Genomic DNA, 57,671 nt, shown 5'->3' on the forward strand with positions numbered 1-57,671 from the left:
CGGCGGGCGGCGGCGGGACGGCGGGGCCGCCGGACGGCGGGGTGCCCGGGTCGGCGGGGGCACCGCCGAGCAGCGCGGGGTCGACCGCGCCCGCCAGCTGGGTGCGCTCGTACGCCACGCCGCCGCCCGGGGCGGGCGGCGCGGCCGGGGCGTCGCCGGGCCGCAGACCCGCCGGCGGCGGGGGCGGCGGGGCGCCGGCGGCGCCGCGGCCGCCGCCCCCGGCGGGGGCCGGGCCGGAGCCGCCGCGCAGCCCGGCGGGCGGGGGCGGCGGCGGGGCGGACGCGGGGTTGCGGCCCAGGGCGCCGGGAGCGGAGCCCGCACCCGGGCCGGACGGGCCCCGCAGGCCGGCGGGCGGGGGCGGAGGCGGGGCGGAGGCCGGGTTGCGGCCGAGCCCGCCGGCCGGCGCGTCGGCGGGCGGCGGTCCGGCGGGCGGCGGAACCGGAGCGCCGGGCGCGGGCGCGCCGGGCAGGCCCGCCAGGCCGGGCAGACCGTCGGGCGAGGCCAGCATGGTCGGCGCGTGCTCGACGGTCGCGGCCGGCGGCACGGGCGTCCCGGGCGCGGGCGTGCCCGGACCAGCGGGACCACCGGGCCCGGCCGGCGCACCCGGCAGGCCCGCCAGGCCGGGCAGGCCGTCCGGCGAGGCCAGCAGCGTCGGCGCGGGCTCCACCGGGGCACCCTGCGGCGGCACGGGCGTACCAGGCACCGGCGTCCCCGGGCCACCGGGCCCACCCGGCGCGCCGGGCAGACCCGCCAGGCCCGGCAGGCCGCCCTCGGGCAGCAGCACGGTGGCGGCCTCGGAACCGGCCCGCGGCTCGCCGGGCAGTCCGGCGCCGTTGGTGCGCAGCCCGTCCGGCAGCAGCACGGTCGCCGCCTCCGCGCCCGGCTGCGGCGCGGGCGGTACCGGCGGCGCGGGCGGATTGAACGGCTCGTCGTGGCCGGGCGGCGGGGCGAGCATGGTGGGCGCGTCCCCGGCGGGCCGCTCGGACTCCGGCGGCGTGGTCAGCACGGCGGGCACGGGCGTCTCCCCGGGCGCGGCCGGAACCGGAGGCGCGGCGGGCGGCGCGACGGCCGGTGCCGCCGGCGGCGCGGGCGGCACGACCGGCGGCGCGACAGGAGCAGCGGCGGCGGCCGGCGCGGCCGGCGCCCCCGTCCCCAGCCGCTCCGCCTCGGCGGCGAGCGCCGCCTCACCGGCCTCCTGCAGCCACTGCGGCGGGCTGAGCAGGAAGGACGTCGCCTCGACCGGCCCCGGCGCGGGCCGGGCCGCGCCGGCCGGGTTGGCCGCGACCGGCCGCCCGTAGGCCTCCTCGTACTGCCGGACCACCTCGTTGACGGGCAGCGCGGGCCACAGCGTGCTCGCGCCGGAGTCCCGGGCGATCACCAGCCGGGCCTCCCCCTCCGCGACGGCCGCGCCGCCGCCGGGCTGCACCGCCCAGCAGACGAAGCCCAGGTCGAACTCCCGGACCCGCACCTCGCGCTGCCGCTCCTGCGGCACCCCGCCGTTGATCCACTCCTCGGCGAGCTCCTGCGCCTGCGCGTACGTCACCACGCCCGGTTCACCCCTGTCCCCATCGTCCCCGCTCGTTCCACACCCTCGACGACCGCCCGGGCACCCGCCCGGACCACCGCGGACGCCATCTCAGCCCACCGGAACGGCGCGGGCGAAGCCGCCGTCCACCATCAGCCCGGCGACCGTCTCCAGCTCCGCCGGGCTCCCCGCCAGCCGCAGCAGGAAGGCGTCGAAGTCCTCCCCGCAGGGCAGCAGCAGCCGCCCGACCCGGTCCTCGGCCGCCTCGGGCGCGCCGCTGTCCCGGGCGTCGTCGTAGAGGCAGAACCAGACCGACCCGGTCCGCTCGCCGCGCACCTTCAGCGCCACGATGCCGCCCTGGGCGTAGGCGATGCCCAGGTAGTCCTTGGTGAGGTGGTCGCGCAGGCACTTGTTGGCGTAGACGACGTCCTCGGTGCCGTACTCCTCGGTGAGCGTCAGGAACGGCTGGTCGAGCAGCAGTCCGAGCTCCGGGTCCAGCGCCACGCCGACCGGGCCGCGGCCGCCGCCGAGCTTGAGGAAGGTGCGGTAGGCGCCGGGCAGCCGGTAGCCCAGCCGCTCCTCGGCCCGCTGCACGAGGTCCTCGGTGACGCCGATCGGGTCGCCGCCGTCCTTGGCGAGCGAGAAGTGCACCGGGCGCTTCTCCTGGAGCGGCCGGGTGCCGCGGCGCCCGTGGTCGGCGGAGGAGGTGGCCAGGCCGCCGTGGTGCCGCAGCAGGGCCTTGACCTCGACCGGGACCAGCTCCATCCGCCGCCAGCCGGGCGCGGCGCCGCCGACCGCGTGGTGCCAGGTCCAGCCGGGCGGGGTGGCGACGGCGGTCTCCAGGTCGGCCCAGAGCGGGTGGCCCTGGGTGAACTGCGCGGCGTTGGCCGAGACGTAGTCGGTCAGCCGCAGCTCGTCGACGCCGAAGCCGGCCGGCGGGTCGGCGACCTCGGCCGCCGCGGCGGCGTACGGACCGAAGTCCGGGTAGCCGTGCTCGTCCACCCTGACCCCGGCGGGGTGCCGCTCCGCACGGACCGGGTCCGGGAACTGCACCACCTGACCTGCGTACGCCGCGTTCGGTGCGTCGGCGACGCCGGGCCGACCTGTCGTCATCTGGGAGCCCCCACTGGCTGCTGCATGTTCTCGGTGCGCTTGTCGGCAACCAGCGTAGGGGGTTCGCCCGCGGCGCGGCCCCCCGCCCGGCGCACCGTGCGCGGCCGGCGGGCGGGCGGTGCGCGGCCGGCGGGTGCCCGGGGGCCCGCGCGGGCTCAGACCGCCGCCGCCTTGGCCAGCACCTCCACCACCCGCTCCTGCTGCGCGGCGGTGATCTGCGGGTACAGCGGCAGCGTCAGCAGCTCCCCCGCGGCCCGCTCGGCGACCGGGAACGAGCCCTCGCCGTGGCCGAGGTGGCGGAAGGCCGGCTGCAGGTGGACCGGCACCGGGTAGTGCACGCCCGCGCCGATCCCGGCCGCGTTCAGCGCGGCCAGCAGCGCGTCCCGCCGCTCGCGGCCGCCGCCGACCCGGACCGCGTACAGGTGCCAGACGTGCTCGTTGCCGGGCGCGGTGCGCGGCGCGGCCACCCCGTCCGGTCCGGCGAGCCCGTCCAGCCCCGCCAGCAGCCGGTCGTAGCGGGCGGCGGCGGCCCGGCGGGCCTCGTTCCAGGCCGGCAGCCGGCGCAGCTTGGCCCGCAGCACGACGGCCTGCAGCGCGTCCATCCGGGAGTTGAAGCCGAACCGCTCGTGCGCGTACTTGCGCGCCGAGCCGTGGTCGCCGATCAGCCGCACGGCGGCGGCCAGGCCGTCGTCGTCGGTGACGACGGCGCCCGCGTCGCCGTAGGCGCCGAGGTTCTTGCCGGGGTAGAAGCTGGTGGCGGAGATCCGGCCGTGCAGGGCCCGGCCACCCTGCCGGGCGCCCTGGGACTGCGCGGCGTCCTCCACCACCGGGCGCTCGCCGGCCAGGCCGAGCAGCGCCGCCATCGGGGCGAGCTGGCCGCTCAGGTGGACGGGCAGCAGCGCGACGGCGTCCGCGAGCACCTCGGCGACCCGGGCCGGGTCGATCAGCAGGTGCTCGGGGTCGGCGTCGACCAGCACCGGGCGCAGGCCGGCCCGCTGGACGGCCTCGGCGGTGGCGACGAAGGTGTTGGCGGGCAGCACCACGCCGCCGCCGGGCGGCAGGTCGAGGGCGCGCAGGGCCAGTTCGAGGGCGTCGGTGCCGTTGGCGGCGCCGACGCAGTGCCGGGCGCCGGAGAAGGCCGCGTACTCCTCCTCGAAGCCGGCCACCTCCGGCCCCTTGACGAAGCCGCCGCTCGCGAGCACCCGGTCGAAGCCGGCCCGGACCTCCGCCTCGATCTCGGCGTGCGCGGCCGCGAGGTCGACGAGCGGGACGGGCTGGTCGGTGGTCATCCTGTGGTCTCCCCTGGGCCGGTCGGTGAGCGTGGCGAGCGGGCGTGACGGACCTGACGAACGGACGGGCGGACGGGCGGACGGGCGGGCGGCTCGGTACCGGCGGGGTCAGCCGAGCGCGGCCCGGAGCGCGGCCACCACCCGGTCCTGCTGCTCCTCGGTCAGCGCGTGGTACAGCGGCAGGATCAGCGAACGCCGGGTGAGCAGCTCGGTGGCGGGCAGCGGCACCCGGGCGCTCCCCTTGTACGGGGCCTCCAGATGGGCGGCCATGATGCCGCGCCGGGCCGAGACCCCGGCCCCGGCGAGCCGGGCCAGCAGCTCGGCGCGGTCCGGGGCGCCCTCCGGCGGCAGCACCCAGCAGGACTGGTAGTTGGTGGTGCCGTGCTCCGGGTCGTCGACCATCCGCAGGCCGGTGCCGGCCAGCAGCTCCCGGTAGCGGGCGGCGAGTTCGCGCCGCCGGGCGACCATGGCGGGCAGTTTGCGCAGCTGCACCAGGCCGACGGCGGCCTGGATGTCGGTCATCCGGTGGTTGAAGCCGATCTCGTCGTAGGTCTCCAGCAGGCTCGCGCCGCCGGCCGAGGCGTGCCGGTCGGCCGCCGAGACGCTCATCCCGTGCTCGCGCAGCCGCCGCAGCCGGGCGGCCAGTTCACCGTCCCGGCAGGTGACCATGCCGCCCTCGCCGGTGGTCAGCAGCTTGCGCGGGTGGAAGGAGTAGGCGGCGAGGTCGGCGCCCGCGCCGGCCGGCCGGCCCCGGTACACCGAGCCGGCCCCGCAGGCGGCGTCCTCGACGACGGTGACGCCGTGCGGGGCGACGGCGGCCCGGATGCCGTCCAGGTCGACCGGCACCCCGCCCTGGTCCACCGCGATCACCGCCCTGGTCCGCCCGGTGAGCAGCGGCCCGACGGTGGCGGCGGTGAGGTTGCCGGTGGCCGGGTCGACGTCCGCGAAGACCGGCACCGCCCCGACGTAGGTGACGGCGTTGGCGGTGGCGATGAAGGACAGCGAGGGGACGACCACCTCGTCGCCCGGTCCGACGCCGGCGCCGATCAGCGCCAGGTGCAGCGCGGTGGTGCAGGAGGAGACCGCGACGGCGTGCTCGACGCCGAGGTGCCCGGCGAAGGCCCGCTCGAACGCGGCGACCCGGGGGCCCTGGGCCACCCAGCCCGAGCGCACCGCCTCGGCGGCGGCCTCGGCCTCCTCCTCGCCGAGCCAGGGCACCATGACCGGGATGTTGGGCAGGACGGGGGTGCTGGACACAGGTGTGCTCCGAAGGGTGGCGCGGGCGTGGTCGGGAAGGGATGCGCGTGCGGCCGGCGCTACTGCTCGCGCCACCAGGCGACCAGCCGGCGCAGGCCCTCGTCGAGGCCCAGCTCGGGCTTCCACCCGAGGTCGCGCTCGGCGGCGCCGATGTCCGCCAGCCGCCGGACCACGCCGCCGGCGGTGCCCCGGGCCGGACCGTGGTCGACGCCCAGGTCGCCGCGGTCCATCGCGGTGAGCAGCGCGTCGGCCAGCCCGCGCAGCGAGACCTCGCTCGCGCTGGCGATGTTGTAGACCCGGTCGGTGACGGGCGCCGCGGCGGCCAGCAGGTTGGCCCGGGCGATGTCCTCGGTGTAGACGAAGTCCATCGTCTGGGCGCCGTCGCCGAAGATCAGCGGCGGCTGTCCGGCGGCTATTCGCTCCATCCAGCGGATGAACACCTCGGTGTACCGGCCGTGCACGTCCATCCGGGGCCCGTACACGTTGAAGTAGCGCAGCGCGACGTAGTCGAGGCCGGCCATGGCGTGGAAGGAGCGCAGCAGGCCCTCGTTGAAGACCTTGGCCGCCCCGTACAGGGTGTCGTTGTTGTACGGGTGGTGGGTCTCGGGCGTCGGGAAGACCTCGGCGAGGCCGTAGACCGAGGCGGTGGACGAGGCGACCACCTTGCCGACGCCCACCTCGGCGGCGGCCTCGACCACGTCGAAGGTGCCGTCCACCATGACCTCCAGCGCCAGCCGCGGCTCGCTCGCGCACTGGGTGATCCGGATCGCGGCCAGGTGGAAGAGCAGGTCGGTGCCCGGGTCGAGCAGCCGGCGCAGCAGGGCGCGGTCGCGGATGTCGCCCTCCACCACGCGCAGCTGCCCGGGGGCGGCGATCTCCCCGGCGTACGCCAGGTTGGCCGCCCGGCCGCGGACGAAGTTGTCGAGCACGACCACCTCGCGGGCGCCGGCCTCGATCAGCTGGTCGACCACGGTGGAGCCGATGGTGCCGGCCCCTCCGGTGACCAGGCAGCGGGAGCCCTCGATCTGTACAGCGTTCACCGGGTGGCGGCCCTTTCCTGAGCTTCGGACAGTGCGGAGTCGAGGCCGATGCCCACCGGGACGGTGGCACCGCCGAGTTCGAGGCTGAGCGAGGCCGCCTCCAGCAGCTGGAGCACCCGCAGGCCGGCCCGGCCGTCGGTGAGCGGGGCACGGCCCTCGGTGATGGCGGCGGCGAACTCGGCCATCACGTTGCGCAGCGCCTCCTGCTCGACCAGGGCGGGCGCGACCATCGAGCCGACCCGGTAGGAGATGAGCGCCCGGTGGCGGATGGCGTCGGTCAGCTCGTCGGGCGGGGTGAGGTCCACGCCCCGGTCGTGCACCGCGAGCCGGGCCTGCGGGTTGAGGTCGTCCCAGACCAGGGTGCGCCGCGAGCCGCCGATCAGCGTGGTGCGGACCTTGGTCGGCGAGAGCCAGTTGACGTGGCAGTGCGCCAGCGCGCCGTTGCTCAGCCGCACGGTCAGGTAGGCGACGCAGGCCCGCCCGGCGCCGATCGGGTCGGCGCCCTGGGCGGAGACGCCGACGGGTTCGACGCCCGGCGGCAGGACGAAGTCCAGGATCGACAGGTCGTGCGGGGCGAGGTCCCAGAGCACGTCGACGTCCGGCTGGACCAGCCCGAGGTTGATCCGCACCGAGTCGAAGAACTGGACGTCGCCGATCTCCCCGCCGTGCACGAGCTCGCGGATCCGGCGCACCACCGGGGTGTAGCAGAAGGTGTGGTCGCACATCAGCACCAGACCGCGCTGCTCGGCGAGCGCCACCAGCTCGGCGGCCTCCGCGGCGGAGGTGGTGATCGGCTTCTCCACCAGGACGTGCTTGCCGGCCTCCAGCGCGGCCCGGACCAGCCGGTAGTGCGCGGCGGCCGGGGTGGCCACCGCGACCGCGGCGACCCGTTCGTCGGCCAGCACCTCCTCGAACGAGGTGGTGGCGCGGACGGTGCTGTACTCGCCGAGGACCCGGCGGGACTTCGCCTCGTCCAGGTCGCAGAGCCAGTGCAGGCGCAGCGCCGGTGTCTGCTGCGCGTTGCGGACGAGGTTCGGGCCCCAGTAGCCGGCTCCGACCACCGCGATCCCGATCCGGTGGGCCGGCGCGGGCTGCGGTGGCGTGCCCGGTGTGGGTACGTGCTCGCCCGGTGCCTCGTTGGCGGTTTCCGTCTCCGTCATCGCAAGACCCCCCTTGCTAGGCGTCAGGGCCCCCCGGCCCCGGCGGCCCCAACGGCCATGGCAAACAAGGGCGTTGCCGCTTCCCCCCGGAAACCCCACCGGACCGGCCGACCCCTGGCTTGCTGCTGGAACGCTACCGGCCGCCGCTCCCGGCCGGGAGTGGATTCGGGAAACCCGGGGACGAGTCGTGATGATGCCGTGCGGATCCGGCCAACGTCGCGTGCCGACCCGCCGGTCGGCTGCGCGCTCCGCACCCCGGATGTGCGGTTGTCAGTGTCGTTTGACAGGCTGGCCCCTGACAGCCGTGCCACCACCGGGCCCGGGGCGCGAGGCCGGGCGGGAGGCGGACGGACGGACGACGAGCGGGACGACGAGGAGGGCGACGCCATGACCACCGGGGAACCGGCCGTACCGCCGGTGCTGCGCCACCACCGCGACAGCCTGCTGCCCGCCGTCGCCGCCGCGCTCTCGCTCAAGGGCGGCGAGGTGCACACCCTGGCCGGCGACAAGGCGGACCGCCGCCCCGTGCTGCACCCGCTGGTCGGCGACTTCCTCGACGCGCTGCCGCCGGAGCACCGCGAGCGCTTCACCGGCCGCTGCCCGGAGGCGGTCCTGCTCTCCCGCTACCTGACCGAGGTGGACGGCCGCCGTTCCAAGCGCGCCGCCCGCAAGCCGATGAGCCTGCACGAGGCGCGCAAGGCGCTCAAGGGCGCCCGGCTGACCACCCTGCGGATCCGCGAGGAGCACGATCCCGCGCACGGCACCCACGCACCGCCGTGCCGCTCCTGCGCGCCGCTGCTGGAGCACTTCGTCGTCCAGGTCGTCGCGGTCGGCCCCGCCGCCGGCTGACCGGCGCACCGCCCGTCCCCCGTCCCCGAGCCACCGGAGCCCGTCCTGAATCCGCCCGCCCCCGCCCCGCCCCCTCCCCCGGCCACGCTCGGCGGGTCCGCGCCGCGGACCCGCCCGCGCTTCCCGGCCGACGTCGCCGCCGAGCTCAAGGCGGCCGGCTGGCACCCCGGACGCTGGCAGATCCGGCAGGCCGAGGAGTGGGCCGACGCCCTGGTCGGCCACGGCAGCCCGGCCGGCGTCCAGCACGCGGTGTTCCCGGCGGCGGTGGAGGCCTGGGCCGAGTTCGGCGGCCTCGCCTTCGACCTGTCCGGTCCCGGCCGGCAGCTGGCGCGCACGCCCTTCCTGATCGACCCGCTGTGCGGCCTGCACCAGCCGCGCACGCTGGCCGACCTGGGCCGCGCCCTGGACACCCGGATCGCCCCGCTGGGCGAGGAGGCGTACGGGCAGGCGCTGCTGGCGATCGACGAGGAGGGCCGGGTCTACAGCCTGGACCACGCCGGCGAGTGGTTCCTCGGCCACGGCGTGGACCAGGCGGTCACCGCGCTGGTCCTGGGCACCGCCCCGGAACGGCTGCGCACCGCGGACAGCGTCTGAGGGCCCGCAGGCGGGCCTAGACCAGCCGGTCCTGGCGGACCGCCAGCCGGGACGGCAGCACCGCCTCCACCCGGAAGCCGCCGTCCCGCTCCGGTCCCGCCGAGAAGGTGCCGCCGAGCGCGACCACCCGCTCGCGCATCCCGACCAGCCCGTTGCCGCCGCTGGGCAGCGCGGCGGCGGCCCGCTCGCCGCCCGGGCAGGCGTTCACCACGCTCACCCGCACCCCGTTCGGCGCGTAGGCGAGCAGCACCGCCACCTGGGCGCCGCCGGCGTGCTTGTGCGCGTTGGTCAGCCCCTCCTGCACCACCCGGTACGCGGTCTGCTCGGCCTCACCGGTGAACTCCTGCCGGCTGCCGCTGACGGTCAGGGTGACGGCCATCCCGGCCGCCCGGGACTGGTCGACCAGCCGCGGCAGCCCGGCCAGCGAGTCCGGCTCCGACGCGTTCTCCTCGGACATCCGCAGCACGCCGAGGATCTCCCGCAGCTCGTTGAGCGCCTGCCGGCCGACCTCGCCCATCAGCTTGGCGCTCTGCGCCGCCTTCTCCGGGTCCTTGGCGACGATCCGCTCCAGCGCCCCGGCGTGCACCACCATCAGCGAGACCCGGTGCGCCACCACGTCGTGCATCTCCCGGGCGATCCGGGTGCGCTCCTCCAGCCGGGCCCGGCGGGCGCGCTCCCGGGCCTGCTCGGCCAGCAGGTCCAGCTCGGTCTCCAGACCGTGCGCGCGGTCCTTGAGCGAGTCGATCAGCCGCCGCCGCGCGCCGACGTACAGGCCGGTCACCACCGGCACCGCGGTCGCGCCGGCCGCCACCAGCAGCGACAGCACCACCTGGCCCCAGAACGGCGTCTGGTCGGCGGCCGCGTCGACGGGGTTGAGCATCGACATCAGGATCACCCCGGCCGTCTCGGCGTAGGCGAGCGCGGAGAGCGCCACCACCCGCCGGCGGCGCGAGGGCCACTCCCAGGTCTCGGCCAGCGTGTACAGCGCCACCAGCAGCAGCACCATGCTGGGCACGGCCGGCATGGCGAGCAGGGCGACCACCACCGGGACGACCGGCCAGCGCCGCCGCACCACCAGGGTGGCGCCGGCCAGCGCGGCGAACGCCCCGACCACGATCTGGCCCGTCACCCCGAGGTGGACCCGGCTGCCGATGTAGGCGATCGAGCTGCCGGCGCACTCCAGCGCCGCCAGGGCGGCGAGCCCGCCGTCCAGGAGGGCGCTGCGCCGTCGCGGCCACCACAAGAACGACGTCCGGTCCCGCGCGCGCTCCCCAGGCGACTTGCTCATGCCCCACAGACTACGGCGCGCCCCCGGGGCGTCCCCACCGGGTCGCGCCGGGAACCTGTCGCGGCCGGCCGCCGGAGCTCTCCAAGTGGTCCAGACCACATACGGTCCCGGGGCATGCGTGTCCGCCATCCGGCCACTTCGCGGACAGCGCCCCGGCCGACACCTATGCTGGTCGCGTCGGACAGCGCGGTCCGCACGCGTCACACCCGCCACACGCGGGGCAGCCCTGTGACGATGAGCCGTTGCCGAACACCCCACCACCCCGAGGGAGCCAGCCGTGACCGCTCCGGTCCCCAGCCAGGCGGACAACCCGACCCCCGTGGTCGCCGACAACGCCGCATTGCGCGCGGACATCCGTCGCCTCGGCGACCTGCTCGGCGAGACGCTGGTCCGCCAGGAAGGCCCCCAGCTGCTCGGCCTGGTCGAACAGGTCCGGCTGCTCAGCCGCACCGACGGCGAGGCCACCGCCGAACTGCTCTCCGACATCGACCTGGAGACCGCCGCCAAGCTGGTGCGCGCCTTCTCCACCTACTTCCACCTCGCCAACGTCACCGAGCAGGTGCACCGCGGCCGCGAGTTCGCCACCCGCCGCACCCGCGAGGGCTCGCTGCTCGCCCAGACCGCCGACCAGCTGGCCGACGCCGACCCCAAGCACCTCCAGGACACCCTGGCCCACCTCGCCGTGCGCCCGGTCTTCACCGCGCACCCGACCGAGGCCGCCCGCCGCAGCGTCCTGAACAAGCTCCGCCGGATCGGCGAGCTGCTCGACCGGATCCACCGCGAGGAGATCGCCGCCGGCCTCTCCCAGGCCGACCCGGCCCGCACTCCCGCCCGCCCCCCGGCCACCACCCCCGACCGGGCCGCGGAGCGGCGCACCTCCGCGCGCCGCCAGGCCGACCGCCGGCTCGCCGAGGTCATCGACCTGCTCTGGCAGACCGACGAGCTGCGCATCGCCCGCCCGGAGCCCACCGACGAGGCCCGCAACGCCGTCTACTACCTCGACGAGCTCTACCGCGACGCCGTCCCGCAGGTCCTGGAGGAGCTGCACGAGGAGCTCGCCCGGGTCGGCCTGGAGCTGCCCGAGGGCGTGCGCCCGCTCACCTTCGGCACCTGGATCGGCGGCGACCGCGACGGCAACCCCAACGTCACCCCGCAGGTCACCTGGGACGTCCTCAACCTCCAGCACGAGTACGGCATCAAGGACGCCCTCGCCGCCATCGACGACCTGCGCAGCACCCTCTCCACCTCGGAGCGGCTGGCCGGCGCCTCCACCGAGCTGCTCGCCTCGCTCAACACCGACCTCCACCTGCTGCCCGAGCTGAGCCCGCGCTACAAGCGGATGAACGCCGAGGAGCCGTACCGCCTCAAGGCCACCTGCATCCGGCTCAAGCTGGAGAACACCCGCGAGCGCCTGGCCGGCGGCACCCCGCACGTCGAGGGCCGCGACTACCTCGGCACCCGCGAGCTGGTCGCCGACCTGCGGCTGATCCAGGACTCGCTGCGCGCCCACCGCGGCGAGCTGATCGCCGACGGCCGGCTCGCCCGCGCCATCCGCACCATCGAGGCGTTCGGCCTGCAGCTGGCCACCATGGACGTGCGCGAGCACGCCGAGGCCCACCACCACGCGCTCGGCCAGCTCTTCGACCGGCTCGGCGAGGAGGCCTGGCGCTACGCCGACATGCCCCGCGAGTACCGCCAGCGGCTGCTCGCCAAGGAGCTGCGCTCGCGCCGCCCGCTCGCCCCCACCCCGGCCCCGCTGGACGCCGCCGGCGCCAAGACCCTCGGTGTCTTCACCACCATCCGCGAGGGCTTCGAGCGGTTCGGCGACGAGATCGTCGAGTCCTACATCATCTCGATGTGCCAGGGCGCCGACGACGTCTTCGCCGCCACCGTGCTGGCCCGCGAGGCCGGTCTGATCGACCTGCACGCCGGGATCGCCAAGATCGGCATCGTGCCGCTGCTGGAGACCACCGACGAGCTCCAGCAGGCCGACCGGATCCTCGACGAGATGCTCTCCGACCCCTCCTACCGGCTGCTCGTCTCGCTGCGCGGCGACATCCAGGAGGTCATGCTCGGCTACTCCGACTCCTCGAAGTTCGGCGGCATCACCACCTCCCAGTGGGAGATCCACCGCGCCCAGCGCCGGCTGCGCGACGTCGCCCACCGCTACGGCATCCGGCTGCGCCTCTTCCACGGCCGCGGCGGCACCGTCGGCCGCGGCGGCGGCCCCTCGCACGAGGCCATCCTGGCCCAGCCGTGGGGCACCCTGGAGGGTGAGATCAAGGTCACCGAGCAGGGCGAGGTCATCTCCGACAAGTACCTGCTGCCCTCGCTGGCCCGGGAGAACCTCGAACTGACCCTCTCCGCCACGCTGGCCGCCTCCGCGCTGCACACCGCCCCGCGCCAGGCCCCCGAGGAGCTGGCCCGCTGGGACGCCGCCATGGACCGGGTCTCCGAGGCCGCGCACACCGCCTACCGGGCCCTGGTCGAGCAGGACGACCTGCCGAAGTACTTCTTCGCCGCGACCCCGGTCGACCAGCTCGCCTCGCTGCACCTGGGCTCCCGCCCGTCCCGCCGCCCCGACTCCGGCGCCGGGCTGGACGGCCTGCGGGCCATCCCGTGGGTGTTCGGCTGGACCCAGTCCCGCCAGATCGTCCCCGGCTGGTACGGCGTCGGCGCCGGCCTGGCCGCCGCCCGCGAGGCGGGCCTGGGCGACGTGCTGGACGAGATGTACGGCCAGTGGCACTTCTTCCGCAACTTCCTGTCCAACGTCGCCATGACGCTGGCCAAGACCGACCTGCGGATCGCCCGCCACTACGTCGAGCAGCTGGTCCCCGCCGAGCTGCACCACGTCTTCGAGCAGATCCAGGCCGAGCACGACCTGACCCTGCGCGAGGTGCTCCGCCTCACCGGGGAGAACGAGCTGCTGGAGCACAACCCGGTGCTCAAGCAGACCTTCGCGGTCCGCGACGCCTACCTCGACCCGATCTCCTACCTGCAGGTCGCGCTGCTGCGCCGGCAGCGCGAGGAGGCCGCCACCGGCCGCCACGAGGACCCGCTGCGGGCCCGCGCGCTGCTGCTGACCGTCAACGGCATCGCCGCCGGCCTGCGCAACACCGGCTGACCGGCACCCCGGGACGTCACAGGGCCCCGCGGCGTCTGCACGCCGCGGGGCCCTCCCCCGTACCGGTCAGTGGACCGGTCGTACCTCGATGACCTCCGCGCCGTAGCGGGCCAGCATGTCGGCCCGGGCGGCGTCGGCCTGGTCGGTGGACACGGACACCCCGGTCCCGTCCTCGGACACCCTGACCTCCTGGACGGTCACCCCCCTGGCCGCCCAGAAGTCCCGGTCGGTCTCCTTGATCCGGGCCGCCAGCTCCACGAAGTGCCTGCGCGAGGACGCCACGTCCGTGAAGTGGATCGTCACCCCGAAGTGCGGGACCGCCTCCAGCACCTTCTGGTCGAGGTCGCTCCCCGGCACCCGCAGCACCCACAGCTCGGCGGTCAGCAGGTCGATGCAGGTCCCGAAGTACTGGTCCGGGTACGACGCCGCGACGAACTGCCGGACGTCCCACTGCACCTCGACCACGTGGCGGTTGACCTGCCCGCCGCTGGTGCTCGACGAGGGCTCCGGCGACGTGATGGGCGAGCGCGCCGGTGGCGGCGTCCAGTCCGACGGCGTCGGGGTGTTCATCTCCGTCCAGCGCACCAGCCGCAGCGAGGCCGGCCCCTGCGCACAGCCCGACAGCGGCCCCAGGTGGTCCGGCCCCGAGGACGAGGGCGAGCCCAGCGGCGGCCCGGAGAACGGCCGCCCGGTGCCCGCCGACGGCACCGGCACGCCGCCGAGGTCCGACGAACGCACCCCGGTCGGGCTCAGCCCCGCAGGGCCCACCGCCCCGGCCCCACCGCCCCCGCCGAGCTGCGTCACCACCCCGAGGCCCAGCGCCAGCACGGCGACCCCCGCGACCGACTGCGCCGCGAACCGCTGCCGGGTCCGGCGCCGTCCGGCCTCCCGCAGCAGGGCCAGCGGCGGGCTGCCGCCGACCGCCTCCGCCCGTGCGCCGAGCCTGACCACCAGCTCCCGCTCGAACGCGTCCGCACCGTCTCCCCCCGATCCGGTGCCTCTCTCCTCAGCCGTCATGACCCACCATCTCCTTCACTGGTGCAAGCTCCTGCCGAAGCGTCCTCATCGCGCGGGCCAGGTGGGTCTTGGCCGTCGCCGCCGAGCAGCCGAGCTCCTCGGCCACCTGCGCCACCGACAGGTCCGCGTAGTACCGGAGCACCACCGCCGTCCGCTGACGGGGCGGCAGCGCCCGCAGCGCTCTCTCCAGTTCCTCGTCCCGGGTGTCCACCGCGGCCGCCGGGGAGTCCGGCAGCAGCGGCGTCAGCACCTCGCGGCGGGTCCGCCGCCACCTCGACACGTGGGTGCGCACCATGGCCCGGCGGACGTACGCCTCGACCGCGCCCGGTTCACGGATCGCCCCGCGCCGCACGTACACCCGGGACAGGGCGTCGTGCAGCAGGTCCCGGGCGTCGTGGACGTCCCCCGTGATCAGGAACGCGCCGCGGAGCAGGGCCTGGTACCGCGCCGAGACGAACTCGTCGAACGGGTCCTCCTGCCGGGTGCCCTCGGCCGGGCCCCCCGACCGCATCGATTCGCGCTTCATACCGACCAGACGCACGGGAGCGCGGAAACGGGTGACACGCCCGGCGGGGAAATGCCGCGGGGGCCGGGTCCGATCAGCTCGGTCCCCGGCCCCCGCGGCTCACGTCCTCGTTCACTCCCCCGCGTCGCCCGCGCGGTGGCGCTTGACCCACAGGGCCGCGCCGCCGGCCGCCACGACCAGCCCGCCGCCGACGGCCAGCAGGCCCGCGTCACCGCCGACCGAGCTGCCGAGCACCGGGCCGAGCTGCGCCGAGACGGGCTCCGGGGACACCACACCCGGATCGGGCTCCGCCATCGAGTCCGCGTGCACCGGGCCGGCCGTGCCCAGCAGCATCCCGGCAGCGCCGAGCGCGCCCGCGGTGCCCAGCGCACCCGCCGTGCCCACCCGCCGTCCGAGCCGCCCCAGCCGAACCACCCGGATCCGCCGAAGACGCCGGACCGGCCGCAAACTCCGCATCGAGAACTCCCCAACCCGTTCGCGTACTGCCCCCGACGCTATCCGATCCGCACAGACTTCTCACAGGTATTCAGGTTTGGCCACCCAAGAGTTGTACGACTGTTGCCCGGCCGGACGACCGCCCTTCTTTTCGAGGGCGGATCCATGACGGCGCCTCAGGTGTTGTACGAGGACTGGGCCCGCTCCAGGCCCTCGGAGAGCAGCGCCTCCACCGCGTCCGCCGAGCGGTCCACGAACCACTCCAGGTCCTTGCGCTCGGTGGCGGAGAAGTCCTTCAGCACGAAGTCCGCGACCTCCATCCGGCCCGGCGGGCGGCCGATCCCGCACCGCACCCGGTGGTAGTCCGGGCCGAGCGACTTGGTGACGGACTTCAGCCCGTTGTGCCCGTTGTCCCCGCCGCCCAGCTTCAGCCGCAGCGCCGCGTAGTCGATGTCCAGCTCGTCGTGGACGGCCACCAGCGCGGAGACCGGCACCTTGTAGAAGTCGCGCAGCGCGGTGACCGGTCCGCCGGAGAGGTTCATGAACGACATCGGCTTGGCCAGCACCACGCGCCGGCCCGCCAGCCGGCCCTCGGCGACCTGGGCCCGGCTCTTGTGCGCCTTGAACTTCGCGCCCATCCGCCGGGCCAGCAGGTCCACCACCATGAACCCGATGTTGTGCCGGTTCCGGGCGTACTGCTCCCCGGGGTTGCCCAGGCCCACCACCAGCCAGGGCCCCTCGTACGATTCGTCGTTCATCCCACCGCTCCTCGTGGTCATGTTCACCGCCATCATCCCGGACACGCCGCTGCCCCGGCCGCTCCAGCGGGAGCGACCGGGGCAGCGGTCTCAGACTGTGCGAGAGGCTCAGGCCTCGGCGCCGGCCTCGGCCTCGGCGGCCTCCTCCTCGGCCGGGGCGGCCTGGGCGGCGATGACCTGCAGCACGACGGCGTCGGCCTCGACGGCCAGCGAGACGCCGTTCGGCAGGACGATGTCCTTGGCGTGGATCGAGGCGCCGGCCTCCAGGCCCTCGACCGAGACGGTGACGGCCTCGGGCAGGTGGGTGGCCTCGGCCTCGATCGGCAGGGCCTGCAGGACGTGCTCCAGCAGGTTGCCGCCCGGGGCCAGCTCGCCCTCGGTGTGGACCGGAATCTCGACGGTGACCTTCTCGCCGCGCTTGACCAGCAGCAGGTCGACGTGCTCGATGGTGCGCTTGATGGCCTCGCGCTGGACGGCCTTCGGCAGCACGTACTCGTCCTTGCCCTCGATCGGCACGACCAGCAGGGCGTTCGGGGTCTTCAGGGCCATCATCAGGTCGTGGCCGGGCAGGTTCAGGTGAACCGGCGCGTGGCCGTGGCCGTAGACGACACCGGGGACGAAGCCGGCGCGGCGGGCGCGACGGGCGGCACCCTTGCCGAACTCGGTACGGGTCTCGGCGGCAAGGCGGATCTCGGACACGACTGCACTCCTCGTGAAAGCTGGCGCGGGGGTGCAGGCAACGCGAAAAACCGCCGGGACCACACCCTCATAACGTTCGGGGGTCACTCGGCGGGCAACGACCTCTGCCGGAGCCCGGGGGCCCGGAGCCGGCAGCGCGTCGATCACGGAGCGGGCACCCGAGCAACGGGCACACGGCATCCCTCGCCGAGCAGTTTCACGAGTCTAACCGGAGCGGTGGCCTCTCGCGAAATCGGCGGCGGCCCCGGTCCGACGGAACCGGGGCCGCGCGCACGGGGCTTGGTCAGTGCACGCCCTCGAAGAGGCTGGTGACCGACCCCTCCTCGAACACCTCGCGGATCGCGGCGGCGATGGACGGGGCGATCGACAGCGTGGTGATCTTGTCCAGCTGGAGCGAGGCCGGGGTCGGCAGGGTGTTGGTGAACACGAACTCGCTGACCCGGGAGTTCTTCAGGCGGTCCGCGGCCGGGCCGGAGAGCACGCCGTGGGTGGCGGCCACCAGGACGTCGGCGGCGCCGTTGTCGAACAGCGCGTCGGCGGCGGCGCAGATCGTGCCGGCGGTGTCGATCATGTCGTCGACCAGGACGCAGACCCGGTCCTTGACGTCACCGACGACGTCGGCCGACAGGATGGTGTTGGCCTGGGTCATGTCGCGGCGCTTGTGGATGATCGCCAGCGGCGCGTCCAGCCGGTCGCACCACTGGTCGGCCACCTTGACCCGGCCGGCGTCCGGGGAGACCACGGTGAGCTTGTCGCGGTCGACCCGCTCGCCCACGTAGTCGGCCAGCAGCGGCAGCGCGAACAGGTGGTCGACCGGGCCGTCGAAGAAGCCCTGGATCTGCGCGGTGTGCAGGTCCACGGCCATCAGCCGGTCGGCGCCGGCCTGGCGCAGCAGGTCGGCGACCAGCCGGGCGGAGATGGGCTCGCGGCCCAGGTGCTTCTTGTCCTGGCGCGCGTAGCCGTAGAACGGCAGGATCGCGGTGATGCTCCGGGCGGAGGCCCGCTTCAGAGCATCGATCATGATCAACTGCTCCATGATCCACTGGTTGATGGGAGCCGTGTGGCTCTGCATCACGAAGCAGTCGGCACCTCGGGCCGACTCCAGGAAACGGACGTAGATCTCACCGTTGGCGAAGTCGAGGGCCTTGGTCGGAACCAGCTCGGTCCCCAGTGCCTCGGCCACCTCCCTCGCCAGCTCGGGGTGGGCACGGCCGGAGAAGAGCTTCAGCTTCTTCTCGCCCGACGTCGTGATCCCGCTCACTGCCACCGTCTCCTCGCGTTGCTGACGCCGATCCCGACCGCACCGCGGGCAGGCGTCCGCCAGCCGGCGAGAGGGGTCGGGGGGAATTGTCGGTACGCCTGGACACGGGCGGTAGGCCCAATGGCGCACGTATGACCCCAAGGTTACGCGCCCGCGCGCGAACCGTCCGCCCCGGGACCGACCACCGGGCCTCCGCCCGCCCGCTCAGGCGTTCGGGTCGGCCGACGCGTCGCGCTCCGTCGCGGCCTGCGCGGCCTGCGCCGACGAGCTCCCCGGGCGCTTGCGCTGGACCCAGCCGGCGATGTTCCGCTGCTGGGCGCGGCCGACCCCGAGCGAACCGGCCGGCACGTCGCTGGTGATCACCGAACCGGCCGCGGTGTAGGCGCCGTCACCGACGGTCACCGGCGCGATGAACATGTTGTCGGATCCGGTACGGCAGTGCGCACCGATCACGGTGCGGTGCTTGTTGACGCCGTCGTAGTTCACGGTCACCGAGGCGGCGCCGACGTTGCTGCCCTCGCCGATCGTGGCGTCGCCGATGTAGGAGAGGTGCGGCACCTTGGCGCCCTCGCCCAGCTCCGAGTTCTTCACCTCGACGTAGGTGCCGACCTTGGCCTTGCGGGCCAGCCGGGTGCCCGGCCGCAGGTACGCGTACGGGCCGGCGGTGGCGAGCTCGCCGACCTCGGCGCCGTCCGCCGTGGTGTTGCTCACACGCGCCCCGGCGCCGATCCGGGTGTCCTTGACCGTCGAGTTCGGGCCCACCTCGCAGCCCTCGCCCAGGTGGGTGGCGCCCTGCAGCTGGGTGTTGGGCAGCACCACCGCGTCCGGCTCGTAGGAGACCTGGACGTCGAACCAGGTGGTCGCCGGGTCCACCACGGTCACGCCGGCCCGCATCGCCCGCTCCAGCAGCCGGTCGTTCAGCAGCCGGCGGGCGTGCGCGAGCTGCACCCGGTCGTTGATGCCGAGGATGTCCCGGTAGTCGGCGGCGACCACGGCGCCCACCCGGTGTCCGGCCCGGCGCAGGATCTCCAGGGTGTCGGTCAGGTACTCCTCGCCCTGCGCGTTGTCCGTGGTGACCTCGGCGAGCGCGCCGACCAGCAGCTTGGCGTCGAAGGCGAAGACCCCGGAGTTGATCTCGGCGATCGCCCGCTGGACGTCCGAGGCGTCCTTCTCCTCGACGATCGCGGCGACCGCGCCGTCCGCCTCGTCGCGCAGGATCCGCCCGTAGCCGAACGGATCCGGGACCACCGCGGTCAGCACGGTGACGCCGTTGCCCTGCTCGGCGTGCGCGCCGGCCAGCGCGCTCAGCGTCCCCCCGGTCAGCAGCGGCGCGTCGCCGGTGGTGACGATCACCGTGCCGTCCAGGTCGATCCCGTCGGCCGCCAGCGCCTCCAGCGCGGTGCGCACCGCGTGTCCGGTGCCGTTCTGCTCCTCCTGGACCACCGCGCGGGCGCCCGGGTGAAGCGCCGCCAGGTGCTCGGCCACCTTCTCCCGCATGTGGCCGATCACCACGACCAGCTGGTCCGGCGTCAACTCCTCGGCCGCCGCCACCGCGTGGCCGACCAGCGACCGCCCGCACACCTCGTGCAGCACCTTCGGAAGGCTGTTCGACTTCATCCTGGTCCCGCCACCGGCGGCGAGCACGACAACGGCGGCAGGCGAATTGGCACTCACGGGGGGAGGCTCCTCATTCGGTTACACGGGGAGGGCAGAGCGGCCAGCAACGGGACCCGCACGTCGGCGCCCTGGCCGCTTCGAGGATAGTGCGCGGAGCATGTCGGCTCCCGCGGGCCCGGCAACCGTCGCCCGGCCGCCGCGCACCGGCCCGGGCCGACCGGCCCGCAGATGGCTCCCGGAGGAGGATTCGAACCCCCATAAGCTGGACCAAAACCAGCTGTCCTGCCCTTAGACGATCCGGGACCGGCGCGTCCGCTCCCGTCCCCGGGAACGCGCCTCGCCAAGACTACGGGGTATGGGCCGTCACATCTACCTCCTCGCCCCGGCCCAGCGGGGCCCCCGCCGCGATCCGGATGTCATCCATCCAGTCGGGTGAATTCACTCAAGCGCCGCCCGGCGGCGTATTCCCTCGGCGGCGGAGCGCAACCTACGATTCCGTAGGTTACGGAAACGTAGCCTCCGTCCTCTCCCCCTCAAAGGGACGCCCATGACCATCCAGGCCGGCGAGGCGCACGCCGACTCCGCGCACCCCCTCGACCCCTCCGCCCCCGGACCCGACGCCCCCGACCCGACCGACGCCGACCCGGCCGCCCCCACCGCTCCCCCGGACACCGGGACCGAGCCGCGGCTGCTCTCCGCCACCCGCGGCGGGGAGCGGCAGGGCGCCGCCGAGCAGATCGCGCTCGCGCTGTTCATCGCCGTGCCCTTCGCCGCCCTGCTCGCCGCCGTCCCGGTGGCCTGGGGCTGGGGGCTCGGCTGGACCGACGTCGCGATCGCCACCGTCATGTACTTCCTCAGCTGCCACGGGATCACCGTCGGCTACCACCGCTACTTCACCCACGGCGCCTTCAAGGCCAACCGCCCGCTGCGGCTCGCCCTCGCGGTGGCCGGATCGCTGGCGATCGAGGGGCCGCTGGTGCGCTGGGTGGCCGACCACCGCAAGCACCACCGGTTCAGCGACAAGGACGGCGACCCGCACTCGCCCTGGCGCTACGGCGAAAGCGTCCCCGCCCTGCTCAAGGGCCTGTGGTGGGCCCACATGGGCTGGCTCTTCGACGAGGAGCAGACTCCGCAGCTCACGTACGCGCCGGACCTCGTCCGCGACCCGGCCATAAGGCGGATCTCCCGGCTGTTCTGGCTCTGGACCGCCCTGTCGATGCTGCTGCCGCCGCTGGTCGGCGGGCTCGTCACGCTCTCCTGGCAGGGCGCGCTGTCCGCCTTCTTCTGGGGCTCGCTGGTCCGGGTGGCGCTGCTGCACCACGTCACCTGGTCGATCAACTCGATCTGCCACGCGGTCGGCCGCCGGCCGTTCCGCTCCCGGGACCGCTCCGGCAACGTCTGGTGGCTGGCCGTGCTCTCCTGCGGCGAGTCCTGGCACAACCTGCACCACGCCGACCCCACCTCGGCCCGGCACGGCGTCCTGCGCGGCCAGATCGACTCCTCGGCCCGGCTGATCCGCTGGTTCGAGCTGGCGGGCTGGGTGCGGGACGTCCGCTGGCCGGACGCGCAGCGGATCGCCGCCCGCCGCGCCGCATGAGGGCGCACCTGCAGCATGATGTAGGGGTGAACGGGAGCAGCGCAGACAGCACAGGCGGCCACCAGAGCACGCGGACGGACGCCGCGCCCGGTCCGGCGCAGGCCCGTCCGCGTGCCGAGGCCGGGCCGGACGGCGCTGCGCCGACGCCGCGCCGGCGGGGCGGCCGGGTGCGGATGACCGGCAAGCAGCGCCGGGAGCAGCTGCTGGAGATCGGCCGCACGGTGTTCGCCGAGCGCGGCTACGACGGCACCTCGGTGGAGGAGATCGCCGAGCGGGCCGGGGTGTCCAAGCCGGTGGTGTACGAGCACTTCGGCGGCAAGGAGGGGCTGTACGCGGTGGTGGTCGACCGCGAGATGCAGCTGCTGCTCGACATGGTGACGGGGGCGCTGACCGGGGGGCACTCGCGCGAGCTGCTGGAACAGGCGGCGTTCGCGCTGATGGACTACATCGACACCTCGACGGACGGCTTCCGGATCCTGGTCCGGGACTCCCCGGTGGCCCAGTCGACGGGCACCTTCGCCTCGCTGATCAGCGACATCGCGACCCAGGTGGAGGACATCCTCGGCCTGGAGTTCAAGGCCCGGGGCTTCGACGCGCGCCTCGCCCCGATGTACTCGCAGATGCTGGTGGGCATGGTCGCGCTGACCGGCCAGTGGTGGCTGGAGGTGCGCAAGCCGGACAAGGCCGAGGTGGCCGCCCACCTGGTGAACCTGGCCTGGCACGGCCTGGAGGGGATGGAGCGGCACCCCAAGCTGGTCGGCGAGCGCAAGGCCTGAGCCCCGCCAGGACCTACGGCCGCTTCACGCCGACGGCGAAGATCCGGCGGAACGGGAAGACGGTGCCGTGCGGCCCCGCCGGGTAGGCCTCGCGCAGCAGCGCGCCGTACTCGGCGAGGAAGGCCGCCCGCTCGGCCCCGTCGCCGAGCCGGGTGAGGACGGGCCGCAGGGCGGTGCCCTTGACCCACTCCAGCACCGGGTCCGGGCCGGTGAGCAGCGTGCTGTAGGTGGTCTCCCAGACGTCGGCGGTGCAGCCCGCGCCCGCGAGCGCGTCCAGGTACGCGCCGGGCTCGTGGACGCCGGACCGGGTGGCCTCCGCGCCGAGCGCGGCCCGCCAGCGGGGGCTCCGGCGCAGTTCGGCGAGCACCGTGTGGCTGGGCGAGCCGAAGTTGCCGGGCACCTGGAAGGCGATCACCCCGCCCGGCCTCAGCGCCCGCGCCCAGCGCGGCAGCAGATCGATGTGCCCCGGAATCCACTGCAGGGTCGCGTTGGAGACGACGGCGTCCGGGGCCGCCTCCGCCGGGTCGTAGTCGGCGGCGTCGGCGAGCAGGTAGTCGGCGGTCGGCTCGCCCTCGGTGCGGGCGGTGGCGAGCATCTCGGCGGAGCTGTCGATCCCGGTGATCCGGGCGGCGGGCCAGCGCTCGCGCAGGACGGCGGTGGAGTTGCCGGGCCCGCAGCCGATGTCGAGGACGGTCGGGGCGGGTTCCCGGGGCACGGCGGGGACCCGGGCGAGCAGGTCGCGCAGCGGACGGGTCCGTTCGTCAGCGAAGCGCAGGTACTGCTCGGGGCCCCAGACGGGCGCGGTCATGATCGGCCTCACAAGTATCTCGACATCAAGATATCCATGTCAGCTTCGGGAATGGATTTCTCGATGTCAAGAGACTTCACATCGACACAACCCCCGATACACTGATCGTCATGGAGGACGAGGTCGATCGGCTGGTCGCAGCATGGCGCAGAGAGCGCCCCGACCTCGACGTGGAACCGCTCGAAGTGCTCAGCCGGGTCAGCCGGCTCGCCCGGCACCTCGACCGCGCCCGCCGGACCGCCTTCGCCGAGCACGGGCTCGAGCCCTGGGAGTTCGACGTGCTGACCGCCCTGCGGCGGGCCGGCTCCCCGTACCAGCTCTCCCCCGGCCAGCTGCTCACCCAGACCCTGGTCACCTCCGGCACCATGACCAACCGGATCGACCGGCTCACCGGCAAGGGCCTGGTCAAACGGCTGCCCGACCCGGACGACCGGCGCGGCGTCCTCGTCCGGCTCACCGACGACGGGCGCGACCGCGCCGACCAGGCGCTCGCCGGGCTGCTCGCGCACGAGCGCGAGCTGCTCGCCCAGCTGACCTCCGCCCAGCAGGGCGAGCTCGCCGGCCTGCTGCGGCAGTTGGTCGCGCCCTTCGACAACATCCCGTGAGCGCGCCGGCCGCCCCGGAGGCCGTCCGGGTACGGCGTGCTCAGAAGCCGTCCGGGTACGGCGTGCTCAGCGCGGGCACCGGGGCGGGGGCCGGCTCCGGCGTCCGGTAGCCCGGCAGCAGCTCGGCCAGCCGGCGGCGCACCTCGTCGTCGCTGTTCACCGCCGCCGCCCGGTACAGCCCGGTCAGCCCGCCGGCCAGGTCCTCCGGCCCGGCCGCGGTGTCCGCGACGGTGGCGTAGATCCGCGCGTGCTCGGTCGCCAGCCGCTCCTCGCCCTCCGAGAACAGCGCCTCGTTGAGCTTCTCCCCGGCCCGCAGCCCGGTGTAGCGGATCTCCACCTCGTCCCTGGCCAGCTGCACCTGCTCGGCGAAGTTGTGCACCAGGTCGACGATCCGCACCGGCTCGCCCATGTCCAGCACGAACACCTCGCCGCCGCGCGCCATCCGGCCGGACTCCAGCACCAGGCCGACGGCCTCCTCGATGGTCATGAAGAACCGCGTGACGTCGGGGTGGGTGACCGTCACCGGGCCGCCGCTGCGCAGCTGCTCGGCCAGCACCGAGAGCAGCGAGCCGCGCGATCCCAGCACGTTGCCGAACCGCACCGCGGAGAACACCCCGGTGCCCAGGTTGCGGGCGTCCCGGGCGTTCGCCTGGACGATCAGCTCGGCCAGCCGCTTGCTCGCGCCGAGCACCGAGGTCGGGTCGGCCGCCTTGTCGGTGGAGATCAGCACGAACCGCTCGACGCCGGTGGCCAGCGCCGCCTCCACCAGGTGGTCGGTGCCCAGCACGTTGGACTTCACCGCCTCGCTGGGGTGGCGCTCCAGCAGCGGCAGGTGCTTGTGGGCGGCGGCGTGGAAGACCACCTCGGGCTTGAGGTCGCGGAAGATCTGCTGGATCCGCGGCCGGTCCCGGATGTCGGCGATCACCAGCGACTCGTCGGTGAGCAGCGCCTCGCCCCAGATCTCCAGCTGCAGCCGGTGCAGGTTGGACTCGTCGTGGTCGAGCATGTAGAGCGCGCTGGGGCCGAACGCGTGCACCTGGCGGCAGAGTTCGCTGCCGATCGAGCCGCCGGCACCGGTCACCAGCACCCGCCGGCCCTCGATCACGTCCCGGACGTCGGCGGAGACCACGTGCACCTCGTGCCGGCCGATCAGCCGGTTGACGTCCAGGCTGCGCATGTCGGAGCCGACCACCTCGCGGCGCAGCGCGGCGAGGAAGGACGGCAGGTAGCGGACGGCGGCGCCGGCCGCGGCGGCGGCGGTGGCCAGCGCGCGGACGCGCTGCGGGGCGAGCCCGGGGATGGCCAGCGCGACGACCTGGGCGCGGTGCTGGACGGCCAGCGCGGTCAGGTCGGCCAGCGTGCCGAGGACGGGGACGGCGTCCACCGCCTGACCGGCCTTGGCCGGGTCGTCGTCGAGCAGGCCGATCGGGGCGAGGCCGAACTCCGGGGTCCGGCCGAGGTCGCGCACCAGCGCGGTGCCGGCCGCCCCGGCACCGACCACCAGGGTGCGCAGCCCCGTCGGCGGTGCGGCGGGGCTGCCGGAGGCGGGATCGGACGGACCGGACGGTGTGTCCGGGCGGGCGCCGGCGCCCGGGGCGCTCGCGGTGTCCTTCGCGCCCTCGTTCGCGCCCTGCGGGGCCGTGTGCGGGCGTGCGGGAGTGCTGTGCGGCGACATCTGTCCTCCGGAGTTCCCTGACCTGACGGACCTGAGTCGGCGCCGGGAGAGGACCCGGGCCGGTACCTGGGTGTGACGGACGGGCGGATCAGCCGGCGCCGGGAGAGGTGGTCGTGGCGACGGACGGCGGTGCGGGGGGAGCCGCGAGTTCGGACGGGCTGACGCCCGCCCGGCGGGCCACCGCGACGGCGGCCAGGGTGGAGTGCACCCCGAGCTTGCCGAGGACGTTCTGCATGTGCGTGCGGACGGTGTGCGGGGAGAGGTAGAGCCGCTCGGCGACGGCCTGCCGGCCGAGGCCCGCGACCATGCAGCGCAGGATCTGCTTCTCCCGCGGGGTGAGCGTGTCGACCAGGCGCTCGCTCTCGGTGCGGTCCCGGCGGGCCGTGGTGAGTTCGCGGATCACGCCGGTGAGCAGCGCGGGCGGCAGATGGGTCTCGTCGCGCAGCACGCCGCGGATCACCGCCAGCAGGCGGGCCAGCGAACTCTCCTTGGCCACCCAGCCGGTGGCGCCGGCGTGCAGGGCGCGGGCGGCTCGCTGCGGGTCGTCGGCGGTGGCCAGGACGATCGCCCGCAGGCCGGGGTGGTGGCGGCGGATCCGGGCCAGCAGGGTGATGCCGTCGGGAACCGGAGCGGTGGGCGCCGCCGGGGGCGGCGGGGCGGTGGACGGGGTCGCCGTCACGGAGTGCGGTTCGGCCGGGCGCGCGGCGGCCGGGTGGCGGGCCGCGCCGCCGGGGGCACCCGCGGTGCCGGCGGCCGGGAGCGCCGGGGGGCGGCGGGGCGAGGGAACGGTCGGAGACGGACGGCGGCGCAGCGCGTCGGGCGGGTCGGCACCCGGCTGGCGGGGCTTGCGCGCGATCGCGGATCCGCCCTCGGCCCCGCCGAGGTCGGCGTCCACCAGCACGACGTCGAACGCCCGTCCCTCGGTGGCCGCGCGCTCCAGCGCGCGCTCCGCGGCGGCCGCGCTGCCCGCCGCACCGACCTCGACGTCGGGCTCGGCGGCGAGCGCCGCGGCCAGTGCCTCGGCGAAGATCCGGTGGTCGTCGACCACCAGGACGCGGATCCGCCCCATCGTCACTTCCCCCCTGCTCAGCTCCGGCCCGCGTCCGGGACGGCGCCCCACGTCCCGCCACCGCCGTCCGGGCGCTCCTGCGCCGATCGCCTCCCGGATGCCCGGAGGCGCCGAGGTGCCGGCCCCCACCGGTACCGGAATCAGCGTACGGGGTGGGCCCGGGCTCGGTGGGGGTTTGGTGAAGTTTCGTCAGGAGGTGCGAAATTGGCGTGACTTGGTGCCTCCTGACCGCACCGGGGGTGGCCGGAGGAACAGCGAGCGCCGCCCCGTCGGGACGGGGCGGCGCTCGGCGGGTACCGGACCGGCGGGCCTACAGGCCGTTCTTCTCCAGCGTGAACTTCCAGGCGTCGGCGACGATGTCGTCCAGGTTCGGACGGCGCGGGGTCCAGCCCAGCGCCTGGTGGGCGCGCTCGGCGGAGGCCACCAGCACGGCCGGGTCGCCGGCGCGGCGGCCGGAGACCACCACCGGGATCTCCCGGCCGGTCACGCGCTTGACCGACTCGATCACCTCGCGGACCGAGAAGCCGCTGCCGTTGCCCAGGTTGCAGATCAGGTGCTCTCCCGGCTCGGCGGCGGCCAGCGCCAGCAGGTGCGCGTCGGCCAGGTCCGCGACGTGGATGTAGTCGCGGATGCAGGTGCCGTCCGGGGTCGGGTAGTCGTCGCCGTACACCGCGATGTGCTCGCGCTGGCCCAGCGCCGCCTGGAACACCAGCGGAATCAGGTGCGACTCGGGGTCGTGCCGCTCGCCGTACACCCCGTACGCGCCGGCCACGTTGAAGTAGCGCAGCGAGACCGCGGCCAGGCCGTGGGCGACGGCCTCGCTGGTGATCAGGTGGTCGACGGCCAGCTTGGTGGCACCGTAGGTGTTGGTCGGCGCGGTGCGGGCCGTCTCGGCGATCGGCACCGACTCCGGCTCGCCGTAGGTGGCGGCGGTCGAGGAGAACACCAGCTTGCGCACGCCCGCCGCGCGCATCGCGCTGATCAGCTCCAGCGAGCCGGCCACGTTGTTGCGCCAGTACTTCTCCGGGTCCGCGACGGACTCGCCGACCTGCGAGGAGGCGGCGAAGTGCAGCACACCGTCGAAGGAGCCGTCCAGCACCTTGCCGGCCTCCTGGATCCGGCCCTCGACGAACTCGGCACCGGCCGGCACGCCCTCGCGGAAACCGGTCGAGAGGTCGTCCAGGACGGTCACCTGGTGCCCCGCCTCCAGCAGGTGGGCGGCGACCACACTGCCGACATAGCCGGCGCCACCCGTGACCAGGTACTTACTCATGATGCGACCTCCAGCGGGCGATGGGCCGCCCTCGGCGGACCATCGGGGACGTACGTACGACTGCGGCCTATTCTCCCTGGCCTCCGGGGGTGCTTCGAACCACCCCGGGGGCCGTCCGCGCCCCGTTCCCGGCCCGCCCGCGGCCCGCTCCGGCGGCGTCCACCGGCCGGTCCGCCGCCGGTCGCCCGCCCTTCGCCCGACCGCCGCCCACCCGTCAGCCGCGCGCCATCCGCTCCAGCAGGCCGGTGCGCGCCGCCACCGCCGCAGCCTCCAGCCGGGTCCGCGCGCCGAGCTTCATCAGCACCCGCTGGACGTGCGTGCGGGCGGTGCTCGCCGCGATCCGCATCCCCGCCGCGATCGCCGCGGTGTCCTCACCGTCGGCGATCCGCGCCAGCACCTGGACCTCCCGCCGGGTCAGCAGCCGCAGCAGCCGCAGCGCCTCGTCGTCCGGCTCCGCCGCCGGCCTCAGCAACTGGTCGAACGCGCCCCGCAGCACCTCCACCGCGACCGCCGCCTCCCCCGCCCGGGCCCGCGCGATCGCCCGCTCGACCACCTCGATCCGCTCGTCGCTCGGTACGTACCCGGCCGCACCCGAGGCGAACGCCCCTGCCACGCCCCGCAGTTCACCGACCGGCCCGAGCACGATGACGGCCACCTCGGGCCGCTCCCGGCGGATCCGCCGCAGGCCGTCGAAGGCCCCCGGCTCCCCCGGCGCGGCCACCCCCAGCAGGCACACCTCCGGCCGCCGGCCCGCCACCAGATCGGCCGCCGACGAGGCCGGCGACCCCACCGCGAGCACCCGGTGACCACGCAGTTGGAGCGCGGTGGCCAACGCCTCGGCCAGCAGCCGGTGGTCGTCGACCACGACGAGGCGAACACCCATGAGACCCTCCAGGTCGGCGTCCCGCCCGCAGCCCCGCCCGGCTGGGGAAGGCGGCCGATGACGCACCATCACAGCGCATTCCGTACCCGACCTGCCAGACCGTCTCATCGGACCGTCTCACCACCCGACCGTGCGGGCACAACGAAAAGGACCCCCGCCCGAAGGCGGGGGTCCTGACCGAGCCCCCATGCGGAATCGAACCGCAGACCTTCTCCTTACCATGGAGACGCTCTACCGACTGAGCTATAGGGGCCTGTTCCCTGTTCTCGCTCCCCTGCTTCGCGTTTCCGCTCCGCCCGTTCGCTCGAACAAGGAAGACCTTACACGGCCGGGGGGCCGATTGGGAAATCGGTCCCGGCGGTCCGGCCGCGCGGCACAGCGGCGCCCGCGCCCGCCCCCGCGAGGTCCGTTCCGCTGGTCTCCGGCAGCAGGCGCAGACAGAACAGCGCCACCACGCCCCACACCGCCAGGTACCAGCCGACCGGCTCCGCCGTCCCGTACGCCTCGGTCAGCCTGGTCGCGATCAGCGGCGTGGTCGCCCCGCCCACCACCCCGCCCAGGTTGTACGTCAGCGCCGCCCCCGTGTACCGCACCCGGGTCGGGAACAGCTCCGGCAGGAACGCCGCCAGCGGCCCCAGCAGGCACCCCAGCACCACCATCGCGCCGGCCAGCGCCAGGAACATCAGCCCCCGCCGCTCCGTCTCCAGCAGCGGGAACAGCACCAGCCCCCACACCACCGCCAGCCCCGTCGCCCCCTGCAGCGTCCGCCGCCGGCCCCACCCGTCGCTGCGCCGCGCGCTCAGCCACACCGTCACCGCCTTGCCCGCCGCACCGGCCAGCAGCATCGACAGCACCACCGTGCTCGGCACGCCCAGCCCGGTCGTCGCGTACGCCAGGGCGTAGGTGGTGGTCAGGTAGAACAGCGCGTACCCCACCGTGATCGCCCCGCAGCCCACCAGCACCGTCCGCCAGTGCCCGCGCAGCACCTCCACCACCGGTGCCCGCTCGGCCCCGGTCCGCTCCTCGCCCCGGAACAGCGGCGTCTCCTCCAGCCGCAGCCGCACGAACAGCCCCACCACCACCAGCGCCAGCGACGCCAGGAACGGCACCCGCCAGCCCCAGGACCGGAACGCCCCCTCGTCCAGCCCGAGTTGCAGCGCCAGGAACACCCCGTTGGCCAGCACGAACCCGGTCGTCGGCCCCAGCTGCAGATACGCCCCGTACCGCCCCCGCCGCCCCGCCGGCGCGTTCTCCGCCACCAGCAGCGCCGCACCGCCCCACTCCCCGCCCAGCCCCACCCCCTGGCACACCCGCAGCACCACCAGCACCACCGGCGCCCACCACCCCCACGCCGCGAATCCCGGCAGCACCCCCACCGCCGCCGTCGACAGCCCCATCAGCAGCAGCGACACCACCAGCGTCGTCTTCCGCCCCAGCCGGTCCCCGAAGTGCCCGAACGCCACCGCCCCCAGCGGCCGCGCCAGGAACGCCACCGCGTACACCGAGAACGCCGCCAACAGCGCTCCCACCGTGCCCAGTTCGGGAAAGAACACGTCCCCGAAGACCAGCGCCGCCGCCGTCCCGTAGATGAAGAAGTCGTAGAACTCGATCGCCGTACCGATCAGCGCCGCCGCAGCGGCCCGCCGCATCTGCCCCGTCGCACCCATGCCCCCAACCCTGGCGACCCCACCCCACCCCTGACAGCACCCACCCGAGTGACACCCGCGCGCCGCCCCACTCCCTACGCCCCCCTACGCCTCCACACCACCCCACCCACCCCGGCCACCACCAGCAGTCCCGTTCCCCGCCTCCGTCGAGCCGGCGGCGCGACGGAGGCGGAGTCGGATCACCTGGTGTACGGGTTGTCGCTCGGCGGAGTCGGCGGCCCGTACGACGGCGGCGGCACCGGCACCGGCTGCTGCACCGGCACCGGCCGTCGCCTCCGCACCAGCAGGACGACCACCCCGGCCACCACCAGCAGCCCCACACCCACGGCCACCCCGATGACCAGCCCGTTCCCCGATCCGGAGGCCTTCTCCTCCTTCTCCTGCTGCGGCAGCGGCGCGACAGAGGCCGAAGCGGACGGCACCGAGGGGATAGCGGGAGCCGTTGCCGACGGCGTCGCCGTGGGGGCGGCGGAAGCAGTCGGCGCGGGCTGCCCGACCGGCTGCTCCTGGATCGGGTACACATCGGCCGGCCCCGGATCCCCGGGCTCGGTCAGAGCCACCCTCGGCCGGACGATGCCGTACCCGATGATGTCATTCCGGTTGGACCCGTCCGTCGGCTTTCCAGCGGTGTTGATCAGGACGCGGGCAATCTGGTTGGCGCTCCAGTCCGGGTGGACGGACCACAGAAGTGCGGCTGATGCGGAGACAATCGCCGTGGCATTCGACGTACCGTGCCCCTTGCAGTAGCCGGACGGCTTCGTGCAAGCGTTGTAGATCTCGATTCCCGGCGCCGTGAGATCCACCTGCGGACCCTGCTCCGACTCCTCTGTGACCGTACCGTTCCGGTCCACGGCCCCGACGCCGATGACCCCGGGCGACGCCGCCGGATACTCGACCGGGTTGCCACTCTGCGCCGAGTTGCCGACGCCAGCCAAGATCAGCGCGCCCTTGGCGGCCGCGTGATCGACTGCTGCCTTCAGATCGGCCAGATCCTGCGCCGACATCAAGGAGGCCGGCATTGCCTGCGAGATGTTGATGACCTTCGCGCCCTGGTCTGCGGCATAGACGATGCCCTGGCCGATCTGCTTCAGGAACTCCGAGGCGGTTACACCCGTGGCATTGTCGTTGTTCCGGATCTTGATCGGCAGCACCTTGGCCCCAGGGGCCACCCCGTAGGCGCCTCCCCCTCCCATCCCCTTGCCGGAACCAACGATCAGCGCGGCCATCTCCGTCCCGTGGCTCTCGGAGAACGACCCGACACCGCCGGGGAGCCCGCTGAAGTCCTTACCTGGCAGCAACTGCCCTTCGAGGTCCGGGTGATCGAACTTGAAGCCGCTGTCGATCACAGCAACCGTCACGCCCTGCCCCTTGCTGATCTTCCAGAACTCTGACGCCTTCATCGCATCGAGGTGCCACTGGTTCTCGCGGATCGACTCCGCTGCGGCCGGCATCGCCGCAGGGCCGGCGACCACCCCCGCAGCCAGCAACATCGCGGCGAACCCCCGCCCGCGCACCCGTCCGATAGTCCGCCGCATCACTGCTCCCTCGTCACTTTCCCCGTCGGGCACGGGCACCGCTCCGCGCAGGACTGCCCGGCCACCGGGTGGGCCCAGTGGCCGGGCAGTCGTTCCGGACTACTCAATCACGCCCGGGTTGCTCTTCGGAGTACCGCTGGTCCAGGTCTCCTCGTCCTCGTGCAGGTAGTCGGCCCGGCGGCGGCGCTCACGCTCGCGCCGCTCCCCCGAGCCGCCCATCATGCCCGGGCCCATCATGCCGTTCTGGCCCGGCCGGGCCGCGCCCTCGGCGGCCGCCGCCCCGGCCGCGGCCGCCCGGTTGCGCAGTCCGCTGCCGCCCGGGGTGAACTCCCCGCCGGCCACCGGTCCCTTCGCCCCGCCGACCACACCGCCGACGGTCGAGCTGTACCCCCGGCCGCGCGAACCGCCGACCGCGCCACCGCCGTGGCCACCGCCACCCGGATGCATCGCGCCGCCCGGACCGCCGAAGCCGCCCCCGCCACCGGGCCCACCGGCCCGGCCCTGGGCGGCCTCGCGCGCCCCGAAGACGTTCCCGCCGTTGACCGGGCCGCCCGGGCCACCGCTCTTCGCCGGCGTGTTCCCGCCACCGAAGGGGCCGGTCCGGGCCAGGGGAACGGGGCCACCGCCGCCACCCTTCAGCGGCACGGTTCCCCCGGTGAACGGGCCGGTGCCGCCCATCGGGATCGGCCCGCCGCCGGGGAAGGGGCCCGGCCCCCCGCCCGGAGTACCGGGTTGCCCGGGGCCGCCGCCCTGGGGGAACGGCGACACGGGTCCACCGCCGTTCGGCCCCACCGGACCGGTCTGCCCGGGCAGCGTCGGCACCGACGGCAGACCGTCCAGCCCGGTGCTGGGCCGGTCCCCGGGGAACGTGGCCGGTGGAGTCCCCACCCCGGGCGTGCTCGGATCGCCCGGCAGCGGCACCGAACCCGGACCACCGCGCGGCGGGATCGGCGTACCGTGGCCCGGGGCCTGCGGCCCGTCCGGCACCGACGTCCGCGGACGCACCGTCACAGAGCCGCCACCACCGCCGTATCCACCATCGCCGGTCGGGGTGTAACTCCCGCCGCTGCGTCCGATACCCCCACTCGGGGCTCGACCCGAACCGCCGGATCCGGTCTGGCCGCCCCCGCCGACCCAGACCTCGTCGCCACTGCCGACGCCTCCCTTGTCCCCAGCCGTCCCCGGCAGCTCGGGCAGCTTGAGCCCGTTCAGCTTGGCGGTCGCCGCATCGTACGCCTGGCCCAGCTTCTCCATCTGGTGGATGGCTTCCTGGTGCGCGGTGTCCACCCGCTTCTGCGCCGCCGCGGCCTCCGCGTAGGAGACCCAGGTCGGGTCCTCCTTCTTCATGATCGCGTCGGTCATCGCCGTCGGGTTGCCGATCCCGGCGATGCTCACGGGCGAAGGCTTCAGGCACGGCTGCGCGGCGTGCCGCTTCACCGTGTCAATGTCCTTGCTCGGCACCTCCGGCACACCGGTCTTGGCCCCGCTCAGCGCCTCACCGGCCTGGACCATCGCCTCACCGGCACCCTTGGAGTACTCGCTGATCATGGCCGCCGACTTGTTCAGGTCGCCGGCCCACGTCTTGAAGTTCTCGGCCGCCGGCCCCTCCCACTGGATCTGGCCGACGTGGGCGGCCAGCGCCCGGCTGAGGTCGTCCAGGACCCGTCCGGCGTCCTTGAGCTGGTTGCCGCGGCTGGTCACCTTGGCCGGATCGCTACTGGCGACCATTCCCTTGAGCCGGGGGTGTTCGATCCCCTCGAAGTTCGTTCCGCCTGCCATCAGTTGCTCCCCGTTCCGACGAAGCGAGCACGCACGCCGATCATCAGTACTTGCCAGTCGCCGCCGGCAACCCGCCGGTTCCGCCGTCCGCGTTCTTCGCGACCGCGTTGACCGCCGCCGTCTGGTGCTCCTCGTTGCTGCCGTAGCTGCCCGCCGTCTGCGCGACCGCCTGGCTCATCTTGTCGATCTGCTCCGCGAAGGCCTTCGAGAGCTGCGAGATCGCCGCGTGGGTCCGGTCGTACGCGGCCATCAGCTCCGTGGACTCCTGGAACCCGGTGCCGAGGTTGCCCGCGGTCAGCTTCTGTTCCTTGATCTTGTGCTGCGCGGCCTCGGAGCCCTCCAGCGAGGCCAGGAGCGCGTCGACCTTCTTCTTGAACGTGGTCAGCGTGTCGAGCTCGATCTTGACGTTCTTGGAGCCGAACGCCGCCACCAGCGCCGTGGCGCTGACGTCGACCTGGGCCTGGCCGACCACACGACCGACCCAACTGTTGTCGAGCGTCCACGGCTTCACCTCGCCGTTGGGGCCTTCGGCCCAGCCCGCGCCGCCCGGTCCAGCCTCGCCTGACACAGCAATCCACCTCTCCCCCGTGCGCGGCGCGCCCCGCAGGTCGCCGCAGCGCGACACACCGTCAACTACTCGGTCCTACAGCATGCTCCAACAGGGCGGACGACTTCGGGGTGTGGGCCCCGGGCCGTCCCGCCCGGCGAAACCGTCCACTCCTCGGGACGGACGGTGCCTCGTTCATCGTAGCCACCGCCTCCGTCGGACGGGCAGGGCCCATGGCCCGCTTGTACGCGATCGGTACGAACTTGACACGTGCTCCCCGGCGGAGGCCGGCGAGGGGCCGGTAGAATGGCCCGGTCCGGTTTGCGCCGGACGCGTCCTCATCTGCCGCGCAGCGTCGCACAGCAGCGACCCCGGCCGCCCCTGCCCGCCCGGTCCAGTACCGCCCCGGGCCCGGCGGCCCCGCCGCGGATCGGATGGTCCCGTGAGCCGCAACCCCGCCCCGGACGCCCCCTGGTGGGCGCGTGCCGCGCGCCCGGCGCGGCCGGTGCCGCCCGTCGCCCCGATGGTGCGGGCCGCGCTCGCGATGGCGGTGGCGCTGGCCGCCGGGGTGCTGGTGCACCGGGTGGACCTGGGGGTGTTCGCCGGGCTGGGCGCGATGCACGCCACCATGAACGACCGGGTCGAGCCGGTGCGGCTGCGGGCGAGGCGGATCGCCACCGCCGTGTCCGCCTCGGCGCTGGGGATGCTGCTGGGCACCACCCTCCAGCACCTCCAGGCCGGCGCGCTCGCCCTGGGCGCGGCGCTCACCGTGACGGCGTTCGTCTCCGGGGCGTTGAGCGCGACGGGGCCGCGCGGTTCGGCGGCGGGCCTGCTGCTGCTCGTCTCCGCCGCGCTCGGCAGCGGCATGCCGCTGCCGCACCCGTGGTGGGCGGCGGCACCGATGATGCCGGCGGGCGCCGCGCTGGTCCTGCTGCTCGGCCTGCCGCCGTACGGCCGCCGAACACCCCGCGCCGACCCCGTCGCCCGGGCGCTCGCCGCCGCGTACGACGCGCTCGGCCGGATGCTCGCCGATCTGGGGACGCCGCGGGGCGCGGCCTCCCGCCAGGTGCTGACCGCCCGTCTGAACCAGCTCCAGGACGTGCTTCCGCCGCCCCGCCACCCCCACCCCGGCCAGCCGGTGTACCGGGCCGCGCTGGCCGCGACCGAGGCCGCCACCGGACTGCTCTGGGCCTGGCGCCCGGTGCCGCCCGAGGTCGCCGCCGTCCCCGGCCGGCTGGCCCGGGCGGTGGAGCGCGGCGGCGGCGAGGTGGCGGTGCCCGGCTGGGCGCCGGACACGCCGTCCCGGCGGGCCCTGGACGCGGCGCTGCGCGCGGCCGCCGACACCGTGGCGGGCAGGGAGGCGGTGCTCGGCACGGCGCCGGTCCCGCCGCCGGACCCGTGGCGGCTGCGGGTGCGACTGGTGTCGCCCGGCGCGGCCCGGTACGGGGCCCGGCTCGCGCTGTGCATCGCGGTCGGCGCGGCGGTGACGGCCGCGCTGCCGCTGAGCAAGGACTACTGGGTGCCGATGACGATCGCCTTCGTGCTGAAGCCGGACCTCGGCTCGGTGTTCCTGCGCGCGGTGAGCCGCTCGGTCGGGACGGTGCTGGGGGTGGCGGTCACGGCGGCGGTGCTGGCCCCGGCCGTCGGCCCGTGGGCGCTGGTGGCGATCGCCGCGCTCTGCGTGGCCCTGCTGCCGTACGCGACGGCGGCGCACTACGGGCTGAACACCGTCGTGATGACGCCGATGGCACTGGTCCTGCTGCAACTGGGCGGTCAGGACGGGGCCGCCGAGTTCCGGCCGCGGGTGCTGGACACCGTGCTGGCCAGCGCGATCGTGCTGCTGTTCGGCTACCTGCTCTGGCCCGAGCGGCCGCGGCACCGCATCGAGCCGCGCCTGCTGACGGCGACGACGGCGCTCAGGGCCTACCTCGGCTCGGTGGCCCAGCGGGACAGCCCCGAGCCGCACGCCGAGGTGTGGCTGCGCCGCACCGCCTACCGCGCCCTGGCCGACGCCCGCGCGGAGGTGGAGCAGGGCCTGGCCGAGCCGCCGCCGGCCGGCCGGCTTGCCGCCGAGTGGCTTCCGGCCACCGCCGCCCTGGAGCGGCTGAGCGGCGCGGTGGCCGCGTTCGCGGCGCAGCGCCGCTACGGCGGACGGGTGCCGGACCAGGCGGAGGTGGAGCGGGTCGGCCGGGCGCTGGACGAGCTGGCGGCCGCGGCCCGCGCGCACCGTCCGCCGACCCGGGCGGCGGCGCGCCCGACCCGCCCGCACGACCCGACGCGCAGCGCGCTGGGCCGTGCGGCGGACGAGCTGGACACCCTCCTCGCCGGCACCCGCGGCGGAACCCGCCCCTGACGAACGGGCGATCGACGAACGGGCGATCGACGAACGGACGGCGGACGGCGGACGGCGGACGGACCAGGTCAGACCTGCTCGGCCAGCTCCAGCCAGCTCATCTCCAGCTCCTCCTTCTCCTCCCGCACCGCCCGCAGCTGCCCGTCCAGCTCGGCGACCTTGGAGAAGTCGGCGGCGTGCTCGGCGAGCTGGGCGTGCAGCTTGGACTCCTTCTCGTCCAGCTTGGCGATCTGCCGCTCCAGCTTCTGCATCTCCTTCTTGGCCGCCCGCAGGTCCCCGCCGGACAGCGCGGGCGCCCCGGCCTCGGCGTCGGCCGCCGGCGCCGCCGCACCGGAGACGGCGGCAGCGGCCGACGCGGCCGAGGCGGCGGCCGCGGCCATCGCGGTGCGCCGCTCCAGGTACTCGTCGACGCCGTTCGGCAGCATCCGCATCCGCCGGTCGCCGAGCAGCGCGTACGTCACGTCCGTGGTCCGCTCGATGAAGAAGCGGTCGTGGCTGATGACGACCATCGAGCCGGGCCAGCCGTCGAGCAGGTCCTCCAGCTGGTTGAGCGTCTCGATGTCGAGGTCGTTGGTGGGCTCGTCGAGGAACAGCACGTTGGGCTCGTCCATCAGCAGCCGCAGCAGCTGGAGCCGGCGCCGCTCGCCGCCGGACAGGTCGCCGACCGGCGTCCACTGCTTGTCCTTGCCGAAGCCGAACTGCTCGCAGAGCTGGCCGGCGCTCATCTCCCGGCCCTTGCCGAGGTCGACCCGGGAGCGGACCTGCTCGACGGCCTGGAGCACCCGGGTGGCCGGGTCGAGCTCGGCCACCTCCTGCGAGAGGTACGCGAGGCGCACCGTCTTGCCGACCTTGACGACCCCGGACGCGGGCTGGACGTCGCCCTCCGAGGCGTACGCGTCGCGCAGCGCGCGCAGCAGCGAGGTCTTGCCGGCGCCGTTGACGCCGAGCAGGCCGATCCGGTCGCCGGGGCCGAGCTGCCAGGTGACGTTCTCCAGCAGGAGCTTCGGGCCGGCCTTCACCGTGACGCCTTCGAGCTCGAAGACGGTCCGGCCCAGGCGCGCGTTGGCGAACTTCATCAGCTCGCTCTTGTCGCGCGGCTCGGGGACGTCGGCGATGAGCGCGTTGGCGGCCTCGATCCGGTAGCGCGGCTTGGAGGTGCGGGCCGGAGCGCCGCGGCGCAGCCAGGCGAGCTCCTTGCGGGCGAGGTTCTGGCGCTTCTGCTCCTCGGTGGCCTCGATCCGGGAGCGCTCGGCACGCGCGAAGACGTAGTCGGAGTAGCCGCCCTCGTACTCGTGCACCGAGCCGTGCTGGACGTCCCACATCCGGGTGCAGACCTGGTCGAGGAACCAGCGGTCGTGGGTGACGCAGACGAGCGCGGAGCGGCGGTTCTGGAGGTGCCGGGCGAGCCAGGCGATGCCCTCGACGTCGAGGTGGTTGGTGGGCTCGTCGAGCACGATCAGGTCGGGCGAGCCGAGCAGCAGCTTGGCGAGGGCGATCCGGCGGCGCTCACCACCGGAGAGCGGGCCGATGACGGTGTCCAGGCCGTCGGGGAAGCCGGGCAGGTCGAGGCCGCCGAAGAGGCCCTCGATGATGTCGCGGATGCGGGCGTCGCCGAGCCACTCGTGGTCGGCCCGGTCGGCGATGACCTCGTGCCGGATGGTGGCGGCCGGGTCCAGCGAGTCGTGCTGGGTGAGCACGGCCATCTCCACCCCGCCGGCGTGGGTGATCCGGCCTCCGTCGGGATCCTCCAGCTTGGCGAGCATCCGGATCAGGGTGGTCTTGCCGTCGCCGTTGCGTCCGACGACACCGATCCGGTCCCCCTCGCTGACGCCGAGGCTGACTCCGTCCAGAAGGGCGCGGGTGCCGTAGACCTTCGTGACGGACTCGATGGTGGCGAGGTTGACGGCCACGTGTGCTGCGCTCCTGGGTTCGACGGTCCGGGCTCGGGCGGAGCCCGGAGCCTCCCAGCCTAGTGGGCCCGCCCCTGCTCCCGGCGCGCTCGGCCGGTCGGCCCGGAGGGCCGCCGCACCCCGGCCACCGGAGCCGCTACGCCCCGGACAGCACCGCCGCGCCGGGCACCGGCCCGTACGTGGCGTGCGCCGCCCGGCAGGTGCCGGAGGCGCGCAGCGCCGCGGCGACCGCCTCGGCGGCGTCGGCGTCCTTGGCCAGGAAGGCGCAGGTGGGCCCGGAGCCGGAGACCAGCGCCCCGAGCGCGCCGGCCGAGGTGCCGGCCCGCAGCGTGTCGGCCAGGGCGGGCCGCAGCGACAGGGCGGCCGGCTGGAGGTCGTTGGCGAGCGCGGCGGCCAGCGCGACGGCGTCGCCGCCGGCGAGGGCGGCGAGCAGGGCGGGGTCGGCGTCGGGGGTGGGCACCTCGGTGTCGCCGGAGCCGGTGCCGGCCTCCTCGCGCAGGCGGTCGCACTCGCGGAACACGGCGGGGGTGGACAGGCCGCCGTCGGCGACGGCGAAGACCCAGTGGTAGCTGCCGGCGACGGGCAGCGGCTCCAGGATCTCGCCCCGGCCGCGGCCCAGGGCGACGCCGCCGACCAGCGCGAACGGCACGTCCGAGCCGAGTTCGGCGGCCAGCTCCAGCAGCACCTCGGCGGGGGTGTCGAGCCCCCACAGGGCGTCGCAGGCGACCAGTGCCGCCGCGCCGTCGGCGCTGCCGCCGGCCATGCCGCCGGCCACCGGGATGGCCTTGGCGATGCGCAGGTGGACGTCGGGCCCGGCGAGGCCGTGGCGGGCGGCGAGCAGCCGGGCGGCGCGGGCGGCGAGGTTGCTGCCGTCCAGCGGGACGGCGTCGGCGTCCGGTCCGGTGCAGTCGAGCGTGACGCCCGTGCCGGGCTCGCCCGCCGTCGCCGTCACCTCGTCGCCGAGGGCGACCGCGAAGAAGACGTTGGCGAGGTCGTGGAAGCCGTCGGCGCGCAGCCCGCCGACCCCGAGCTGGACGTTGACCTTGGCGGGCACGCGGACCGTGACGCTCACTGGAAGACCCTTACTCCGGCTTGTGCTCGGCGATGGCGGCGAACTGCTCGACGGTGAGCATCTCACCGCGCAGCTTGTGGTCGATCCCGGCGGCGGCGAGCGCCTGCTCGGCCCCGGCGGCGGAGCCGGCCCAGCCGGTCAGCGCGGCCCGCAGGGTCTTGCGGCGCTGGGCGAAGGCGGCGTCGACGACCGCGAACACCTCGTCGCGGCTCGCGGTGGTCTCCGGCGGCTCGCGGCGGACCAGCGAGACCAGCCCGGAGTCCACGTTGGGGGCGGGCCAGAAGACGTTGCGGCCGATGGCCCCGGCCCGCTTCACGTCGGCGTACCAGTTGGCCTTGACCGAGGGGACGCCGTACACCTTGTTGCCGGGCTTGGCGGCGAGCCGGTCGGCGACCTCGCTCTGCACCATGACCAGGGTGCGCTCGATGCTGGGGAAGGTGGCGAGCATGTGCAGCAGCACCGGCACGGCCACGTTGTAGGGCAGGTTGGCGACCAGCGCGGTCGGCGCCGGCCCGGGCAGCTCGGTGACCAGCATGGCGTCGCTGAACACCAGGTCGAACGCCCCGGCCTTCCCGGGCATCCGGGCGGCGACGGTGTCCGGCAGGTGCCGCGCCAGCACCGGGTCGATCTCCACGGCGGTGACGTGCCGGGCGACCTCCAGCAGCGCGAGCGTCAGCGACCCGAGCCCGGGCCCGACCTCGACCACCGCGTCCTGGCCGGTCACCTCCGCGGCCCGGACGATCCGCCGCACGGTGTTGCCGTCGATGACGAAGTTCTGCCCGCGCTGCTTGGTCGGCTTCACGCCGAACGCGTCCGCGAGCGCCCGGATGTCCGCGCCGCCGAGCAAGGGGGTCCCCCCGGCCGAAGGCTGGGGGTGGCTGTCAGGGGTGGGATCGGTGGTGCTCACCCGCCAAGGATACGGGCGCCCGCCCGGCGCGGCCGACGCCCGAGCGGTCCGGCCGCCCCGGCTCAGTACCCGAACGCCCGGGCCGTGTTCTCCGCGATCGCCGTGGCCAGCTCGTCCTCGTGCAGGCCCAGGGTGTCCGCCATCGAGCGGACGGTGACCGGGATCAGGTACGGGGCGTTGGGGCGCCCGCGGTAGGGGTGCGGGGTGAGGAAGGGGGCGTCGGTCTCGACCAGGATCCGGTCGAGCGGGGTGGCGGTGAGGGCGTCGCGCAGCGGCTGATTGGCCTTGAAGGTGACCGGACCGGCGAAGGAGAGGTACCAGCCGTGCTCGGCGCAGACCTTGGCCATCTCGGCGTCGCCGGAGTAGCAGTGGAAGACGGTCCGCTCGGGGGCGCCCTCCTCCAGCAGGACGGCGATGACGTCCTCGTGGGCGTCCCGGTCGTGGATCACCAGGGCCTTGCCGTACCGCTTGGCCATCGCGATGTGGCGGCGGAACGACTCCTTCTGGATCTCCACCCCCTCCGGCCCGGTGCGGAAGTAGTCGAGGCCGGTCTCGCCGACCGCGACGACCTGCGGCAGCGCCGCGAGCGCGGCTATCTCGGCCAGCGCCGCGTCGAGCGCGGCCTGTCCGCCGGGCTCCCGCCGCTGTCCGGACCAGCCGTCCGGGTCGCCGAGGAAGATCCGCGGCGCCTCGTTGGGGTGCAGGGCGACGGCGGCGTGCACCTGCTCGAACCGGGCCGCCAGCTCGGCGGCCCAGCGCGAGCCCGGCACGTCGCAGCCGACCTGGACGACGGTGGCCACCCCGACCGAGGCGGCCTTGGCCAGGCCCTCCTCGGGGGTGCCGGACTGCATGTCCAGATGGGTGTGCGAGTCGGCGACCGCCACCGCCAGCGGGGCGGGCAGCGGCGGCGGGGTGGCCCGGTCGTCGTCCTTCTTCGGCATCAGTCGTCCCTCTGCGGCGTCGGTCTCGTCGGTCCGCGGCCTCAGGAGGCCGGCTTCTCCTCGAGGCGCGGGAACAGGATCTCGCCCTTGGTGACGGTGGCACCGGCGGGCAGCCGGCCCCACTGCGCGGCCTCGGCGACGGTCTGCGCGGCGAGCGCGCCCAGGCCCGCCTCGGCGCCGAGCGAGACCCAGAGCTTCTCGGCGGTGCCCGGCATCACCGGGTTGAGCAGCACGGCGGTGGCCCGCAGCGACTCGGCCGCGGTGTAGAGGATGGTGGCCAGCCGGGCGCGGCCCTCGGCCGAGTCGTCCTTGGCGACCTTCCACGGCTCCTGCTCGGTGAGGTAGCCGTTGACCTGCTTGACGAAGTCGAAGACCGCCGCGAGCCCGCCCGCGAAGTCCAGCTCCTCGCCGATCTTCCGGTCGGCGGCCGCGACCGCCGCCGCGAGGCCCTCCACGACGGCCCGCTCGGCCTCGCCGGGCGCCGCCGCGGCCGGCAGCACGCCGTCGAAGTACTTGCCGACCATGGCCGCCACCCGGGAGGCGAGGTTGCCGAAGTCGTTGGCCAGCTCGGAGGTGTACCGGGCGGTGAAGTCCTCCCAGGAGAACGAGCCGTCGGTGCCGAACGGGATCGCCCGCAGGAAGTAGTAGCGGTACGCGTCCACGCCGAAGTGCGAGGTCAGGTCGGTGGGCGCGATGCCGGTCAGGTTGGACTTGGACATCTTCTCGCCGCCGACCATCAGCCAGCCGTTGGCGACGACCCGCTTCGGCAGCGGCAGGCCCGCGGCCATCAGCATCGCCGGCCAGATCACCGCGTGGAAGCGCAGGATGTCCTTGCCGACCAGGTGCACCGACGCCGGCCACAGCTCGGCGAACCGCTCCGGGTCGGCGCCGTAGCCGGCCGCGGTGATGTAGTTCTGCAGCGCGTCCACCCACACGTACAGGACGTGCTTCTCGTCCCAGGGCAGCGGGACGCCCCAGTCGAAGGTGGAGCGGGAGATGGAGAGGTCCTGCAGGCCCTGCTCGACGAAGCGCAGCACCTCGTTGCGGGCCGACTCGGGGGCGATGAAGCCGGGGTTGTCGGCGTAGAACTCCAGCAGCTTCGGGCCGTACGCGGAGAGCCGGAAGAAGTAGTTCTCCTCCTCCAGCCACTCGACCGGCTTCTTGTGGATCGGGCAGAGCTTCTCGCCCTCGGTGGCGCCGTCGAGCAGCTCGGCGGGGAGCTTGTACTCCTCGCAGCCGACGCAGTACGGGCCGGAGTAGCCGCCCTTGTAGATCTCGCCCTTTTCGTAGAGGTCCTGGACGAACTCCTGCACCCGGGCGGTGTGCCGCTCCTGGGTGGTGCGGACGAAGTCGTCGTTGGCGATCTCCAGGTGCTGCCAGAGCGGCTTCCAGGCCTCCTCGACCAGCTTGTCGCACCACTCCTGCGGGGTGACGCCGTTGGCCTCGGCGGTGCGCAGGATCTTCTGACCGTGCTCGTCGGTGCCGGTCAGGTACCACACCTTCTCGCCGCGCTGGCGGTGCCAGCGGGTCAGCACGTCGCCCGCCACGGTGGTGTACGCGTGGCCGAGGTGGGGGCGGTCGTTGACGTAGTAGATCGGGGTGGTGACGTAGTACGCGGGGACGGTGCCCCCGGTGGTGCTGTGCTCTGCAGTGGCGGCCATGGTCCGAAGCTTAGTCGGGCCCGCGCACCCCGCCGGACGGCGCGGGTCGGCGGCCCGGGGGCCGCCCGGGCCGCCGACCCGTCGCCGTCACCGGGCTCTCAGCCCCGGATCCGCGCCCAGAACCTCGCCCAGCGCCCGCCCGACGGGGCGGTCCGCACCGGCCCGGCCATCGCCGGGGCCCCGGCCGGCTCGGCGTGCGACGGGTACCCGGGGGCGTGCTGCCAGGGCTGGTCGGCGACGGACACCCGGCCCTCCCGCATGATCCGCACGGTGTGGCCGCCGCAGCCCGGGCAGGTCGGCTTGAGCAGCGGCGACGGCACCCGGACTCCGTTGGCGTGGTACTCGAAGACGACGTGCCCGTCGCGGGCCACGTGGTGCTCGATGTCGTACGCCTGCTCCCAGCCGTACCCGCAGCTCAGGCACGCGAAGGAGTAGGCCTCCCGGACGGTCTCGACGGGAGTGTGCGTCCGGCCGGCCGGGCCGGTGCCGCTCGGGCCGGGGTCGCTCAGGGCGTTGCCACCGCGGGGGCTACCGATCGTCTCGCTCATAGCCGTCTCCCAGCGCCCGCCGGGCGCTCGCCCGGCTGGGTCTTTCCATCCCAGGAAATGCCCGCACCGCCCCGGGCGATGCCCGTCTTGTGAAGACTTGGAGGCGGGTTGGGAATCCCTATACGAAAGGGTGGGTCCTGTCCGAGAACCTCGACCGAAGCTTCAGCTCGACGGGTGTTTACCCGGGGCCTTCTCTCCACGGTACGCGCCCTCGCGCCGTGCGGCACATCGCCGACGAACTGTACGTACCCGCAGCTCAGCGGCTTGTCGCGGCCACCTCAAGCCCCTTTCCGGCGGCCCCGCCTCAGCCGCCCGCGGCCGCCTTCTTGGCCGCCACGACCGCGTCGAAGACCTCCCGCTTGGGCACCGACAGTTCGGACGCGACCGCCGCGATCGCCTCCTTGCGGCCCTCGCCGGCCTCCTCCCGGACGGCCACCAGCCGGGCCAGCTCGGCCGGGGTCAGCTCCTGCGGCGCGGCCGGCGGCGCGCCCGCCACGACCACGGTGATCTCGCCCTTGACACCCTCGGCCGCCCAGGCCGCCAGTTCGCCGATCGGCCCGCGCCGGACCTCCTCGTAGGTCTTGGTCAGCTCCCGGCAGACGGCGGCGGGCCGCTCGGGACCGAACGCCCCGGCCATCGCGGCGAGCGCCTCGGCGATCCGGTGCGGCGCCTCGAAGAAGACCATGGTGCGCGGCTCGGCGGCGACCGAGGCCAGCTGCCGGGCCCGGTCGCCGCTCTTGCGCGGCAGGAAGCCCTCGAAGGTGAACCGGTCGACCGGCAGGCCGGACAGCGCCAGCGCGGTGAGCACCGCGGACGGCCCGGGCACCGCGGTCACCTTGACGTCGGCGGCGACCGCGGCGGCCACCAGCCGGTAGCCGGGGTCGGAGACGGACGGCATCCCGGCGTCGGTCACCAGCAGCACCCGCGCGCCGCCGAGCAGCGCCTCGACGAGCTCGGGGGTGCGCCCGACCTCGTTGCCCTCGAAGTAGGAGACCACCCGCCCGGCCGGGGTCACCCCGAGCGCCTGGGTGAGCCGGCGCAGCCGCCGGGTGTCCTCCGCGGCGATCACGTCCGCGGTGGCCAGTTCGGTGAGCAGCCGGGGCGGGGCGTCCGAGACGTCGCCGATGGGGGTGCCTGCCAGTACGAGTACTCCTGTCACGGACCCCATCCTTCCAGCAACCGGCCGCCGGGCGCTTTTGGTGACGATTCGGGCAGCTTCGGTGGGGGCCTCCGCAGGCTCACGATGCGCCCCTACGATGTGGCGGATGAACGGCGACACGGCGGCGCAGACGCCCACTGGTACAGACCACACCCCACGGGGTGACGTCGGCGTGCCGGTCCTGACGGACCAGCCGTCACCCGGGCTCCCCGGGCCCCGCGACCCGGCCGACGGCGGCACCGACGACGGCGGGCCCGGCGGGCCCGCCGGCGACGGCTCCATACCCCCGCCGCGGCGCCCCGCCTGGCTGCGCGGCCTGGGCCGCTTCGGCTACGCGCCGCCGCCGGCCGCGCCCCTGGCCGAGCGCCTGGTCCCGCCGATGCCGGACGGTCCGGGCGTCACCCCGAAGCGGGTGCCGCCCTCCCCGCTGCTGCTGCGCCTGGGCCTGTCCCTGCCGGAGCCGCTGTGGTCCTGGCTGGTCCGCTGGTCCGGCTGGCTCGGCCCGCTCGCGGTGGCGCTGTTCGCCGGCCTGCTGCGGTTCGACGGCCTCGGCTCGCCGAACGCGATCATCTTCGACGAGACGTACTACGCCAAGGACGCCTACGCGCTCTGGCACGGCGGCTACGAGATCAGCTGGCCGGAGGGCGCCAACGAGCAGATCATGGCGGGCGGCGCGGTCCCGTACCGGCCGAACCCCTCGTACGTGGTGCACCCGCCGGTCGGCAAGTGGATCATCGGCGCCGGCATCGAGCTGTTCGGGATGAACCCCTTCGGCTGGCGGTTCGCGGTGGCCCTGCTCGGCACCCTCTCGGTGCTGATGGTGGCCCGGATCGCCCGCCGGCTGTTCCGCTCGACCCTGCTGGGCTGCGTGGCGGGCCTGCTGCTCTCGGTGGACGGCCTGCACTTCGTGATGAGCCGCTCCGCGCTGCTGGACCTGGTGGTGATGTTCTGGATCCTCGCCGCCTTCGGCTGCCTGCTGCTGGACCGCGACCACACCCGGGCCCGGATCGCCGCCCGCCTCGAAGCACGCGGCGGCGTCCCGGACCCGGAGTTCGCCCGCCGGATGAACCTGGGCTGGCGCCCGTACCGGATCGCGGCCGGCGTCTGCGTCGGCCTCACCTGCGCGACCAAGTGGAGCGGCCTGTACGTGGCGGCCGCCTTCGGCCTGCTGACGGTGCTGTGGGACGCGGGCTCGCGCCGGCTGGCCGGCGCCGAGCGCCCCTACCTGTGGACGCTGGTCCGCGACGCGGTGCCCGCCTTCGTCTCGATCGTGGCGGTCTCGGCGGTCGTCTACATCACCTCCTGGTGGGGCTGGTTCGCCAGCAGCACCGTGCCGAACCAGGGCGGCTACGGCCGTGACTGGGCGGTCGGCCGCTCCACCGACTACCCGTGGATCCCGGAGGGCCTGCGCGCGCTCTGGCACTACCACTCGACGGTCTACGACTTCCACACCCACCTGAGCGACCCGCACACCTACCAGTCGAACCCGTGGAGCTGGCTGGTGCTGGGCCGGCCGGTGTCCTTCTTCTACGAGTCCCCGAAGCAGGGGGCGGCCGGCTGCACGGTGAACGAGTGCGCCCGCGAGGTGCTGGGCATCGGCACCCCGCTGCTCTGGTGGACCGGGGTGATCGCCCTGGTCTACTGCCTGTGGCGGTGGGCGGCCCGGCGCGACTGGCGGGCCGGCGCGGTGCTCTGCGGCCTGGCCGCCGGCTACCTGCCCTGGTTCGCCTACCAGCAGCGGACGATCTTCCTCTTCTACGCGGTCTGCTTCGTGCCGTTCCTGGTGCTCGCCGTGACCATGCTGGTGGGCGCGCTGATCGGGCCGCCCGGGGCCTCCCGGGACCGGCGGATCATCGGCGCCGCGGCAGGCGGACTGGTCGTCCTGCTGATCATGTGGAACTTCCTCTTCTTCCATCCCCTGTACACGGGCGAGACGATCCCGATGGAGGACTGGCGCCGCCGGATGTGGTTCAACACCTGGATCTGACCGCGGCCGGCCGGAAGTCACCCGAACGGCGAAGCGTACCGGTGTGGTGTGCGGGACGTACCAGAACCGTCACAAGACCCGGTCCCTTCGCCGGTGCCCGGAGTCCGGCTGCCTAGGCTGGGCTCCGAACGCGCATCCGGCCACCTCCCGGCTGCGGCCGATCGCCTGACCCTTGGGGGAACATCACCATGCGCAATGGCGCGAAGACCGGCATCATCACCGGCGTGGCCGTCGCCATGCTCGCCGCCGGCGGCTACGGGGCGTACAGCCTCGTCGGCGGTTCGGACGACAAGGGCGGGGAGCCCGCCAAGAAGCAGCGCACCGTGGTCGCCGAACCCCCGTCCGCCGAGCAGGCCGCGGCCGGGGCCAAGGACTTCCTGGACGCGTGGGCCGCCGGCGACATCGCCAAGGCGGCCTCGCTGACCGACGACCCGGCGGCCGCGACCACCGCGCTGAACGCGTTCCGGGACCAGGTGAAGCCGAGCGGGCTCACCCTGGCACCGTCCGGCCCGGCCACCCCGGCGGCCTTCGCCTCGGCGACCGGCACCCCCTCCCCCGCCAAGAGCCCCGGCACGACCCCCGCCACCACCGCGGCGGCCCCGGGCGCCGCCGACTCGGCCTCCCCCTCGGCGTCCGCCGCGCCGACCGGGGTGCTGATGGGCTTCAAGGCCCGCGCCGAGTTCGAGGGCACCAACCGGGTCTGGGACTACAACGGCTTCCTCGGCGTCGTGAAGATGAGCGACGACACCCCGGCCGTGCACTGGGCCCCGACGGTGATCCACCCGCACCTGGCCGCGGGCGAGACGATCTCCGTCCAGCCGCTGCCCCCGCTGGCGGGCAACGTGGTGGACCGCAACAACAAGGCGCTGAACAGCCCCTCGATCACCCCGCTGATCCCCACCCTGCAGGCCAAGGTCGCCAAGCTGCTCGCGGACCAGAACAAGGACCAGAACGACAACGGCACCGGCGTGGTGATCACCAACCCGGCCGACCAGAACAGCGTCCCGGACCGGCTGTTCACCATCGTCGACCCGAAGCCCCCGAAGCCGTTCAAGCTGACCATCGACGCCAACCTGCAGGCCGCCGCCGAGAAGGCGATGACCGACCTGGGCGGCAAGAAGGGCTCGATCGTCGCCATCGAGCCGAGCACCGGCCAGGTCCTGGCCTTCGCCAACGCGCCGGTCACCGGCCTGAACCGGGCCTTCCAGGGCCAGCTCGCCCCGGGCTCCACGCTGAAGATCCTCACCTCCACCGCCCTGCTGGAGGCCGGCGTCAACCCGGACACCCCGGTGCCCTGCCCGACCCTGAGCAGCAACCCGAAGAAGATCCCGAACTCCTTCCCGGACGCGTACCCGAACAACACGCTCCAGCAGGACTTCATGATCTCCTGCAACACCGCGTTCATCGACCAGGGTCTGACCAGCCTCAAGCCGGGCGCGCTGACCACCACCGCCAAGGACGTCTACGGCATCGGCCTGAACTGGCAGACCGGCCTGCCCAGCTTCGACGCGGTGGTGCCGGACGCCGGCACCAACAAGGACGAGCAGGCCATGCAGTCGATCGGCCAGGGCAAGGTCCAGATGAACCCGCTGGCCATCGCCTCGATCACGGCCACCGTGCAGAGCGGCACCTTCAAGCAGCCGATCCTGGTCGCCGAACTGCCGCAGCAGAAGGCCGCCCGCGACATGACCCCGGACGTCGACGCGAAGCTGAAGGCCATGATGGCCGCCACCGCCACCGGCGGCACCGCCAAGGACGTGATGGCCGGGATCTCCGACAACGCGGGCGCCAAGACCGGCTCCGCCGAGGCCACCGGCATCGCCACCACCAACAGCTGGTTCACCGCCTACCGGGGCAACCTCGCGGTCGCCGCCGAGGTCGAGGGCGGCGGCCACGGCGTGGACGCCGCCGGTCCCGCCGTCGCCTCGCTCATCAAGACCGCCGGCAACCGCTGACGCCCCCGCCGGGCCCGCCCTACCGCGCCGCCGGCAGGGCGGGCTCGGCGTTCGCCAGCAGGCAGGCCGCCGGGACCGGCGGGCGGGCGCTCCACCGCCGGGCGGCCAGCCGGGGCCAGATCACCAGCACGGCCGGCAGCGCCAGATAGCCGAACCGGCCGGCCGGGGCCAGCGTGAAGGCGATCGCGAGACCGGCGGCCAGCAGGTCCGCGGCGCCGATCGCGGAGACCGGCGGCGAGGCGAGCAGCCAGACCGCCACCCCGAGCCCGCCGACCGTCAGCAGCACCAGCGAGGCGGTGTGCCCGGTGGGCCCGAACCCGGCCAGCACCTTGCCGGGCAGCGGGCTGCCGGCCGGCGTCTGGATCGCGGCCAGTCCGAGCGGGAAGCGCACCACCTGATCGCGCAGTTCCTCGGCCCGCGCCAGGGCGTACGGCACCATGACGGCGGACGCCGCGCCGAGCGCGGTCAGCCCGGCCCGGGCGGCCGGCCGTCGGCCGTAGAGCCGCCAGAGCAGCAGCACGGCCACCGGCAGCGCCGGCCAGACCGTCCACTTCAGGGTTCCGGCCAGGGCCAGCACCAGCCCGGCGGCGATGGTCCGGTCCCGTTCGGCCAGCGCCATGGCCAGGCAGCACAGCCCGATCAGCGGCAGGTCCACCCCGCCGCCGACCAGCGCCAGCGCGACCAGCGGCGAGGCGGTGAGCACGGCCAGCGGCAGCAGCGGCGCGCGGTCCCGGCTGGGCCGCAGCAGCCGCCAGCTCGCCAGCAGGCAGGCCACGAAGGCCAGCGCGAACCAGATCCGGGCGTCCCCGGCCAGCCGGGCGAGGGCGCTGCCCTCGCCGAGGAGGGTGTGCGGCACTCCGAACAGCGACATCGCCGGCAGGTACGGGTTGTAGTCGGTGACCACCACCGGGTCCGGCAGGTACGGGCTGCCGGTGGTGAACAGCAGGTGCGCCGAGCGCTCGACCACCATCACCTCGGACTGGTGGCGGCCCTGCAGCACCAGGACCACCAGCGGCACCAGCACGGCGCCCAGCAGCGCGGCCGCCGCCCCCGCCCGGGCGGCGAGGCGGCGCGGCAGGACCACGCAGAACAGACCGGCGAGCAGGTAGGCGGGGGCCGCGAGGGTGCCCCAGAGCCGCTGGTTGGGCAGGTCGGAGACGAGCGGGAAGCCGGCCGCCCAGCCGGCGGCGGCCAGACAGCCGAGCAGCTGGACGCCGCGGTGCGCGACGAGGCCGCCCCGGTTCGGCCGGCCGGCCGGGAGCGGCGGGCCGCTCCCGCCACGCTGGTGGGGGAACGGCCGACGGGCCGGGCGGCCGCGCAGCCGGCCGGGTCCGGCGGACGGAGCGTCCGGGGGAACGGCCGGGGCGGGCGTCGTCGGGGTCGCGCCCCGGCCGGTGAAGCGGCCGCGCGGGCGGGAGTGGCCGGGCGTGCGGGTGCTCACCATGGTGGAAGGTTAGGGCCGGGGGCGGTGCGCTGTCGCCATGTCGACGGCGGGAGTGTCCGCCGACACGGACGGGGCCGCCGGGGGGTGCGAGTCCCTTGGGCGGCCCCGTCGGCGGCGCACCGCCGGCTCAGCCGACCCTGCTGCCGGACTCGGCCTCCTGGTCCGCCCGCTCCAGCCTGGAGTTCTTGACGCTGTAGCCGAAGTAGACCACCACCGCGAGCACCAGGGCGATCGCGCCCGCCACGAAGGTGTCCTTGTGCAGACCGGTGATCAGGTAGACGCAGAAGCCGACGCTGATCAGCGGGACGACCGGGTAACCCGGCACCTTGAAGCCGCGCGGCAGGTCGGGCTGGGTGCGGCGCAGCACGATCACGCCGATCGCCACGACCGAGAAGGCGATCAGGGTGCCCAGGCTGGTGATGTCGGCCAGCACCCGCAGCGGGACGAAGGCGGCCAGCGCGCCGACCCCGAGGCCGACCACGATGGTGTTCCAGACCGGGGTGCCGGAGCGCGGCGAGAGCTCCGCGAAGCGCTTGGGCAGCATGCCGTCGCGGCCCATCGAGTACAGGATGCGGGTCTGGCCGTAGATGACCACCAGGGTGATCGAGAAGATCGAGACGATCGCGCCGACCGCGAAGAGCATGGCCGGCCAGCTCTGCCCGGTGATGTCCTGGAGGATCTGGGCGAGCCCGGCCTCCTGGCCCTCGAACTTCTGCCACGGCTGGGCGCCGATGCCCGCGAGGGCCACCAGGATGTACAGCAGGGTGACCACGATCAGCGAGATGATGATCGCCATCGGCAGGGTGCGCCGGGGGTTCTTGACCTCCTCACCGGCGGTGGACACGGCGTCCAGGCCGATGAAGGAGAAGAAGATGCTGGAGGCGGCGACCTGGACTCCGCCGATGCCCAGCGGCATGAACGGGGTCAGGTTGCCGGAGTGGAAGCCGGTCAGCGCGACGCCGATGAAGAGCAGCAGGATCAGGATCTTGATGGCCACCATGGCCGTGTTGACCTTGACCGACTCGCTGACGCCGCGGATCAGCAGGAAGCAGACCATGGCGACCAGCAGCAGCGCCGGCAGGTTGAACCAATGGGTTTCGTCGGGCGCGCCGGTGAGCACCTCGGGGAGCTGGAAGCCGAAGGCCAGGTCGAAGAACTTGTTGAGGTACTCGGCCCAGCTGACCGCGATGGCGGAGGCCGAGACGCCGTACTCCATCAGCAGGCAGATGCCGACGGCGAAGGCGACGCCCTCGCCGAGGGTGGCGTAGGCGTAGGAGTAGGAGGACCCGGAGACCGGGATCGCGGAGGCCATCTCGGCGTAGCAGAGCGCGGTGAGGCCGGCGGTGACCGCGGCGATCACGAAGGACAGGATGACCGCCGGGCCGGCCGACGGCACGGCGCTGTTCAGCACGAAGAAGATGCCGGTGCCGATGGTGGCGCCGATGCCGATCGCGGACAGCTGCCACAGGCCGATCGAACGGCGCAGGTGGATGCCGGAACGTCCGCCCTCCTCGGGCGCACCGGCGGGCAGGCCCTCGCGGCCCTCGCTCTCGGCGATCAGGGTGGTGACGGGCTTGCGCCGGGTGAGGCGAGCGCCGAGCGTGTTGCTGGCCAAAACGGGGTCTTTCTAGGCGGGGGAGGGTTCCTAGCGGCCGGTCACTCGACGCGCCGAAGGGTGTCATCGGGGGACCAACCGAACAAAGATGGGACAGTACCCCGCGAAAGCACCAGTGTCGCAAACGAACAGTCCCGCCGCGCGCCTTGTACGAACCGTCGCACGGGCCGGTACAAACCGGACACTTCGCAGACGGCGGATCGGTCACCGAGCGGCTAGAGCGGCAGGTCAGCGGGGCTGGTAAGGGGCTCAACCGGCGAGTACCGCCTGCATCACCGCACGGGCCACCGGGGCCGCCGGCCCGCCGCCCGTCACCTCGGTGGCGTCGCTGTCCGCGATCACCACGGCGACCGCCACCGGCGGCACCGCGTCCGAGCCGGCCGGGGCGGCCCAGGCGATGAACCAGGCGTACGGCGTCCCGCTGTTGTCCACCCCGTGCTGGGCGGTGCCGGTCTTGCCGCCGACCACCGCGCCCGGGATCCGGGCGGCGCGCCCGGTGCCGTTCTCCACCGCGTTGGTCATCAGCCGCCGCACCTGCCCGGCGGTGCCGGGGCTGACCGCCTGCCGGTGGACGGCGGGCCGCATCAGCTGCACCGCGGTGCCGTCGCTCCGGGTCAGCCTGTCCACAAGCTGTGGACGCATCACCGTGCCGTTGTTGGCCACCCCCGCGGCGACCATGGCCATCACCAGCGGGGTGGCCGCGGTGTCGAACTGGCCGATCGAGGAGAGCGCCAGCTGCGCCTCGTCCATCCGGGTGTCGAAGACGGAGCGGGCCACCCGCACCGGGGTGTCCAGCCGGGAGTCGTTGAAGCCGAACGCCTCCGCCGTCGCGACCATCCGCTCCAGGCCGACCTGCACCCCGAGGTAGCCGAGCACGCTGTTGCAGCTGAGCGTCATCGCGGTGTCCAGCGACTGGCCGGGCTCGTCGCAGGCCCGGGTGTCGTTGACCAGCGGAGTGCCGGTGCCCGGCAGCAGGTAGGGGTACGGCGCGCCGGTCGGCGCCTCGACGTCGGTGACCACCCCGCTCTCCAGCGCCGCCGCCGCGGTGACCACCTTGAAGGTGGAGCCGGGCGGGTAGGTCTGGCGCAGCGCCCGGTTGAGCAGCGGCTGGCCGGGGTCGGTCCGCAGCCGGTTCCAGGCCTCCTGGTCGCCGGCGGAGGTGCCGGCGAAGCTCCCGGGGTCGTAGGAGGGGGTGGAGGCCAGCGCCAGGATCCGCCCGGTGGCCGGCTCGATGGCCGCGACCGCGCCCTGCCGGCCGCCGAGGCCGCGCACCGCCGCCTCCTGGGCGGCCCGGTCGATGGTGGTGTGGACGTCCCCGCCGGGGTTGCGCCGCCGGGCGACCGCGTCCCACACCGCCCAGCCCGACAGCCGGGGGTCGGTGCCGGAGAGCAGCGCGTCCTCGGTGCCCTCCAGCTGGCTGTTGCCGTAGGTCTGCGAGGCGTAGCCGGTGACCGCGGCGAACAGCGGCCCGTCGGTGTAGGTGCGCTTGAAGTCGAACCGCCCACCGGTGGCCCGCGAGCCGGTGACGCTGTCGCCGCCCACCCGGATGCTGCCGCGCGGCTGCGAGTAGCGCTCGATGACCGGCCGCTGGTTGGCGCTGTTGCGGTTGAGCTCGTCGGCCCGGAACACCTGCACCCGGGTGGCCTGGGCGCACAGCGCCACGATCAGCAGCAGGCAGAAGGTGCCGGCCCGGCGCCCGGTGACGGAGATCCCCGGCAGCCCCTGCGGCCCGTCGCCCGGCCGCCCGCCCCCGCGCCGCCGGCTCACCGCCGCTCCCCCGGGGCCGGCCGCCGGGCGGCATCGCTCATCCGGATCAGCAGCGCGACGATGATCCAGTTGGTCACCACCGAGGAGCCTCCCTGGGCGACGAACGGCAGGGTCATCCCGGTCAGCGGGATGAGGGCCAGCACCCCGCCCGCGACCACGAACACCTGGAGGCCGACGAGCGCCGCCAGCCCGATCGCCAGCAGCCGCCCGAACGGGTCGCGCAGCGCGATCCCGGTCCGGAACCCGCGCGAGACCAGCAGCGCGTAGAGCAGGAACACCGCGAACAGGCCGGTCAGCCCGAGCTCCTCGCCGAGGGTGGCGAGGATGAAGTCGGACTTGGCGGCGAAGCCGATCAGCGCCGAGTGCCCGTTGCCCAGCCCGGTGCCCAGCTCACCGCCCCAGGCGAAGGCGAACAGCGACTGGGCGATCTGGTTGGCCCCGTGCCCCTCGGTGATCGAGCCGAGCGGGTCCAGCCAGTCCTCGACCCGGCTGTGCACGTGCGGCGAGAGCCATCCCACCCCGACCGCGGCCACCGCGGCCAGGAACAGCCCGATCGCGATCCAGCCGGTCCGCGCGGTGGCCACGTACAGCATCACCACGAAGAGGCCGAAGAACAGCAGCGAGGTGCCGAGGTCGGTCTCCAGCACCAGCACCCCGACGAAGGCCGCCCAGATCACCAGGACCGGCGCCAGCACCCGTCCGGGCGGCAGCCGCAGGCGCCCGCCGCGGCTGGGCCGCACCCGGCGCCCGGTGAGCGCCAGCGCGTCCCGGTGCACGGCCAGGTAGGCGGCGAAGAACACCGCCAGCAGGACCTTGGCGAACTCCCCCGGCTGGAGGGAGAGCGGCCCGACGGTGATCCAGATCCGCGAGCCGTACACCGGCGGGAAGAAGATCGGCAGCACCAGCAGGACGAGGGCCGCCAGCGCCCCGACGTAGGCGTACCGCTGCAGCCGCTTGTGGTCCCGCAGCAGGAGCAGCACCAGGACGAACAGGCCCACCCCGAGGCTGGACCAGAGCAGCTGGGTGGGCGCCGCGTTGCCCGGGGTGACCCGGTCCAGCCGGTAGATGGCGACCAGGCCGACGCCGTTCAGCAGCAGCGCGATCGGTAACGGCAGCGGGTCCGCGTACGGCGCCTTCCAGCGGACCGTGCCGTGCGCCAGCAGCGCCAGCACGCCGAGCGCGGCGCCGTACTGGCCCGCGTCGGCGGGCACCTCGGCGTCGATGGTCAGGCCCACCGCGGCGTAGCCGAGCACGGCGATCAGCACGGCGGCGAGGACGAGCGCGAGCTCGGTGTTGCGCCGGGTCGGCACGCTCCGGCGCGGCCGGCCGGCGGTTCTCGTCACGGCGGAGGGTGTCGCCACGGACCGTCCAGGAGGTCGGGGCCGCGGGGGCACCGCCGGAGTGACGACCGGGGCGGACGGGCGGCGGGCCCGTCCGCCCCGGCGTGAGCGGCTGTTCCGGCGGGATCCGCGGGCCGGACGGAGGAGAGGGTCAGGCGGAGGCCGGGGCGGTGTGCGCCCGGGCGGCCTCGATGGTCGCCTTGAGGTCGGCCTCGGCCTCGGCGGAGAGCGAGGTCTGGATGATCTGGCCGCCGTGGCGGGCCAGCGCCGGGACGACCTTGTCCGCGGTGGCCGTGCGGACCAGCAGGAACACCGCGGCGGTGCCCGGCCGCAGGTGCTCGCCGACCTGGCGCATGAAGTCGTCGTCCACCCCGATGTCGGTGGTGGCGCCGACCGCGGCCCCGGCCGCGCCGCCGACCGCCGCGCCGACGAACGGCATGAAGAACAGCAGGCCGATCACCCCGCCCCACAGGGCGCCCGAGGCGGCGCCCGCCCCGGTGGTGCTGACCTGCTGGTGCAGCTTGATCTTCCCGTCCTCGCGGCGCTCGACGACGACCGCGTCCTCCAGCTCGATCAGCATCTGCTTCTGCAGCCCGACCGCCTCGTTGCGCACCGCCTGGGCGGTGGCCAGATCCGGATAGGCGATCGCGAAGAGGTTGCTCACGTGCGGGTCCTTCCCCTGAAGCGGACGTACCGACCGGGGCGGGCGCCGGTGCGACGGCGCCCTCGCCCCGTTCGTCACCCTAACGAGCAAAATCCATATCAATCGACTTTTCACCCGGTGTGTCCGGTATTGCCCGGCCCTCCGCCACCACCGGGGCCGCCACCGGGCCGCGCGACCGGCGCACCCCGGAGCACCCCCGCACCGATCGCCCACCAGCGCCCGCGAGTTCGCGCCGGGGCCCGCCCGCCCGCGCACCATCGCACGTTGGCCACGGGGAACTGATGATCCCTAGGATCGGCGGGTGATTACCGGACGACGACCGAAGGCCAGGCTCGGCAGCCTGCTGGCCGCCCTGGCGATAACGGGCGGGGCGCTGCTCAGCGGCCTGCCCGCCCATGCCGACGAACCATCAGCCGGCGCTGCCGGCAAGGAAGCCCCCCGGGTCGACCTCGTCCTGGACGTCAGCGGCTCCATGCGGGCCACCGACATCCAGGGAAAGAGCCGCATCGCGGTGGCCCAGCAATCCCTGAACGACGTCATCGACGCCCTGCCGGCGGAGACCGAGTTCGGCATCCGCACGCTGGGCGCCAACTACCCCGGCGACGACAAGGTCCAGGGCTGCCTGGACACCAAGCAGCTCTTCCCGGTCGGGAAGACCGACAAGACCGAGGCCAAGACCGCCGTCGCGACCCTGCGCCCGACCGGCTGGACCCCGATCGGCCTGGCCCTGCGCGGCGCCGCCCAGGACCTCGGCAAGGGCGAGACCACCCGCCGGGTGGTGCTGATCACCGACGGCGAGGACTCCTGCGCCCCGCCGGACCCGTGCGACGTGGCCCGCGAGCTGGCCTCCCAGGGCATCCACCTGGTGGTCGACACCCTGGGCCTGGCGCACGACGACAAGACCCGCCAGCAGCTGCTCTGCATCGCCAACGCCACCGGCGGCACCTACACCGACGTGCGCACCCAGGAGCAGCTCACCGAGAAGGTGAAACAGCTGGTCGACCGCTCCAACGACACCTACACGGTCACCCCGGTCAAGACCGCCGGCACCGACAAGTGCGAGTCCGCGCCGGTCCTCGCCCCCGGCGTCTACAGCGACCGCGAGAAGTTCTCCGAGCACCGCGTCTACCGCGTCCCGGTCAAGGCCGGCCAGGAGCTGCGCGCCTCGGTCAGCGTCTCCCTGGACCGCGCGGTGGCCCGCGACTACGGCGTCCTGCTGCAGGCCACCAGCGCCACCGGCCAGGAGCTGGTCCGCGGCACCGACGCCGGCAGCAGCCGCACCGACGTCGTCTCCACCGGCCTGCGCTGGTCCGCCGACGCCTCCAAGGGCTACGCCACCGCGACCGCCTCCGCCTCGCCGAGCGGCAAGCCGGAGACCACCGTCTGCCTGGTGGTCTCCAACTCGCTGGCCCCGCAGCCCGGCGTCGCGGCCGACCCCGGCCTGCCGCTGGAGCTGACGGTCGACCTGACCGCCGCCTCCCCCGCCCCGGACGGCCCGGCGATGGGCCTGGGCCGCGGCTGGATCCTGCTGCTCGTGCTCACCCTGGCGGGCCTGGTGACCGGCCTGCTGTTCGGCTGGATCGCCCGCTGGCGCATCGCTGTCTGGCAGGAGAACTGACCATGCGTACGACCTTCCTCCGCACCGCCGCGGCCGCGCTGGTCCTGCTCCCGGCGCTCGCCCTGACGGCCCCGGTCGCCTCCGCCGCCTCGCCCTCGCCGAGCGCGAGCGGTACCCCGGCCCCGGCCAACAAGGCCGGCACCTCCTTCCTGACCGCCGTCAACCTGGCCCCCGGCCAGGACGCCGCGGTCGCCGTCTCCACCGGCGACTACCTGTACTGGGCCTTCGGGGCCGCCGAGGGCCAGACCGCCAAGGTGAGCCTGACCGTCAACCTGGCGCCCTCCGCCGACCGGCACGGTCCGCAGACCTGGAGCGTCGAGGTGTTCGACGGGCTGCGCCGCCGGCAGGCCTGCACCGAGGGCACCCAGAACGCGACCGCCGAGCAGGCCGCCGGCTCGCTGACGCTCAGCTGCACCCTGCGCGAGGTCCGCTCCTGGGCCGAGCCGTGGTCCGGCGACCCGCTGCCGGGCAGCTACTACGTCCGGCTCTCGGTCGCCGACGCCCCGCAGCCCGACCTCGGTCTGGCCGCCTCGGTGCAGCTGCACGTGGCCGCCAAGGGCGACACCGACAACGCCCAGCCGGAGGGCGGCCAGCTCAAGGCGCCGCTGGTCCCGCCGGCCGGCGGCGGCGCCGCGACCGCCAAGGCGGCGGCCCCGGAGGAGCCCGAGGAGCACTGGTACACCGGCTGGTTCTCCGGCTGGAACAGCCGCTGGTTCTGGACCCTGGCCGGCGGCGCCCTGGCCGCCCTGGCCGGCGTCGCGGGCTACACCCTCACCCGGCACCCGCGCGGCCGCCGTCCGGCCCGCTACGGGGCGGTCCCGCCGCAGTCCGGCGCCCCGCAGCCGGGCCCGTACGCGGGCTCCGGCCAGCCCTGACCCGTCCGACCCCCGAGGGCCGGCCCGGACATCCTCCGGGCCGGCCCTCGGCCGTTCCCGGACGTGATCCGTCCCGCACCGGCCCCGAG

General features: G+C 74.5%; 46 protein-coding genes and 2 tRNA genes. 11 read left to right on the top strand and 37 right to left on the bottom strand.

Going from position 1 to position 57,671, the window contains the following annotated elements; translation table 11 throughout:
• The 6 genes from ABT093_RS00005 to ABT093_RS00030 form a co-directional block, all read right to left on the bottom strand.
• Positions 1-1,546: SUKH-4 family immunity protein (locus ABT093_RS00005; RefSeq protein WP_502884086.1), on the bottom strand; the 1,546-nt coding region annotated here is incomplete at its 3' end.
• Positions 1,547-1,636: 90 nt separating this feature from the next.
• Entirely contained in the window at positions 1,637-2,638 is a 1,002-nt protein-coding gene (locus ABT093_RS00010; RefSeq protein ID WP_350557873.1) for an SMI1/KNR4 family protein, read from the bottom strand.
• Between the two features lie 155 nt (positions 2,639-2,793).
• Entirely contained in the window at positions 2,794-3,927 is a 1,134-nt protein-coding gene (locus ABT093_RS00015) for a DegT/DnrJ/EryC1/StrS family aminotransferase (RefSeq protein ID WP_350557876.1), read from the bottom strand.
• Positions 3,928-4,035: 108 nt separating this feature from the next.
• Positions 4,036-5,184: a DegT/DnrJ/EryC1/StrS family aminotransferase gene (locus ABT093_RS00020; protein WP_350557879.1), complete on the bottom strand. Its 1,149-nt coding sequence runs from the start codon at positions 5,182-5,184 to the stop codon at positions 4,036-4,038.
• Positions 5,185-5,243: 59 nt separating this feature from the next.
• Positions 5,244-6,224 (bottom strand): NAD-dependent epimerase/dehydratase family protein, encoded by a 981-nt coding sequence (locus ABT093_RS00025; protein WP_350557882.1) that lies wholly within the window; start codon positions 6,222-6,224, stop codon positions 5,244-5,246.
• Positions 6,221-7,384, bottom strand: a complete 1,164-nt coding sequence (locus ABT093_RS00030; protein WP_350557885.1) for a Gfo/Idh/MocA family protein — start codon at positions 7,382-7,384, stop codon at positions 6,221-6,223. The genes ABT093_RS00025 and ABT093_RS00030 overlap by 4 nt, the downstream gene beginning before the upstream one ends.
• Positions 7,385-7,771: 387 nt before the next feature.
• On the opposite strand from ABT093_RS00030, the gene ABT093_RS00035 reads away from it, so the two are divergent.
• Positions 7,772-8,233, top strand: a complete 462-nt coding sequence (locus ABT093_RS00035; RefSeq protein ID WP_350557888.1) for a YwqJ-related putative deaminase — start codon at positions 7,772-7,774, stop codon at positions 8,231-8,233.
• Positions 8,234-8,278: 45 nt separating this feature from the next.
• Positions 8,279-8,827, top strand: coding sequence for an SUKH-3 domain-containing protein (locus ABT093_RS00040; protein WP_502884105.1), 549 nt, complete (start codon positions 8,279-8,281; stop codon positions 8,825-8,827).
• 16 nt (positions 8,828-8,843) lie between these two features.
• Here ABT093_RS00040 and ABT093_RS00045 read toward each other — a convergent pair whose 3' ends face one another.
• Positions 8,844-10,115 carry a sensor histidine kinase gene (locus tag ABT093_RS00045; protein WP_350557892.1) on the bottom strand — a complete coding sequence of 424 codons (1,272 nt, stop codon included), beginning with the start codon at positions 10,113-10,115 and terminating at the stop codon, positions 8,844-8,846.
• Positions 10,116-10,392: 277 nt separating this feature from the next.
• On the opposite strand from ABT093_RS00045, the gene ppc reads away from it, so the two are divergent.
• The gene (gene ppc, locus ABT093_RS00050; RefSeq protein WP_350557895.1) at positions 10,393-13,239 is read left to right on the top strand and encodes a phosphoenolpyruvate carboxylase; all 2,847 of its coding nucleotides are present in this window, start codon (positions 10,393-10,395) and stop codon (positions 13,237-13,239) included.
• Between the two features lie 66 nt (positions 13,240-13,305).
• Here the strand turns inward: ppc and ABT093_RS00055 are convergent, their stop codons facing one another.
• From ABT093_RS00055 to ABT093_RS00090, 8 genes are all read right to left on the bottom strand, one after another.
• Positions 13,306-14,256, bottom strand: a complete 951-nt coding sequence (locus ABT093_RS00055) for a hypothetical protein (protein ID WP_350557898.1) — start codon at positions 14,254-14,256, stop codon at positions 13,306-13,308.
• Positions 14,246-14,782: a SigE family RNA polymerase sigma factor gene (locus ABT093_RS00060; protein WP_350557901.1), complete on the bottom strand. Its 537-nt coding sequence runs from the start codon at positions 14,780-14,782 to the stop codon at positions 14,246-14,248. The genes ABT093_RS00055 and ABT093_RS00060 overlap by 11 nt, the downstream gene beginning before the upstream one ends.
• A gap of 111 nt (positions 14,783-14,893) precedes the next feature.
• The gene (locus ABT093_RS00065) at positions 14,894-15,166 is read right to left on the bottom strand and encodes a hypothetical protein (RefSeq protein ID WP_350557904.1); all 273 of its coding nucleotides are present in this window, start codon (positions 15,164-15,166) and stop codon (positions 14,894-14,896) included.
• Between the two features lie 227 nt (positions 15,167-15,393).
• Complete coding sequence (gene pth / locus ABT093_RS00070; RefSeq protein ID WP_350557908.1) at positions 15,394-15,975, bottom strand: aminoacyl-tRNA hydrolase; 582 nt, start codon at positions 15,973-15,975, stop codon at positions 15,394-15,396.
• 108 nt (positions 15,976-16,083) lie between these two features.
• Complete coding sequence (locus tag ABT093_RS00075; RefSeq protein ID WP_350557911.1) at positions 16,084-16,674, bottom strand: 50S ribosomal protein L25/general stress protein Ctc; 591 nt, start codon at positions 16,672-16,674, stop codon at positions 16,084-16,086.
• A gap of 283 nt (positions 16,675-16,957) precedes the next feature.
• Positions 16,958-17,935 carry a ribose-phosphate diphosphokinase gene (locus tag ABT093_RS00080; protein ID WP_350557914.1) on the bottom strand — a complete coding sequence of 326 codons (978 nt, stop codon included), beginning with the start codon at positions 17,933-17,935 and terminating at the stop codon, positions 16,958-16,960.
• A gap of 204 nt (positions 17,936-18,139) precedes the next feature.
• Positions 18,140-19,609 carry a bifunctional UDP-N-acetylglucosamine diphosphorylase/glucosamine-1-phosphate N-acetyltransferase GlmU gene (glmU, locus tag ABT093_RS00085; protein ID WP_350557917.1) on the bottom strand — a complete coding sequence of 490 codons (1,470 nt, stop codon included), beginning with the start codon at positions 19,607-19,609 and terminating at the stop codon, positions 18,140-18,142.
• A 172-nt stretch (positions 19,610-19,781) separates the two neighbouring features.
• Positions 19,782-19,855 (bottom strand) — tRNA-Gln (locus ABT093_RS00090).
• A 244-nt stretch (positions 19,856-20,099) separates the two neighbouring features.
• Here ABT093_RS00090 and ABT093_RS00095 point away from each other — a divergent pair.
• Together ABT093_RS00095 and ABT093_RS00100 are read left to right on the top strand one after the other, a co-directional pair.
• Positions 20,100-21,149: an acyl-CoA desaturase gene (locus tag ABT093_RS00095; RefSeq protein WP_350557920.1), complete on the top strand. Its 1,050-nt coding sequence runs from the start codon at positions 20,100-20,102 to the stop codon at positions 21,147-21,149.
• 173 nt (positions 21,150-21,322) lie between these two features.
• Positions 21,323-21,925 (top strand): TetR family transcriptional regulator, encoded by a 603-nt coding sequence (locus tag ABT093_RS00100; RefSeq protein WP_350559156.1) that lies wholly within the window; start codon positions 21,323-21,325, stop codon positions 21,923-21,925.
• A 13-nt stretch (positions 21,926-21,938) separates the two neighbouring features.
• On the opposite strand, the gene ABT093_RS00105 is transcribed toward ABT093_RS00100, so the two are convergent.
• Positions 21,939-22,733 (bottom strand): methyltransferase domain-containing protein, encoded by a 795-nt coding sequence (locus ABT093_RS00105; protein ID WP_350557923.1) that lies wholly within the window; start codon positions 22,731-22,733, stop codon positions 21,939-21,941.
• 110 nt (positions 22,734-22,843) lie between these two features.
• Here ABT093_RS00105 and ABT093_RS00110 point away from each other — a divergent pair, with 110 nt between their 5' ends.
• Positions 22,844-23,338, top strand: coding sequence for a MarR family winged helix-turn-helix transcriptional regulator (locus tag ABT093_RS00110; RefSeq protein ID WP_320435994.1), 495 nt, complete (start codon positions 22,844-22,846; stop codon positions 23,336-23,338).
• A 40-nt stretch (positions 23,339-23,378) separates the two neighbouring features.
• On the opposite strand, the gene ABT093_RS00115 is transcribed toward ABT093_RS00110, so the two are convergent.
• The 9 genes from ABT093_RS00115 to ABT093_RS00155 all read right to left on the bottom strand — a co-directional run bounded on the left by ABT093_RS00115 (position 23,379) and on the right by ABT093_RS00155 (position 33,787).
• Positions 23,379-25,013, bottom strand: coding sequence for a polysaccharide biosynthesis protein (locus ABT093_RS00115; protein WP_350557926.1), 1,635 nt, complete (start codon positions 25,011-25,013; stop codon positions 23,379-23,381).
• Positions 25,014-25,101: 88 nt separating this feature from the next.
• Positions 25,102-26,082 (bottom strand): response regulator, encoded by a 981-nt coding sequence (locus tag ABT093_RS00120; protein WP_350557929.1) that lies wholly within the window; start codon positions 26,080-26,082, stop codon positions 25,102-25,104.
• A gap of 310 nt (positions 26,083-26,392) precedes the next feature.
• On the bottom strand, positions 26,393-27,358 hold the full coding sequence (gene galE / locus ABT093_RS00125; RefSeq protein ID WP_350559159.1) for a UDP-glucose 4-epimerase GalE: 966 nt from the start codon (positions 27,356-27,358) through the stop codon (positions 26,393-26,395).
• Positions 27,359-27,569: 211 nt separating this feature from the next.
• Positions 27,570-28,238, bottom strand: a complete 669-nt coding sequence (locus ABT093_RS00130; protein WP_350557932.1) for a LuxR C-terminal-related transcriptional regulator — start codon at positions 28,236-28,238, stop codon at positions 27,570-27,572.
• A gap of 180 nt (positions 28,239-28,418) precedes the next feature.
• Positions 28,419-28,491: transfer RNA gene (locus ABT093_RS00135), tRNA-Thr, on the bottom strand.
• Positions 28,492-28,558: 67 nt separating this feature from the next.
• A complete protein-coding gene (locus tag ABT093_RS00140; protein WP_350557935.1) occupies positions 28,559-29,905 on the bottom strand; it encodes an MFS transporter in 1,347 nt (448 codons plus the stop codon).
• Positions 29,906-30,084: 179 nt separating this feature from the next.
• Entirely contained in the window at positions 30,085-31,473 is a 1,389-nt protein-coding gene (gene mycP / locus ABT093_RS00145) for a type VII secretion-associated serine protease mycosin (protein ID WP_350557938.1), read from the bottom strand.
• A 66-nt stretch (positions 31,474-31,539) separates the two neighbouring features.
• Positions 31,540-33,219: a WXG100 family type VII secretion target gene (locus ABT093_RS00150; protein WP_350557941.1), complete on the bottom strand. Its 1,680-nt coding sequence runs from the start codon at positions 33,217-33,219 to the stop codon at positions 31,540-31,542.
• 43 nt (positions 33,220-33,262) lie between these two features.
• On the bottom strand, positions 33,263-33,787 hold the full coding sequence (locus ABT093_RS00155) for a DUF2563 family protein (RefSeq protein ID WP_350557944.1): 525 nt from the start codon (positions 33,785-33,787) through the stop codon (positions 33,263-33,265).
• Positions 33,788-34,208: 421 nt separating this feature from the next.
• Here ABT093_RS00155 and ABT093_RS00160 point away from each other — a divergent pair, with 421 nt between their 5' ends.
• Positions 34,209-36,119, top strand: coding sequence for an FUSC family protein (locus ABT093_RS00160; protein WP_350557947.1), 1,911 nt, complete (start codon positions 34,209-34,211; stop codon positions 36,117-36,119).
• Positions 36,120-36,187: 68 nt separating this feature from the next.
• Here ABT093_RS00160 and ABT093_RS00165 read toward each other — a convergent pair whose 3' ends face one another.
• From ABT093_RS00165 to rsmI, 7 genes are all read right to left on the bottom strand, one after another.
• Positions 36,188-38,029 carry an ABC-F family ATP-binding cassette domain-containing protein gene (locus ABT093_RS00165; protein ID WP_350557950.1) on the bottom strand — a complete coding sequence of 614 codons (1,842 nt, stop codon included), beginning with the start codon at positions 38,027-38,029 and terminating at the stop codon, positions 36,188-36,190.
• 136 nt (positions 38,030-38,165) lie between these two features.
• Positions 38,166-39,101 (bottom strand): 4-(cytidine 5'-diphospho)-2-C-methyl-D-erythritol kinase, encoded by a 936-nt coding sequence (locus ABT093_RS00170; protein ID WP_350557953.1) that lies wholly within the window; start codon positions 39,099-39,101, stop codon positions 38,166-38,168.
• A 10-nt stretch (positions 39,102-39,111) separates the two neighbouring features.
• A complete protein-coding gene (rsmA, locus tag ABT093_RS00175; protein ID WP_350557956.1) occupies positions 39,112-40,008 on the bottom strand; it encodes a 16S rRNA (adenine(1518)-N(6)/adenine(1519)-N(6))-dimethyltransferase RsmA in 897 nt (298 codons plus the stop codon).
• Positions 40,009-40,070: 62 nt separating this feature from the next.
• Positions 40,071-40,949: a TatD family hydrolase gene (locus ABT093_RS00180; RefSeq protein WP_350557959.1), complete on the bottom strand. Its 879-nt coding sequence runs from the start codon at positions 40,947-40,949 to the stop codon at positions 40,071-40,073.
• A gap of 41 nt (positions 40,950-40,990) precedes the next feature.
• The gene (metG, locus tag ABT093_RS00185; protein ID WP_350557962.1) at positions 40,991-42,610 is read right to left on the bottom strand and encodes a methionine--tRNA ligase; all 1,620 of its coding nucleotides are present in this window, start codon (positions 42,608-42,610) and stop codon (positions 40,991-40,993) included.
• A 98-nt stretch (positions 42,611-42,708) separates the two neighbouring features.
• Positions 42,709-43,158, bottom strand: coding sequence for a hypothetical protein (locus ABT093_RS00190; protein ID WP_350557965.1), 450 nt, complete (start codon positions 43,156-43,158; stop codon positions 42,709-42,711).
• 304 nt (positions 43,159-43,462) lie between these two features.
• Positions 43,463-44,317 carry a 16S rRNA (cytidine(1402)-2'-O)-methyltransferase gene (gene rsmI, locus ABT093_RS00195; protein ID WP_350557968.1) on the bottom strand — a complete coding sequence of 285 codons (855 nt, stop codon included), beginning with the start codon at positions 44,315-44,317 and terminating at the stop codon, positions 43,463-43,465.
• 106 nt (positions 44,318-44,423) lie between these two features.
• Here rsmI and ABT093_RS00200 point away from each other — a divergent pair, with 106 nt between their 5' ends.
• Positions 44,424-46,304 (top strand): dolichyl-phosphate-mannose--protein mannosyltransferase, encoded by a 1,881-nt coding sequence (locus ABT093_RS00200; protein WP_350557971.1) that lies wholly within the window; start codon positions 44,424-44,426, stop codon positions 46,302-46,304.
• Between the two features lie 188 nt (positions 46,305-46,492).
• Complete coding sequence (locus ABT093_RS00205; RefSeq protein WP_350557974.1) at positions 46,493-48,259, top strand: penicillin-binding transpeptidase domain-containing protein; 1,767 nt, start codon at positions 46,493-46,495, stop codon at positions 48,257-48,259.
• 19 nt (positions 48,260-48,278) lie between these two features.
• Here the strand turns inward: ABT093_RS00205 and ABT093_RS00210 are convergent, their stop codons facing one another.
• From ABT093_RS00210 to ABT093_RS00230, 5 genes are all read right to left on the bottom strand, one after another.
• Positions 48,279-49,703: a glycosyltransferase 87 family protein gene (locus ABT093_RS00210; protein WP_350557977.1), complete on the bottom strand. Its 1,425-nt coding sequence runs from the start codon at positions 49,701-49,703 to the stop codon at positions 48,279-48,281.
• A gap of 127 nt (positions 49,704-49,830) precedes the next feature.
• On the bottom strand, positions 49,831-51,318 hold the full coding sequence (locus tag ABT093_RS00215; protein ID WP_350557980.1) for an amino acid permease: 1,488 nt from the start codon (positions 51,316-51,318) through the stop codon (positions 49,831-49,833).
• A 249-nt stretch (positions 51,319-51,567) separates the two neighbouring features.
• Positions 51,568-53,028, bottom strand: coding sequence for a penicillin-binding transpeptidase domain-containing protein (locus ABT093_RS00220; protein WP_350559162.1), 1,461 nt, complete (start codon positions 53,026-53,028; stop codon positions 51,568-51,570).
• Between the two features lie 53 nt (positions 53,029-53,081).
• Entirely contained in the window at positions 53,082-54,428 is a 1,347-nt protein-coding gene (locus tag ABT093_RS00225) for an FtsW/RodA/SpoVE family cell cycle protein (protein ID WP_350557983.1), read from the bottom strand.
• A gap of 148 nt (positions 54,429-54,576) precedes the next feature.
• Positions 54,577-55,089, bottom strand: a complete 513-nt coding sequence (locus ABT093_RS00230; protein ID WP_350557986.1) for a DUF1269 domain-containing protein — start codon at positions 55,087-55,089, stop codon at positions 54,577-54,579.
• A 301-nt stretch (positions 55,090-55,390) separates the two neighbouring features.
• Between ABT093_RS00230 and ABT093_RS00235 the strand changes: the two genes are divergently transcribed.
• Together ABT093_RS00235 and ABT093_RS00240 are read left to right on the top strand one after the other, a co-directional pair.
• Positions 55,391-56,707 (top strand): VWA domain-containing protein, encoded by a 1,317-nt coding sequence (locus ABT093_RS00235; RefSeq protein WP_350557989.1) that lies wholly within the window; start codon positions 55,391-55,393, stop codon positions 56,705-56,707.
• 2 nt (positions 56,708-56,709) lie between these two features.
• Positions 56,710-57,582 (top strand): peptidase, encoded by an 873-nt coding sequence (locus ABT093_RS00240; RefSeq protein WP_350557992.1) that lies wholly within the window; start codon positions 56,710-56,712, stop codon positions 57,580-57,582.
• The last annotated feature ends 89 nt before the right edge of the window (positions 57,583-57,671 follow it).

The organism is Kitasatospora sp. NPDC002551 (assembly GCF_040296005.1).
In the GTDB taxonomy this organism is placed as follows: domain Bacteria; phylum Actinomycetota; class Actinomycetes; order Streptomycetales; family Streptomycetaceae; genus Kitasatospora.

Coding starts and splice junctions, on each gene's coding strand:
- ABT093_RS00010 (WP_350557873.1), bottom strand. CDS start 2,638: ATGACGACAGGTCGGCCCGGCGTCGCCGACGCACCGAACGCGGCGTAC.
- ABT093_RS00015 (WP_350557876.1), bottom strand. CDS start 3,927: ATGACCACCGACCAGCCCGTCCCGCTCGTCGACCTCGCGGCCGCGCAC.
- ABT093_RS00030 (WP_350557885.1), bottom strand. CDS start 7,384: ATGACGGAGACGGAAACCGCCAACGAGGCACCGGGCGAGCACGTACCC.
- ABT093_RS00035 (WP_350557888.1), top strand. CDS start 7,772: ATGACCACCGGGGAACCGGCCGTACCGCCGGTGCTGCGCCACCACCGC.
- ABT093_RS00045 (WP_350557892.1), bottom strand. CDS start 10,115: ATGAGCAAGTCGCCTGGGGAGCGCGCGCGGGACCGGACGTCGTTCTTG.
- ABT093_RS00055 (WP_350557898.1), bottom strand. CDS start 14,256: ATGACGGCTGAGGAGAGAGGCACCGGATCGGGGGGAGACGGTGCGGAC.
- ABT093_RS00060 (WP_350557901.1), bottom strand. CDS start 14,782: ATGAAGCGCGAATCGATGCGGTCGGGGGGCCCGGCCGAGGGCACCCGG.
- pth (WP_350557908.1), bottom strand. CDS start 15,975: ATGAACGACGAATCGTACGAGGGGCCCTGGCTGGTGGTGGGCCTGGGC.
- ABT093_RS00095 (WP_350557920.1), top strand. CDS start 20,100: ATGACCATCCAGGCCGGCGAGGCGCACGCCGACTCCGCGCACCCCCTC.
- ABT093_RS00100 (WP_350559156.1), top strand. CDS start 21,323: ATGACCGGCAAGCAGCGCCGGGAGCAGCTGCTGGAGATCGGCCGCACG.
- ABT093_RS00105 (WP_350557923.1), bottom strand. CDS start 22,733: ATGACCGCGCCCGTCTGGGGCCCCGAGCAGTACCTGCGCTTCGCTGAC.
- ABT093_RS00110 (WP_320435994.1), top strand. CDS start 22,844: ATGGAGGACGAGGTCGATCGGCTGGTCGCAGCATGGCGCAGAGAGCGC.
- ABT093_RS00115 (WP_350557926.1), bottom strand. CDS start 25,013: ATGTCGCCGCACAGCACTCCCGCACGCCCGCACACGGCCCCGCAGGGC.
- ABT093_RS00120 (WP_350557929.1), bottom strand. CDS start 26,082: ATGGGGCGGATCCGCGTCCTGGTGGTCGACGACCACCGGATCTTCGCC.
- ABT093_RS00130 (WP_350557932.1), bottom strand. CDS start 28,238: ATGGGTGTTCGCCTCGTCGTGGTCGACGACCACCGGCTGCTGGCCGAG.
- ABT093_RS00140 (WP_350557935.1), bottom strand. CDS start 29,905: ATGGGTGCGACGGGGCAGATGCGGCGGGCCGCTGCGGCGGCGCTGATC.
- ABT093_RS00150 (WP_350557941.1), bottom strand. CDS start 33,219: ATGGCAGGCGGAACGAACTTCGAGGGGATCGAACACCCCCGGCTCAAG.
- ABT093_RS00180 (WP_350557959.1), bottom strand. CDS start 40,949: ATGCCGAAGAAGGACGACGACCGGGCCACCCCGCCGCCGCTGCCCGCC.
- metG (WP_350557962.1), bottom strand. CDS start 42,610: ATGGCCGCCACTGCAGAGCACAGCACCACCGGGGGCACCGTCCCCGCG.
- ABT093_RS00190 (WP_350557965.1), bottom strand. CDS start 43,158: ATGAGCGAGACGATCGGTAGCCCCCGCGGTGGCAACGCCCTGAGCGAC.
- ABT093_RS00200 (WP_350557971.1), top strand. CDS start 44,424: ATGAACGGCGACACGGCGGCGCAGACGCCCACTGGTACAGACCACACC.
- ABT093_RS00205 (WP_350557974.1), top strand. CDS start 46,493: ATGCGCAATGGCGCGAAGACCGGCATCATCACCGGCGTGGCCGTCGCC.
- ABT093_RS00210 (WP_350557977.1), bottom strand. CDS start 49,703: ATGGTGAGCACCCGCACGCCCGGCCACTCCCGCCCGCGCGGCCGCTTC.
- ABT093_RS00240 (WP_350557992.1), top strand. CDS start 56,710: ATGCGTACGACCTTCCTCCGCACCGCCGCGGCCGCGCTGGTCCTGCTC.